Annotated in this window: 37 protein-coding genes; 17 read left to right on the forward strand and 20 right to left on the reverse strand. The window is 32.6% G+C overall.

The annotated features are described in order from the left end of the window. Positions 1–115: 115 nt before the first annotated feature. From recO to gdhA, 3 genes are all read right to left on the reverse strand, one after another. Positions 116–829, reverse strand: coding sequence for a DNA repair protein RecO (recO, locus tag ACHZC3_RS02590; RefSeq protein WP_394758317.1), 714 nt, complete (start codon positions 827–829; stop codon positions 116–118). Continuing rightward, positions 829–3,117, reverse strand: a complete 2,289-nt coding sequence (locus tag ACHZC3_RS02595; protein WP_394758318.1) for a two-component regulator propeller domain-containing protein — start codon at positions 3,115–3,117, stop codon at positions 829–831. Before ACHZC3_RS02595 ends, recO begins: the two co-directional genes overlap by 1 nt. Before the next feature lie 128 nt (positions 3,118–3,245). After that, complete coding sequence (gdhA, locus tag ACHZC3_RS02600; RefSeq protein WP_394758319.1) at positions 3,246–4,589, reverse strand: NADP-specific glutamate dehydrogenase; 1,344 nt, start codon at positions 4,587–4,589, stop codon at positions 3,246–3,248. 193 nt (positions 4,590–4,782) lie between these two features. On the opposite strand from gdhA, the gene ACHZC3_RS02605 reads away from it, so the two are divergent. Further along, positions 4,783–5,598, forward strand: a complete 816-nt coding sequence (locus ACHZC3_RS02605) for a glutamate dehydrogenase (RefSeq protein WP_394758320.1) — start codon at positions 4,783–4,785, stop codon at positions 5,596–5,598. 230 nt (positions 5,599–5,828) lie between these two features. Here the strand turns inward: ACHZC3_RS02605 and ACHZC3_RS02610 are convergent, their stop codons facing one another. The 5 genes from ACHZC3_RS02610 to ACHZC3_RS02630 form a co-directional block, all read right to left on the reverse strand. After that, positions 5,829–6,983 carry a beta-ketoacyl synthase N-terminal-like domain-containing protein gene (locus ACHZC3_RS02610; RefSeq protein ID WP_394758321.1) on the reverse strand — a complete coding sequence of 385 codons (1,155 nt, stop codon included), beginning with the start codon at positions 6,981–6,983 and terminating at the stop codon, positions 5,829–5,831. Positions 6,984–7,048: 65 nt separating this feature from the next. Continuing rightward, positions 7,049–8,320, reverse strand: a complete 1,272-nt coding sequence (bioA, locus tag ACHZC3_RS02615; RefSeq protein WP_394758322.1) for an adenosylmethionine--8-amino-7-oxononanoate transaminase — start codon at positions 8,318–8,320, stop codon at positions 7,049–7,051. A gap of 59 nt (positions 8,321–8,379) precedes the next feature. Continuing rightward, entirely contained in the window at positions 8,380–9,012 is a 633-nt protein-coding gene (bioD, locus tag ACHZC3_RS02620) for a dethiobiotin synthase (protein WP_394758323.1), read from the reverse strand. Between the two features lie 39 nt (positions 9,013–9,051). Further along, positions 9,052–10,197: an aminotransferase class I/II-fold pyridoxal phosphate-dependent enzyme gene (locus tag ACHZC3_RS02625; protein WP_394758324.1), complete on the reverse strand. Its 1,146-nt coding sequence runs from the start codon at positions 10,195–10,197 to the stop codon at positions 9,052–9,054. Between the two features lie 46 nt (positions 10,198–10,243). Continuing rightward, positions 10,244–10,723 (reverse strand): hypothetical protein, encoded by a 480-nt coding sequence (locus ACHZC3_RS02630; RefSeq protein ID WP_394758325.1) that lies wholly within the window; start codon positions 10,721–10,723, stop codon positions 10,244–10,246. A 160-nt stretch (positions 10,724–10,883) separates the two neighbouring features. Between ACHZC3_RS02630 and ACHZC3_RS02635 the strand changes: the two genes are divergently transcribed. The 3 genes from ACHZC3_RS02635 (at position 10,884) to ACHZC3_RS02645 (ending at position 12,225) form a co-directional block, all read left to right on the forward strand. Continuing rightward, the gene (locus ACHZC3_RS02635; protein ID WP_394758326.1) at positions 10,884–11,387 is read left to right on the forward strand and encodes a DUF2975 domain-containing protein; all 504 of its coding nucleotides are present in this window, start codon (positions 10,884–10,886) and stop codon (positions 11,385–11,387) included. Between the two features lie 2 nt (positions 11,388–11,389). Then, complete coding sequence (locus ACHZC3_RS02640) at positions 11,390–11,596, forward strand: helix-turn-helix domain-containing protein (protein ID WP_394758327.1); 207 nt, start codon at positions 11,390–11,392, stop codon at positions 11,594–11,596. A 131-nt stretch (positions 11,597–11,727) separates the two neighbouring features. After that, on the forward strand, positions 11,728–12,225 hold the full coding sequence (locus tag ACHZC3_RS02645; RefSeq protein ID WP_394758328.1) for a TlpA family protein disulfide reductase: 498 nt from the start codon (positions 11,728–11,730) through the stop codon (positions 12,223–12,225). 73 nt (positions 12,226–12,298) lie between these two features. On the opposite strand, the gene ACHZC3_RS02650 is transcribed toward ACHZC3_RS02645, so the two are convergent. The 7 genes from ACHZC3_RS02650 to ACHZC3_RS02680 form a co-directional block, all read right to left on the reverse strand. Further along, a complete protein-coding gene (locus tag ACHZC3_RS02650) occupies positions 12,299–12,580 on the reverse strand; it encodes a F0F1 ATP synthase subunit epsilon (protein WP_091475086.1) in 282 nt (93 codons plus the stop codon). A gap of 79 nt (positions 12,581–12,659) precedes the next feature. Further along, entirely contained in the window at positions 12,660–14,171 is a 1,512-nt protein-coding gene (gene atpD / locus ACHZC3_RS02655) for a F0F1 ATP synthase subunit beta (protein WP_394758329.1), read from the reverse strand. A gap of 202 nt (positions 14,172–14,373) precedes the next feature. After that, the gene (locus tag ACHZC3_RS02660) at positions 14,374–15,810 is read right to left on the reverse strand and encodes a G-D-S-L family lipolytic protein (protein WP_394758330.1); all 1,437 of its coding nucleotides are present in this window, start codon (positions 15,808–15,810) and stop codon (positions 14,374–14,376) included. A 34-nt stretch (positions 15,811–15,844) separates the two neighbouring features. Beyond that, positions 15,845–18,661: a TonB-dependent receptor domain-containing protein gene (locus ACHZC3_RS02665; RefSeq protein ID WP_394758331.1), complete on the reverse strand. Its 2,817-nt coding sequence runs from the start codon at positions 18,659–18,661 to the stop codon at positions 15,845–15,847. Positions 18,662–18,943: 282 nt separating this feature from the next. Further along, positions 18,944–20,791, reverse strand: coding sequence for a glutamine--fructose-6-phosphate transaminase (isomerizing) (gene glmS, locus ACHZC3_RS02670; RefSeq protein WP_394758332.1), 1,848 nt, complete (start codon positions 20,789–20,791; stop codon positions 18,944–18,946). 10 nt (positions 20,792–20,801) lie between these two features. Beyond that, positions 20,802–22,436 carry a DUF4270 domain-containing protein gene (locus ACHZC3_RS02675; protein WP_394758333.1) on the reverse strand — a complete coding sequence of 545 codons (1,635 nt, stop codon included), beginning with the start codon at positions 22,434–22,436 and terminating at the stop codon, positions 20,802–20,804. A gap of 4 nt (positions 22,437–22,440) precedes the next feature. Continuing rightward, positions 22,441–23,250 carry a glycogen/starch synthase gene (locus ACHZC3_RS02680; RefSeq protein WP_394758334.1) on the reverse strand — a complete coding sequence of 270 codons (810 nt, stop codon included), beginning with the start codon at positions 23,248–23,250 and terminating at the stop codon, positions 22,441–22,443. 108 nt (positions 23,251–23,358) lie between these two features. On the opposite strand from ACHZC3_RS02680, the gene panC reads away from it, so the two are divergent. Genes panC through ACHZC3_RS02720 form a run of 8 tightly spaced genes read left to right on the forward strand, consistent with a single transcriptional unit; the run spans position 23,359 to position 31,213 of the window. After that, complete coding sequence (gene panC, locus ACHZC3_RS02685) at positions 23,359–24,207, forward strand: pantoate--beta-alanine ligase (RefSeq protein ID WP_394758335.1); 849 nt, start codon at positions 23,359–23,361, stop codon at positions 24,205–24,207. 13 nt (positions 24,208–24,220) lie between these two features. Further along, positions 24,221–24,571, forward strand: coding sequence for an aspartate 1-decarboxylase (gene panD / locus ACHZC3_RS02690; RefSeq protein ID WP_394758336.1), 351 nt, complete (start codon positions 24,221–24,223; stop codon positions 24,569–24,571). Positions 24,572–24,575: 4 nt separating this feature from the next. Beyond that, the gene (locus ACHZC3_RS02695; protein WP_394758337.1) at positions 24,576–25,535 is read left to right on the forward strand and encodes a YbhN family protein; all 960 of its coding nucleotides are present in this window, start codon (positions 24,576–24,578) and stop codon (positions 25,533–25,535) included. Between the two features lie 47 nt (positions 25,536–25,582). Beyond that, positions 25,583–26,845 carry an alpha/beta hydrolase gene (locus ACHZC3_RS02700; protein ID WP_394758338.1) on the forward strand — a complete coding sequence of 421 codons (1,263 nt, stop codon included), beginning with the start codon at positions 25,583–25,585 and terminating at the stop codon, positions 26,843–26,845. Between the two features lie 2 nt (positions 26,846–26,847). Then, a complete protein-coding gene (gene radA / locus ACHZC3_RS02705; protein ID WP_394758339.1) occupies positions 26,848–28,209 on the forward strand; it encodes a DNA repair protein RadA in 1,362 nt (453 codons plus the stop codon). 25 nt (positions 28,210–28,234) lie between these two features. Next, positions 28,235–28,699: a hypothetical protein gene (locus tag ACHZC3_RS02710; RefSeq protein WP_394758340.1), complete on the forward strand. Its 465-nt coding sequence runs from the start codon at positions 28,235–28,237 to the stop codon at positions 28,697–28,699. Between the two features lie 20 nt (positions 28,700–28,719). Continuing rightward, a complete protein-coding gene (locus tag ACHZC3_RS02715; protein WP_394758341.1) occupies positions 28,720–29,232 on the forward strand; it encodes a hypothetical protein in 513 nt (170 codons plus the stop codon). 19 nt (positions 29,233–29,251) lie between these two features. Further along, a complete protein-coding gene (locus ACHZC3_RS02720) occupies positions 29,252–31,213 on the forward strand; it encodes a transglycosylase domain-containing protein (RefSeq protein WP_394758342.1) in 1,962 nt (653 codons plus the stop codon). A gap of 27 nt (positions 31,214–31,240) precedes the next feature. Here the strand turns inward: ACHZC3_RS02720 and ACHZC3_RS02725 are convergent, their stop codons facing one another. Continuing rightward, positions 31,241–31,987: a LytR/AlgR family response regulator transcription factor gene (locus ACHZC3_RS02725; protein WP_394758343.1), complete on the reverse strand. Its 747-nt coding sequence runs from the start codon at positions 31,985–31,987 to the stop codon at positions 31,241–31,243. Beyond that, positions 31,984–33,819 (reverse strand): histidine kinase, encoded by a 1,836-nt coding sequence (locus ACHZC3_RS02730; protein WP_394758344.1) that lies wholly within the window; start codon positions 33,817–33,819, stop codon positions 31,984–31,986. Before ACHZC3_RS02730 ends, ACHZC3_RS02725 begins: the two co-directional genes overlap by 4 nt. Before the next feature lie 152 nt (positions 33,820–33,971). On the opposite strand from ACHZC3_RS02730, the gene ACHZC3_RS02735 reads away from it, so the two are divergent. The 4 genes from ACHZC3_RS02735 (at position 33,972) to ACHZC3_RS02750 (ending at position 39,682) form a co-directional block, all read left to right on the forward strand. Beyond that, the gene (locus tag ACHZC3_RS02735) at positions 33,972–35,291 is read left to right on the forward strand and encodes a prenyltransferase/squalene oxidase repeat-containing protein (protein ID WP_394758345.1); all 1,320 of its coding nucleotides are present in this window, start codon (positions 33,972–33,974) and stop codon (positions 35,289–35,291) included. Positions 35,292–35,308: 17 nt separating this feature from the next. Further along, positions 35,309–36,478, forward strand: coding sequence for a VWA domain-containing protein (locus tag ACHZC3_RS02740; protein WP_394758346.1), 1,170 nt, complete (start codon positions 35,309–35,311; stop codon positions 36,476–36,478). Between the two features lie 139 nt (positions 36,479–36,617). Then, positions 36,618–38,231, forward strand: a complete 1,614-nt coding sequence (locus ACHZC3_RS02745; protein ID WP_394758347.1) for a DUF4139 domain-containing protein — start codon at positions 36,618–36,620, stop codon at positions 38,229–38,231. An 80-nt stretch (positions 38,232–38,311) separates the two neighbouring features. After that, on the forward strand, positions 38,312–39,682 hold the full coding sequence (locus ACHZC3_RS02750; protein WP_394758348.1) for a PQQ-dependent sugar dehydrogenase: 1,371 nt from the start codon (positions 38,312–38,314) through the stop codon (positions 39,680–39,682). A gap of 1 nt (position 39,683) precedes the next feature. Here the strand turns inward: ACHZC3_RS02750 and dinB are convergent, their stop codons facing one another. Beyond that, positions 39,684–40,763, reverse strand: coding sequence for a DNA polymerase IV (gene dinB, locus ACHZC3_RS02755; RefSeq protein ID WP_394758349.1), 1,080 nt, complete (start codon positions 40,761–40,763; stop codon positions 39,684–39,686). A gap of 230 nt (positions 40,764–40,993) precedes the next feature. Between dinB and ACHZC3_RS02760 the strand changes: the two genes are divergently transcribed. Further along, positions 40,994–41,461 carry a CYTH domain-containing protein gene (locus ACHZC3_RS02760; protein ID WP_394758350.1) on the forward strand — a complete coding sequence of 156 codons (468 nt, stop codon included), beginning with the start codon at positions 40,994–40,996 and terminating at the stop codon, positions 41,459–41,461. A gap of 2 nt (positions 41,462–41,463) precedes the next feature. Here ACHZC3_RS02760 and ACHZC3_RS02765 read toward each other — a convergent pair whose 3' ends face one another. Together ACHZC3_RS02765 and ACHZC3_RS02770 are read right to left on the reverse strand one after the other, a co-directional pair. Next, on the reverse strand, positions 41,464–43,332 hold the full coding sequence (locus tag ACHZC3_RS02765) for a M1 family metallopeptidase (RefSeq protein ID WP_394758351.1): 1,869 nt from the start codon (positions 43,330–43,332) through the stop codon (positions 41,464–41,466). A gap of 227 nt (positions 43,333–43,559) precedes the next feature. Then, on the reverse strand, positions 43,560–43,861 hold a 302-nt coding region (locus ACHZC3_RS02770), incomplete at its 5' end, for a S8 family serine peptidase (RefSeq protein ID WP_394758352.1).

Here is a 43,861-nt window from a genome sequence, read left to right on the forward strand (position 1 = left end):
CTTATACCTGACAGGTTTTTAAAAACCTGTCAGGTATAAGAAAAGATTGCAACGGATAGCCCGACCCTTTTCGGGTCACGCCCATATTTTGTTTAAGGAAATTGTAATTAAGTATTTATGAGAAAACTTCTTTGAGAACTTCTAAGGATTTTGGTTTTTTGAAGCCGTCGAGATGAAAAGTATAATAATCGATGAGAATTTTTAACAAAATTTGACGTTCGATGATATGAAAGGTTTTCTGATTATTATCGAATTTTAAATCGATGAGTTTTTTGAATAAATTAGTCTCGTGTTCTGTGAGCGAACTGATGGCATGAAAAGGCGAAAAGACACCTTCGGTCATTTCGAAAAATTTATATTCGGAATTTGAAATATCTGGGTAAAATCCTAAATATTTTGTGGTTTCTAGGAGCATAATGAGGTGAAAATTAGCAATCTCGTCATGAGTATCTAACCAAATCAATGCTGATTCTAAGTAAGAAAAAAGGTTTTCGTTCTTTTCTTCCTCTCGAATACTATGGTGCAAAATTTCGGAAAGAAAAATGACTATCGTGCTTTTTGTAATATCCTTATTAATTGTTTGGTACGGAAATGCTAATCTAATCTCATTGAAATGCTCCAGTTTGCCTTGGTTTTTATGATTGGCTTCTATCTCTAGAATTGTTAATGGCTGGAAATAAGCGATTTTCTGGTTGGATTTTTTATTTGCAAAAGCGTTTCGAACGAAATAGGATTTTAACCCATCCGATTGTGTGAAACATTTTACGATAAGGCTTTTTTCTTGGTATTTTAACGTGCTAAAAACAATGGCTTTGGTTTTGACTAGCATTATCGAACAATCATTACTTTTTTTACTTTGGTTTCTGCACCATCATCAGACGAAAGGAATATCATATAAACACCTGAAGCTACTTTGTATTTACCAAATGCTTTTGTATCCCAAAGCATAGTTCCTCCTTCGGAAGTTCCTTCGTGAACTAAATTTCCTTCTATATCTGTGATTTTTACATTTGACTTGTTCATAAGTCCTGAAACCGCTACATTTCCATTGAATTCAGGTCTTACAGGGTTTGGAAATACAACAACGTTTTCGAAATTTTCGGCTCCCGATGTAGCAGTTCCTTTAAAGGAAACCATTCCGCTTTCAGTAGCTATTAGGACTTCGCCTGTTTTAGTATTAATATCAATATCAGTTATAATATTACTTGGTAATGGAGAATTTGATTTTGTAAAAATACTGAACGTTTTTTGACCATCTGAAGAGATGTAAAATACTCCTGCATCAGCAGTTCCTATCCATTTATTATTGGCACCATCAACTACAATATCTGTAATAAATTGTTGATACAATAGTTCCTGTGCCAGATCATCTTCAAGAATTATAATAGAATTTGTTGTTAGCTCGTTTTGGTTTAAAAATGAATCTACATTTTGTAGAATTCTTAGTCCAGCTACCGTTCCTATCCAAAGTTTGTTTTTATTATCAACTGCTACAGCACGCACATCGTTTGATGGCAGATTGCCTTCGTTTTGCCCTTCTTTGATATTTATACTTCTGTTTGAGAATTTTTCATTAAATCCTATTAATCCTTCAAAGTTTGTACAAGCCCATTTTGTTCCATTTTTGTCTATCGCTAATCTTCCAAAACTAACTGAGCCCGGAGTTGTAATAGTTGTTGGTGAATATCCTTGCCATTGACCATCTGTTTTTAAGACATGAAGTCCCTTACTGACTAATGAATTTGTCATCCAGAGATTTCCATCATTATCGAATGCAGAACCGTTTATTCTAACATCATCTGGAACTTGTCCTGGAATTGTTTGCAAACTACTATTTGTAGCATTAAATATTGGCGCTATGGGAATATTATTTTCAAATTTTAGTAATCCTGAATAATTTGAACTAAAAAAAACTTGATTCTCGTTTTTTGGATTTATTACTATTCTAGTTATAGATTTTGCTCCAAATAAATCTTGATAAGGAGTTGTTATCCAATTATTAGTCGAATCATATCTGCTAACTCCAAAGGAATCTAAAGGATACGGATTGTAGGAAACCGAATAATCTCCATAAACAGCCCAAAAACCATTAGAAAAAGACTGAACTGCAAAAATTTTATTTCTATCAGGCCCGTTTGGCGTTGTGTTTTCAAAAACTGTAGGATTACTTAATGATGTTACCATGACACCATTTTCTCGTGTTCCGATATAAAGCTTATCATTTATAATTGTGGCACAAGTAAAAGTAGCTTGTGGAAAATTGGAAATACTTGTTACATGTACAATCTCTGTTAATGATGAGTTATATACATAAACATGATTTTGCGAGGTTATAACTAAATAGCCATTATTGTGTCTTGTATCTAAAGGGATTTGAGGATAAGTAGTTACTAAAACAGGAATGTCACTAACTATATTGTATAGCGCTCCAGCTAGAGTTACGCCTGTTAGTCCAGTTTCTGTAGCCTCTACACTTAGCCAATTTGTTGCAGAAACCATTGACCATTGATTAAAATCTATCAGGTTTGGATTTGTAGCTAAAGCTTTTATTAATCCGTAACCATTAGCAACTGCATATATAAATCCGTTATAAACTGTAGTTTGCAAAATTTCGATATTGGATCCGCCAGGCCCAATAAAAAAAGTATCTCCAAATTCAAGAAGATTCAAATCATATACTGAAATTCCAAAATCTGTCGAAATATATACCTTTCCGTTGCGCTCCATAAAATGGTTTATCTTCTTTTTGTTGGGTGGAACTGACGGTTTATTTAATATATCAACTACATTAAGCATTGTTCCATCAGTATCATTTACAACAATTAGTAATCCGTCATTATGACCAATAATTGTCTTTTTGTACGTTTCGCTATGATAAATTTGTGAAATATTTTGCCCTGAAAGCCCTTCAATTGTACTAACTGTCGCTATTTCGTTAGTGGTTATGTCTCTCTTAAAATAGGCGTTTTCTGCCGCAGCATAAACTTGAGTCGAACTTTGCGAAATATCTTTAATTGCATTATACGAAAAATAACCTTTCCACAACTTGTTGTTTTGTGAATGCCCAAAAAATGATACCAATACTAATATTGTATATACAAAACCTTTGTTTTTCATGTAAAAAAAATTAACCATTACAAATATAGGATAAAAACGATTTTATTTAGGTTTTAATATATTTGTGTATAAAAAAAGTGTTCGCTTTAACGAACACTTTTGTTTTTATTATAAAAAAATTAAAGTAATTAAACTACTCCTTGACCTAACATAGCATCGGCTACTTTTACGAAACCTGCAATATTTGCCCCTTTTACATAATCTACATATCCATTTCCATCTGAACCGTATTGTACACATGCTTCGTGAATGTCTTTCATGATAACTTTTAAACGATCATCAACTTCTTCAGAAGACCAACTTAATCGTAAAGAGTTTTGAGACATTTCTAGACCTGAAGTTGCTACTCCACCAGCATTAGATGCTTTTCCTGGTGCAAATAATATTTTTGCATTTTGAAAAACAGTAACCGCTTCTGGTGTAGAAGGCATATTTGCTCCTTCAGCCACACAGATACATCCGTTTGCTACAAGAGTTTTTGCTTCTTCTTCGTTTAGTTCGTTTTGAGTTGCACAAGGCAATGCGATATCACATTTTACTTCCCAAGGACGTTTTCCTGCAATATATTTTGCGCTAGGATATTTTGTCACATAATCAGAAATTCTTCCGTAGTTTACGTTTTTAATTTCCATTACATAAGCTAGTTTTTCTTTATCTATACCTGCTTCGTCATAAATATAACCAGCTGAATCTGACATTGTAACTACTTTTCCTCCTAATTGAGTTGCTTTTTCTGTAGCATATTGCGCTACATTTCCAGAACCTGAAACAACAACAGTTTTTCCGTCGAAGCTTTGTCCTTTAGTTTTTAGCATACTGTAAGCGAAATATACATCGCCATAACCAGTTGCTTCAGGGCGAATTAATGATCCTCCAAAAGAAATTCCTTTACCAGTTAAAACTCCAGTAAATTCGTTTCTAATTCTTTTGTATTGACCAAACATATAACCAACTTCTCTTCCTCCTACACCAATATCTCCAGCAGGAACGTCAGTATTAGAACCAATATGTTTGCATAATTCTGTCATAAATGCTTGACAAAATTTCATAATCTCATTATCTGATTTTCCTTTTGGATCAAAATCAGCTCCACCTTTTCCTCCACCCATTGGTAAAGTTGTCAAACTATTTTTGAAAGTTTGCTCGAAAGCTAAAAATTTAAGAATACTTAAATTTACTGAAGGGTGAAAACGAATTCCTCCTTTGTATGGTCCAATGGCAGAACTCATCTGAATACGGTAACCACGATTAACCTGTGTTTTTCCAGCATCATCTAACCAAACAACTCTAAACATAATAACACGTTCAGCTTCTACCATTCTTTCCAAAAGCATTTTGCCTTCGTATTTTTTATTTTTTTCAATAAAAGGAATTACTGTTTCAGCAACTTCTTTGACAGCCTGCATAAATTCTGGCTCATTTGGATTTCTTTTACCTACTGCTTGTAAGAAAGCATCAATACTTTGTGACATGATTTATAGATTATGAACGTTTAATGAAAACGTTTTCGTTACGAACAGCAAATATACATTTTATAAAAATATAGCCAAGAAAATTTTAAATTAAACTCTAGTTAGAATTTAAAAATATAAAAAAAAACGTTTTTTTTTTTGAAGTCTTTGATGTTTTTATATATTTGTCTGATAATGTATTAAATCCTTAATCATGCCCAAATTATTTAGCTTAATCGTTTTACTCCTTTTAGGATCTATCAACTCGCTACATGCTCAGTTTGGTTTCTCTCACGAAGTAGGTGTAATTGCAGGTCCCGTTGCATTTCAATCAGATTACGGGCAACGTAGAGATTTAAAAACTAATGCGGGAAATACTGGAATTGGCATTGGTTTAATTCACTATCTTAACTTTTCTTACAGAGCAGATTGTAACTGTTATACTCCTGAGACCTATTTTAATGATCATTTTAAATTAAGAAGTGAGATTTCTTATAACAAAACTAAGTTAAATCATTTTGGAGAATGGGTTACTCCTGAAAGAGTAGCAAGAAATGAAGAAGCTAAAAAACTAAAAGCGATGGAAGGAAGTACTTCTGTTACTGATATTGGTATGCAATTAGAATATTATCCTTGGAGTATTCGTGATTTTACTGCTACTGATGGTGCTTTTGCTCCATTTATTAGTTTGGGTGGTCACTTTAGTTTTTATAATCCAGAGGTTACCACTTCTTATGGAAATGGAAAACTAATAGAAGCAAATGTTTTTTCTCCTAAATATTGGGTCCCATCTGATGGAGAAGCACATGGATTTACGAATAATGGAGGAAGTGTTTGGTCTGTTGTATCAAGTGTGGGTTCTAGATATAAATTAAGTCCACTTTCTGATTTAATCCTTGATTTACGTGTACAATATTATTTTTCTAACTGGGTTGATGGCTTAAACCCTGATCCAACAATATATAAAGAAAACAAAGCAAACGATTGGAATGTTTGGCTAAACTTTGGATATATTTATTATTTAGATTAAAAATATTTCTAATTCAAAATATATAAAAAGAGCTGTAATAGCTCTTTTTTTTTGGTTAAAACACTTTTTTTAACATCGGATTTTTAGTAACTATTCTCAATAATTGTTTGGAATAGTCACAATAAAAACGAATTGTTAGTTAGATTTTATAGAAAATAGTGGTTACCACAAAGCAAGTATCCAAAAAAATAGTATGAAGTTATAATAGATGTAACTGTTTTATGAATAACTTACAAACTCAACAACACAGAAACCGCATTTCCGCCAAAACCTACTGCGTTAACTAATACTTTACGAATTTGTTTTTTTTCTGTTTGCGTTTCTGCAAAAGGAACTCCAATAAACTGATTGTGTTGTATCATTAGAATCGCCAACTCAACACTTAACATACCAGATGCTCCAAAAGTGTGTCCAATCTTCCATTTATTTGTGGTGAGCATTGGCAAATTTTTACCAAATACTTTTTGAATAGCTTTATATTCTGACAAATCGCCTTTTACCGTTCCTGGCGCATGCATTACAATGGCATCCACTTCTGATAGATTAGTATTTTGCAACGTCATTTTCATCGATTTCTGGAAGCAATCTGCTTCGGTAGAAATAGATATTCCGTGTTCTAAAATATCCGTAGCATAACCTACTCCTTCTACATAAGCCAAAGCTTTTTTGCTTTCGCCAATTTCTAAACAAATCACAGCAGCACCTTCGCCAAGAACCATGCTGTTTTTGGTTTTATGTAAATCGAAAGCGCGGCATTTATACTCATTTTCTTCTTTCGAATAAATTTTTAAAGCCTGCATTTGTGCAATGGTAAATGGTGTAAGTGGCGCTTCGCTTCCGCCAACGAGAAATTTATCGGCCATTCCCGCTCGAAGCCAAGCTACTCCATTTAGCAAAGCATGCAAAGCTGTAGAACAAGTTATAGAATGTGATATTTCTGGTCCAGAATTTTTTAAATCGTGCGCAATCCAAGAAGAAATATTACCTAAAGTTGTGGTTGGAGAGGCTAATGTTCCTGTTTTTCCAGTTTCGATAAATTCTTGGTGGTGTTTTTCGAATAAATCGGTGGCACCACGTGAAGAACCAATATTAATTCCGAAAATATCATTTTGTGTCCAACCAGCATTTTCAACTGCCTGACGAGAAGCCAAAATCGCATATAAAACGGAATTATCTAATGATTTGTATTTATTGTCCGATGCTTTTAGTTCTTCAACCTCCTTTTTTAATTCTTCCGAAATAGTGGCTACGGGAATTATTTGGTTACCAATTTGTTTTTCGGAAATTAACGAAGTTTCCTTTAGATATGCTGACCAAATTAACTCGGGTTGATTACCTAATGGGGAAAAAGAAGAAAAGGCGGTTATGGCTATTTTAGTTTGCATTAGTATGGAACGCGGATAAAACGGATTTACAAACGCGGATTTTATATATTTATAATAATGTAAAATTAGACTATTTCAAGGGCATTTTCTATAGTTCGATATACTTTTTGCAATTGCTCGTTTGTAATAACATAAGGAGGTAAAATATAAACTATATTTCCTACTGGTCGGAGAATTATTCCGTTTTCGATAAAGAAATTATAGAGTTTGTTACGAAGGTTACCGTAATACGATTCTTGGTTATCGGTTTTAATTTCTAAAGCAAAAATCACACCAAGTACTCTTGTTGTTTTTACTTTCGCGTGTTGTTTTATATTTTGTTGAAATTGTAAATGTTGTTTATTTACTCTTTCAATATTTTCTTGCATTTCATCAGATTTCAGCAATTGTATACTTGCCAAAGCAGCCGCACAACCCGTTGGATTTGCCGTAAAGGTATGACCGTGAAACAAGGCTTTATTTACATCGTCGTCATAAAAACCATCGAAAATTTCTTGGGTAAATGTGGTAATCGCCATAGGAATTGCCCCACCAGTTAAGGCTTTAGACAAACACATCATATCTGGTTTTTCTTCTAGATGATTGCAAGCGAAAGTCTTTCCTGTTTTTCCAAAACCTGTCATCACTTCGTCGGCAATAGTGAAAACTTGATTTTCTTTGCAGATTTTTATTAATTTATCTAATTCCGACCCTTCATACATAACCATTCCTGCTGCTCCTTGAACCAGTGGTTCGAAAATAAAAGCGGCACAATCATATTCTTTTATGGCTTTCGCCAAAGCGTCTAAACTTGCTTTTTCATGACCAATAGTTGGAACAGGAATTCGAACTACTTGAATTAACGATCCTTTGAATGCTTCTGTAAAAAACGAAATACCACTCGCTGCCATTGCTCCAAAAGTATCACCATGAAAAGCATTTTCGAAAGCAATTATTGTGGTTCGTTTTTCGTTTTTATTATAAAAATATTGCATCGCCACTTTTATAGCGATCTCAACCGCTGTGGAACCATTATCAGAATAAAAGATTTTTTGTTGGTTATTAGGTAAAATCTCTATTAATTTTTCTGATAACAAAACAGCGGGTTCATGTGTGAATCCGCCAAACAAAACATGTTCTAAAGTGGTGAGTTGTTTGTAAATGGCATCGGCAATGTATTTATTTGAATGTCCGTATGGATTAACCCACCAAGAAGCAATTGCATCGATGTATTCTTTGTTGTTTTCGTCCCATAATAATGCGCCTTCTCCTCTTGTAATTGCAATTTCGGGTTGTGAAATTTTATGTTGAGTATATGGATGCCAATTGTGTTTTTGATCTCTTTCGGAAAGGTTCATTTAGTGAAAATTTATTTGACAAAGATACATGAAGAAAAATACAGAGTTTCATAAAGGTTTTATAAATTTAGAAGGTTTTCGCGAAAAATATCGGCATATTCTAAGATTACATTTTTATCGAAATAAGGCTCTTCGTTTATTCTCCCAATAAGTTTTACACCTGTTTTTGACAAAATAATTTCTTCTGTCGATTTATTTTCATTGCCAGAAAAAATGATTCCTGCAATAGTTATTTTTCTATTTTGTAAAGCTTCGATTGTAAGCAATGTATGGTTGATACTTCCTAGATAATGGCGAGAAACGACAATGACTTTGTAATCTGGTTTAATTAAATCGATAACACAATCGGTTTCATTTAATGGAACGAAAAGTCCACCAGCACCTTCAACTACAAGATGGTTTTTATCCCGATAGCTATCGGGAGAAGGTTCTGTTATTTTTTTTAAATCGATCGTTATTCCGTCAATTTCTGCAGCAAGATGTGGACTGGCTGGTGTATTGAGTTTATAACTGTTTTCGTAAATTACCGTTTTTTTATTTGAGACATATAACTCGATTTTATGACTATCCGAGTTGTCTAAATCTCCTGCTTGAATGGGCTTCCAGTAATCAGCTTCTAATGCTTCGACTACAATTGATGAGGCAATGGTTTTTCCAACATCGGTTGATATTCCTGTTATAAATAGTTTCATTTTTTTAGTTTTATAATCCTGTCAGGATTTGAATTTTATTTAAAACACAAAGTTACTTAACAAACGCAACACTTCCGAAATTTTTTCTTTAGAATTATAACTGTGCAAACAAATACGCAATCGTTCTTGACCTTCAGGAACTGTTGGCGAAAGTATTGCTTTTACATCAAATCCTTTTTCTTGTATTTGTTTGGCTATATTTTTTACGTTTTGATTTCCTGGAATAATAGCAGATTGTATTGCCGATTTGCTTCTCACAAACATTGGTTTCAATCCTAATATTTGCTTTTCTTGATTAAAATGAATGATGTTTTCTCGAAGTTTATCAATTTGTTTTGTATTGGCTTCCAGTTCCTGATAAGCTACTAAAATCGTCGCAACAGAATGTGGAGAAAGTCCTGTCGTATAAATAAAACTTCGTGCAAAATTAACTAAATACTCTTTGAGATTCTGGCTCCCTAAAATAGCGGCGCCGTGACAACCTAATCCTTTTCCGAAAGTCATGATTCTGGCAAACACTTTGTTTTGCAATTGTAATTCTTGTACTAATCCTTGACCTTTTACTCCAAAAACGCCTAAAGCATGTGCTTCATCTATCACTAAATTGCAATTGTATTTTTCAGATAATTGTGCTAGTTCTTCTAAATTTGGACAATCGCCATCCATAGAAAAAACGCTTTCGGTAACAATATACACTTCGACAAGTTCAGTTTGATATTTAAAAATTAATTTTTCTAAATCTTCAAAATCATTGTGTTTGAATTTATACGATTTTGCATTGGATAATTGAATTCCGTCACGAATAGACGCATGACACAATTCATCAAACAAAATAATATCATTTCGTTGCGGAACTGCGCTAAAAAAGCCAACATTGGCATCATATCCCGAATTGAAAATTAAAGCCTTTTCTGATTGATGAAAACCAGCAATAAAATCTTCTGTTTCTTGATATAAATGATGATTCCCTGAAAGCAATCGAGATCCTGTTGCTCCGTTTATTTTACTATTTCTATCGAGTAAAAGTTGGTGTGTTTTATCAAAAATTGATTCTGAATGAGCAAATCCTAAATAATCATTGGAAGCAAAATCGATTAAATTATTAATTAAAGGCAAACTTCGTAAAGCATTATTTTGTTTACGTTGTTCTAGTTTTATTAAAAGTGATTTTGGTAAAATTCTCATGCAAACAAAGGTAAAACTTAATTGAGTGATGAACTATCTAAAACCCTTAAAAAAGAATTCTTATTTTTTTTACTATGTTTGTTGCTTCATCTATTTCTGCAAATAAATTAGCCTTAGAATTTTTTACTATAAAACGGGGATTCTTCAAATAGTCAAATTCGCTTCTTTCAAATTTAAGCGACATTTGCGCTACTGTTATTCCGACTGACAACGTATTTAGTTTCCATTTTTTGTTGGAAATTGTAACTTCCATAATTCTATCATTTTGCATTTCTATTGTCAAACCATCGTATGTAAAAATATAAACTGGCTCTTCGTTAGGCTCAAGAACTTCTTTATTTAATGATTTTGCACCACCTAATATGGCTTCAATTTTTTGAACAGAATTCATTTCACAAACATTGATGCTTTTATTGGTCTTGGCATTAGTCACTAACAATGATCCAGTCGCTTGTTGTTGAGTAAAACCTAACAAAAGCCAACTCAATACAATTGCGAATAATATACTAAGTATTTTTGTTTTCATTTATTGATAATTTTAGTTTGAAAATCTTCACTCCAAAAATAAAAAAAGCCAAACAATAATGCTTGGCTTTTTAGTTTTATTTTAAATTTATTGTTTTTTTAGTATTTATTATTGTTTATCGATAATTTTTATATATTTGCTGAAACTAAAAAACCAAATTATGAAAAAATTAAACCTGTTAAAAACCATTGTAGATTACTTTTGGGTTATTTCCTTAATAGCAACACCACTATTTCTGTTTTTTGTCTTTTACCTTTTATTCACTGGTGAAACACTTGATATTCCTATCAAAATAAATGGTCTGGAGGTTAAAACTGTTGATTTAGCATCGAAAATCATTCTAATTTTCGGAGTCTTTTCTTATTTATTGTTTTTATACGGAATATATTATTTCAAAAAGTTATTGTATTTATTTCAACTTAGAAAAATATTTGTAGATGAAGTGGTCGATTATTTTAATAAAATTGGTTATGTGTTTCTACTATCAGCTATTTTAGCCGGTATTCCTCTATTTATTTATAAAATTTTAAAAAATGAAGTAAATTTAGAATTAGGAGGAAGTCCGTTTTTGTATCTCATATCATTGGGTTTATTTTTTCTGGTCTTGAGCGAAGTTTTTAAAATTGCCAAAAACATGAAAGAAGAAAATGACTTAACCGTATAATCATGGCTATTATCGTAAATCTTGATGTTATGTTAGCCAAAAGAAAAATGCGTTCGAATGAATTGGCAGATAGAATTGGCATAACAACAGCTAATTTATCTATATTAAAAACCGGAAAAGCAAAAGCCATCCGATTTTCTACATTAGAATTAATTTGTGATATATTAGAATGTCAACCTGGTGATATTATGGAATTTATTAAAGAGTAAATTAAAAAACAATGAAAAAAACAATCAGATTTTTATTAGGAATTATAACAGGAATAATAACAACAACATTAATAACTTTCTCGTTGGGAGTTATTTTCGGTTACATAAATATACGAAATTAAATGTTAATCATGAAAAAAATAACTTTTAAAACTGGAGTTCTAACTGGCGTATTCATATCCTTAATTTTTTATTACTATGTGTCTACTAAATTATCTAAAACCACACCCTTAAAAGCAATAGATCTTGGACAAATAAAAACAGAAAATCTACAAAAGAAAGCTGTTCATTTAAAAACAGGAAAACCCATTATTGTGAATTTTTGGGCGACAACTTGCGCACCTTGCGTAAAGGAATTTCCTGATTTTGAAAATATTAAAAAAAAATATGGAGATCGTATTGAAATATTAATGGTTTCCGAAGAAGAAATTGAGAATTTATTGAAATTTAAAGCGAAAAATAATTATGATTTAAACATTATTCACAATTTAAAATCAAACCAAAGTTACGGTATTGAATCTCTACCAGCCACTTATTTTTATAATTCCAAAGGTGAATTAGTGAAAAAATTAATTGGAAACCTAAATGAAGAAGAGCTAAATAATGAAATAAAACTATTATTTAGATAACTAAAGCAAAGCTTTAAATAAAAAAAGCCAAACAATAATGCTTGGCTTTTCTCTATTTATTTTGAAATTGTTTTTAGTCTGCTAAAACAATTACTTTATTGTCTTTCATCTCGAGAGTTCCTGACGAAATAGCAAGTGTATAATTTTGATCATTTACTTTAGTAAACAAATCCTTAGATTCTTTGCTAAACTTGAAACTTGGCGCTGTAATTCTTACAGTTCCTTTTTGAAGTAACGAAACTATTGGTGCGTGATTATTTAACATTTCGAAACTACCATCAACTCCTGGTACAGAAATTGAAGTGATTTCTCCTTTAAATAATGATGCTTCTGGTGATACTATTTCTAAAATCATTTCCTATAATTGATAATTGATAATGAATAATTGATAATTATTTGAATTCTCAATTGTTAATTATCCATTGTTAATTGAATTATGCTTCTGCTAACATTTTCTCTCCTGCTTCAATAGCATCTTCAATAGTTCCTTTAAGGTTGAAAGCTGCTTCTGGCAAGTGATCTAATTCACCATCAATAATCATATTAAATCCTTTGATAGTATCTTTAATATCAACTAAAACTCCTTTCAATCCTGTAAATTGCTCTGCAACGTGGAAAGGTTGAGATAAGAAACGTTGTACACGTCTTGCTCTAGAAACTGATAATTTATCTTCTTCAGAAAGTTCTTCCATACCTAAAATCGCAATAATATCTTGCAATTGTTTGTATTTTTGAAGGATTTCTTTTACTCTTTGTGCACAGTCATAATGCTCATCACCTAAAATTTGTGGAGTCAAAATTCTTGAAGTAGAATCTAACGGGTCAACCGCTGGATAAATACCTAACTCAGCAATCTTACGAGACAATACTGTTGTAGCATCTAAGTGAGCAAATGTTGTTGCTGGTGCCGGATCCGTTAAATCATCTGCAGGAACGTAAACCGCTTGTACAGATGTAATAGATCCTTTATTTGTTGAAGTAATACGCTCTTGCATCGCTCCCATTTCAGTAGCCAATGTTGGTTGGTAACCTACCGCAGATGGCATACGACCTAAAAGTGCTGAAACCTCAGAACCTGCTTGTGTAAAACGGAAGATATTATCTACGAAAAATAATACATCTTTTCCTTGGTCTGAACCTGCTCCGTCACGGAAATATTCCGCAATAGATAATCCAGATAGCGCTACACGAGCACGAGCTCCTGGTGGCTCATTCATTTGTCCGAAAACGAAAGTAGCTTTAGACTCTCTCATTCCTGGCATATCTACTTTAGATAAATCCCATCCTCCATTTTCCATAGAGTGCATGAAATCTTCACCATATTTTATAATTCCTGACTCTAACATCTCACGAAGTAAGTCATTTCCTTCACGTGTTCTTTCACCTACTCCTGCGAATACTGAAAGTCCACCGTGACCTTTTGCGATATTATTAATCAATTCTTGAATCAATACTGTTTTACCAACTCCAGCACCACCGAACAATCCAATTTTCCCTCCTTTTGAGTAAGGCTCAATTAAATCGATTACTTTGATTCCTGTAAATAAAACTTCAGAAGATGTTGATAAATCTTCGAATCTTGGCGCTTGACGGTGAATAGACATTCCGTTCTCACCATCTTTTGGTAAGTTCCCTAAACCATCAATTGCATCACCAATTACATTGAAAAGACGTCCGTAAACATCTGCACCAATTGGCATTTTGATTGGATTTCCAGTTCCAACTACTTCGTAACCTCTACTTAAACCATCAGTAGAGTCCATAGAAATGGTACGAACTGTATTTTCTCCAATATGAGATTGTACTTCTAGTACTAATAAAGTACCGTCTTTCTTAGTGATTTCTAATGAATCATAAATTTTTGGAAGCTCAACATCTTTACCGTTGAATACTACGTCTACAACTGGCCCGATGATTTGCGAAACTTTTCCTATTACTTTTGACATTGCTTATGTATTTATTAAATAGCTATTTAGGTTTTGTGAAAACATTACTATTTTCAGAGTGCAAAGATAATTTTTTAAAATATAAAATCAATAATTTTTTTATGTTTTTTAAAGACTTTTTCAAATCTAAATTTGAAATATTTTATTTAAAGCAAAAAGCCACCAACTTTCGTTGATGGCTTTTTCATATAAAAACTATATATTAGTTTATAATTGCTGGATATTGTATTTGATAATTCCCTAAATCTACAGGTCTAAGTGTAGAACCGTATTTAGCATTAATCGCTTCTGCGAATTTATTAGCAATAAGCGCATAACCTCTAGCTCCTGGATGAACACCATCTAAAGAGAAAGCTCCACCGGTAACATAAGTTGCAGACATGTGATAATTACCAAAACGAATTCCTCCGTTTACTAATTGATCCATTATTTTTTTAGCATTAACAAAAGCTAATCCGTTTGTATTAGCCGCAGCTTCTATAGTTGTATTGTAATGATCTGTAGCTATTTTAATTTCAGCTGCTTCATTTTTACACAATACCCATCTATCAGCTAAAGGAACGCTAACTCCATTAATTGCAGCAGGATTTCCTCCTACTAAGGTTCCAATAAAGGAACTTGCTGGTAATACTAATAAATCTTCTTTTGTTGCTGGCCTGTATGAAGGAATACCAAACCCAGTAAGGTTCATCAAATAATTATCTACAATAATAACAGGGTTTAAACCAACAACAAAAACAACTTTTCTTCTATCCGCTTCCGCTTGTGTCAATCCCAAACCAGCCACAGCAGATGTTAAACCTGCATTATATGCAGCATATCCTGAATTTAGTTGAGCAACTTGAGTAGCGTTAAGAGTTACTGGATTATATGGAACTCTAGAAAAATAAGGCAAAGTACTTACATATGGTAGATTTGCAACCACTCCTTTTTTTCCTCCAGCAGCTAATTGACTAGCTAAAGCATTGTATGAAGCATCAAAAGTTGCATTTGGAGTGATGTTATTTCCTGTTGAAGGTGATTCTGTAGTAGTTACTCCACCTCCTGTAGCATATCCTAAAACATCATTTCCTCCTATCCATAAAGAAAAGAAAGTTGGCGTTTGTGCTATTGCATCGTCTATAACTTTTGCCATTGGATTACTTGCAAATCTTGCAAAATATGGGTTACCAGCTACACTACCATATCCTGCAGTTATCAAATGAAAACTTTTTGCGCCTGGAATACCCATGTTATTGAAAGACCCTGACAAAATTGCCGTTTGGCTTGTTGTAGCAGCTTGACTATAAGGAGGTAAGGCTAGTGACGCCGGTCCTGATCCATTAAAAACCAATCTTGGGGTATATATTGGTGATCCAGCAAAACCACCAATATTATCAGACATTAATGGATTAGTAAAAGCACCTCCACCCGCTTGAGCAAATTGTCCAGCTAAAATATTAGGATATGAATTTTGTTGTCCTTTTATAAAAAGCGCACTATCGCTAAAACCAGCAGCAAAAGAATCTCCTAGTGCTACATATTTAGAAAAATTGGCTGAACCAGCAGTCACAGGAACTTCTGCAACTACTTCATCATCATTATTACACGCTACAAAGCTTAAAGAAACTAATAGTAGCCATTTTATATTTTTTTTCATAATTCTTTATTTATAAAGTTTATTATCTTTTTTATTATGGATTAATAGTCCAAGATGCATAGTATTGTTGCCCGATTGCTCCAGCTCCTAATACTTGTATGTAATCTTTACCACCTAAATTAGCTCCACCAACTTTGATAACTGATTTTAAGAATGGTATTGCATAGTTAATTTGCGCATCAAAAACAACGTTTTCTGGTACCATACCATCTATAAATGATGATTGCCATAAGTATTCGCTATTCCACCTTACGTTAGTATTGAAACCAAAATTTTTGAATAATTTATCGTTACCAAAACTTCCTTTTGCTCTGTGTTTAGGCGTATTAAATCCTGCTTCGAAACTTGGATCTGATGATTGGTCGAACTCAAATTGAGAGTAGTTATAACTACCTCCAATTTCGAAGTTTTTGTACACTTTTCTAGACAAACCAACACCAACTCCTAAAGATTTTACTTCTGCCTTAGAGTTCGTATACACTTGGAATGTTCTTCTATCTCCATTAGCTAAAGCTGCAACAGATAGTGGTGTCCCAACAGCACCATATAAAGGCGCAATCGTGTTTGTTTGACTTAAGAAATCATTATAGATATTATAATATCCATTAAGATCAACAGAAAAATTTCTAACTACTGTACGATATCCTAATTCAACTGCTTGAACTTTTTCAGGCTTAACCAAAGTAGGTGTTGCTACTACTAACTTTGATGCATCTGAAGTTGCTGCAAATTCTCTAAAAGACTCTACAGTATATGCATTATAGTAAGCATTTTCTCCTGTTAACACAACTGTTGGTCCATTTCCAGGTATAAGCTGTCCAGCAGCACTCACGTTTCTAGTTTCAGTATATCTTGTTAAGTTTTCAGGCGCAGAACCAATTAATGCGAATGGACCTAAGTCTAAACCAATATATTGATCTTGAGTAGTTGGGTTACGGAAACCTGTTTGGTAAGAAACTCTGAAATTATGTTGTTTGTTTGCACCCGCTCCATAAGTAGCAGAAACTCTTGGAGAGAAATTACCGTCGAAATTTTGAGATTTATCGTAACGAATAGATCCTGTTAATTTTAATCTATCATCCATCAATTTCTTTTGAAGCTGTGTATAAATACCATATTCATTATATTTAATAGGCCCATCATAATCTGTAAAGATAGATCCATTAGAGTTCATTTCATATTGTCTTCCTGAACCTCCCACTTGAATTTCAGCAAATTTTACTAAATCTTTAAAATTATAGTTTACATCTGCATGATACAATTTAGAATTATCTTCAAATTTAGCACCTTTTGTAAAATCGGCATCAGCAATTATTGATGTTAATGCTTGATTAAACTGATAAGATCCTGGCGCAAATCTTGGCTGACCTGTAGTGGGAAACAAAACAAACGCTGGCAATGTATTGAAACCAGCTGTTGTAGGCAAAACATTATTATCAGCATAATTTCTACCAATGGCAGCAGCTTGACCAGCTGTTGAACCTAAAAACGCTTGAGACAACTGGAATGCCGTCGCATAGTTTCTAAACCATTCCGCATCAGATTTTGCTGCTCTATTTACGTTCCATGCAGCAAAACGTGTATCGTAAGAATCTCCAGCATCTTCAGCTGTTCTATAAACTCTAGCGAAGAAATTTTTACCTTTTACTTCTAATTTGGTTTGATCCATATAAAAGTTTTTCAAAGCATATCTATTAGCTCCTTGGTAGATTGTGTTACCAAAACCTAATTTGTGTTGCAAGATAATTTCGAAATCATTAGCCCAAGGTTTAAAATGCAAAGAGAAATCTGCTTTTACGCTTTCAATCTTATTATCTGTTAAATCTTGCTCTCTGTAACCTGTTCTACTTATTTGTCCAACATTTGGAATAAAAGTTGTAACCTCATCACCATATAGATTTACTCCATCATAGTTCTGATTGTTAGCATGCCCAATAGTTCCAGCTGTATTGTCAACACCTCCTAGAACAACATTTCTGTCATCTGAAGCTATCCATTCCTTTGCAGACAAATAAGAGAAATTCCCTTTTGCAGCAAAATGATCTGTAAATTTCTTAGCAGCTCTAAATCCGAAATCGTAGAAAGGGTTGTTTCCAGCAGTTGCTTGAGATGTTTGTCCGTATTTCATATATGTTGAAATCCCTTCTTTAACAAAAGGACTTCTGCTATTCATAAACATAATACCGTTGAATGCATTTGCACCATACAAAGCAGAAGATGCCCCTGGAAGAACTTCCACATTAGCAACGTCTATATCAGAAACTCCTAATAAGTTACCCAATGCAAAATTAAGTGCTGGTGAAGAGTTATCCATACCATCAACTAACTGCATAAAACGAGTGTTTGCAATAGTTGCAAAACCACGAGTGTTTACAGACTTGAAAGAAAAACTACTAGTATTAAAATGAACGTCTTTTAAGTTCTCTAATCCTTCATAAAAAGAAGGAGCCGTTGTATTTTTAATATCTTTAAGTCCCATTCTTTCGATGGTAACTGGCGACTCTAGAATTCTCTCTGGAGCTCTAGAAGCTGACACTACAATCTCGTTAAGAGCTGTTGTTGATGTTTCTTCAGATAATGTAATTACAACAACTTGTTCTTTTGATGAAATTACAACACTTTGATTAGCGTATCCCATCATTGACACATCAACAGTAATTGGGAATTCTTGATTTTTAAGCATAAACTTTCCGTCGAAACCTGTAGAGGTTGCCGCTGAAGTTCCTGCTACTTTAACATTCGCCCCTGCAATAGGTTGATTGTTAGTGTCAGTAACTGTTCCTGAAATTGTATTTTGCGCAAACGAAAGTCCGCAAAAAAACAATGACAAAATAATAAAGTAGATTCTCATTCGTTTTTAATTTTATTGGTTTAGGTAGCCAAATTACGAATATTTTTGACATTACTAAAAAAGTAAGCAGGAAATTTTATCCTTTTTTACTTGTTTTAAATAATTCAAAACTAGGTGACGATAAATAATATTGAAGATTTAATAAAAATTTAACAATTAAACAATTAATAAATACTATGCGTACATAGTATTTACTAAATTTATTAGAATATCAAGAAAAATTAATTTCGTAAAAAAAGCGAGAAAAATCTCGCTTTTAATAAAAATATGTTTCTTTTTTAACTATTCTACAGTAACAGACTTTGCTAAATTTCTTGGTTGATCTACATTACACTCTCTCATTACCGCAATATGGTATGATAATAATTGTAATGGAATTGTGGTTAGCAATGGCGACATAGCATCGGCAGCATCTGGGATTTCTATTACATAATCCGCTAGATCACGAACTTGTGTGTCTCCTTTTGTCACAATAGCTATAATTTTTCCACTTCTCGCTTTAATTTCCTGAATATTACTTACCACTTTATCATAATGTCCTTGTTTAGGAGCAATTACAACAACTGGCATGTGTTCGTCTATTAAGGCAATTGGACCATGCTTCATTTCGGCAGCTGGATAACCTTCTGCATGAATGTATGATATTTCTTTTAGTTTTAAAGCGCCTTCTAAAGCAACCGGGAAATTATAACCTCTTCCTAAATATAGGAAGTTTGTTGCGTCTTTAAAAACAGCAGCAATCTCTTTTGCTTTGTCGTTCGTTGCAAGTGCTTCTGCAACTTTTTCTGGAATAATTTCTAATTCTTGTAAATATCTATGAAAATCCGAATTAGACAAAGTTCCTTTTGCTTTAGCTAAACGCAAAGCTATCATTGTTAACACAGTGATTTGTGTAGTAAAGGCTTTTGTTGAAGCCACTCCAATTTCAGGACCAGCATGAGTATATGCTCCTGCATGAGTCTCTCTAGAAATGGAAGATCCCACAACATTACAAACTCCAAAAACAAAAGCTCCATTTTCTTTGGCTAATTTTATAGCAGCCAATGTATCGGCAGTTTCCCCTGATTGAGAAATTGCAATAATAATATCATCTTTGTTTATAATTGGATTTCTATATCTAAATTCCGAAGCATATTCTACTTCAACAGGAATACGAGCAAATTCTTCAAATATATATTCGGCTACTAAACCCGCATGCCATGAAGTTCCGCAAGCGACTATTAGAATACGCTTTGCATTAATAAATTTGTCGATATTATCTTCAATTCCTGCCATTTTTATGAGCCCTTCATTTGCGTGAAGACGACCACGATACGTATCTTTGATAACATTAGGTTGCTCGTAGATTTCTTTCATCATAAAATGATCGTAACCCCCTTTTTCAATTTGCTCTAAATTCATTTGAAGCTCTTGAACATAAGGATCTACTAACGAATCATCTTTTATTTTACGAATTTTCAATGGTTTATGTAATCTTACAATTGCCATTTCTTCGTCTTCTAAATAAATTGCATTCGATGTATATTCTATAAACGGTGTTGCATCTGAGGCAATAAAAAACTCATCTTTACCAATCCCTATTGCTAAAGGGCTTCCTAAACGCGCTACGACAATTTCGTCAGGCTTTTGCTTATCGAAAACACAAATAGCATAAGCTCCAACAACTTGATTTAATGCAACTTGCACGGCTTTCCCAAGCTTAAGATTGTCCTTCTTCTGAACATCTTCAATAAGATTTACTAATACTTCTGTATCTGTATCTGATTTGAAAATATATCCTCTTTTTATTAATTCTTTTTTTAACGGCTCATAGTTCTCTATGATTCCGTTATGAATTATAGCAAGATTTCCAGAATTTGATAAATGCGGATGCGAATTCACATCATTAGGTACACCGTGTGTAGCCCAACGCGTGTGCCCCATTCCAATTGTTCCATTAGTTGTAATTTCTTTTGATGATTTCTCTTCAAGATCAGAAACTTTTCCTTTCGTTTTAGAAAGTTTTAAATCTTTTCCGTCATAAAGCACAACTCCTGCGCTATCATAACCTCTATATTCTAAACGTTTTAGCCCTTTTATTATAATTGGGTAAGCTTCTCTATGACCTATATATCCAACAATTCCACACATAGTCTATAAATTAATTAGGTTTTGTATAATGAACTTCAAATTTTACTCCATCAGGATGGCTGTTATTACCATGTAAAATAGTTCCTGAAGTATTCAAAACAGATGAAACAGGTAGTCTGTCAAATTTTCTGTCTAGATTACTTGGAATAGGGTCTGCTATTGAATTTCTCAAAAACGCATGAGCCACTAAGTTTATATTTTCTGTAACAACTACTCCTAGTCGCACATTTTTTGTAATACCATCTTTTTCTTTAAGTATCTTATCTACATGTTCAGTAATTCTAATTTTATAAATTAATTTACCACCAACAGTTTCAAGTATTCCGCCATGTACTGGTTTATTTAGCTTAGAATCTGAAGGATTTGTAGAATTATCGAAAAAATAATCAAAAAGTGGCGTGTTATTGTCTGCATCAAAAATGTATATACGTTGTGGATTGGTATAGCCAGTCATTCCGCTTTGAGTTTGATCTACAGTAAAAGTCAAAGTAGCATCATTAACTAATACATTTTTTTCTTTTAGATCTGTTAATAAAGCAGCTCCTTGAGTTCCTGTAAATAATTCAACAAAAGCCATACAACCCTGTCCTCCTTTTAGAAATAAATTAGGCTGTCCTGTTGTTGTTGATGAAGCAATTATGCCATTTGTATAATTTGTATTACTATCTGTATTATCTAATAAATTTACAGTATTTCCAGAGATGTTTAAAGTAAGACTTTTCATTTCTCTTCCTGTCGCTGGTGCAACTTTATCTTGTTTATAATATATTGTCACATCTCCTTTTGTAAAGTCTAACGCAGTCATAGTTCCTGATGAAGCATCCTGTACTTGGAAATACAATCCTTTAAAATAAGATTTAAACGCATTATTATTAACAAAACTTCCTGATGTTGCTGGATTAGCAGCTTTGTCAATAATTTCAGTTTGAAAATAACTAGTTTTCAAATGCAAACGCATTCTTGGAGAATTTCTAGATTCAATATTCGCATCTGTTTTTGGCAAAGGCACTAATAAAGTTTCATCAATCTTATACTTCACATATTCTTTATTACTAAATGTAAAAGTTGTATTTTCGTTTGGCCTAGCCAAATCATCGTTTAACACAGGCCCCATTTTTGCAGTATTGAAATCTCCGTCTTGATCAGAAAAATATCTTTTTGATGTTGTAAAACCAGTTGAAGGATCATAATCTAACATCTCAAATCCATTACGAAAAACCTGCAAGTTTATTGTTCCTGTACCTTTTATATTATTTAAAGTATACTCTGTTTTTCCAGAAGAATCGGTTGCTCCTTTTGTACTAATATAGGGCACGGTTACAATGACACTATCAATTACTATTGTAGGTAAATTATTAAAAGTGGGCGCTACAGTTGCCAAAGTTAATTGCGTAACAAAATTTGCCTTTGTTTTTCCAAAAACAGGATTGTCATAAATACCTAATTGATTTATTGGTAGATTATTTGTTTGTATTGCTGGGATTTTTTGATTGTAAACCTTAACTTCAGGCGTTGCAGTTGTGAAATTAAAATTTCCGTTTCCAACTATATCTGACCCTAATGTGTTATAATCTTTATCGCATGAAGCAAAAAATAAAGCAACTAAAACAACTGTTAGTTTTCTTAAAAATGTGATATTCATCATCTGATTAACCTAATATTTGATTTTTGTAAAATTGTGTGTACGCTTCCGCGAACTCATCTTTCTGGGCGAAAGGTAAAAAAGGTTTTTTTGAAGCTTCTATAAATTTTGTTAAATTTGAAGAAATGCTTTCTGAAGCAATGACAATTCCATCAGAATGGTTTATTGAAGCCATCATAATGTTTTCAAAAGTAGCATCGTCAAGTTCAGCAATGGCACTATGAGGAATACCATCAAACTGGACTTTTTTACTCATTCCGGCATCTAAACTTCCATCAAAAGACTGATTAAACACTGATGTTACAATTTTAGTATCAGCAAACAAAGCTTCATCTTTATAATAATGTTTCATATAAATTGGTAACATTGCTGCCATCCAACCCTGAACATGTATAATATCTGGAACCCAATTTAATTTTTTAACTGTTTCTACAACTCCTTTCGCGAAGAAAATAGCACGCTCGTCATTGTCTGGAAACATAACACCCTCTTCATCAGTAAAAGTAGCTTTTCTCTTAAAATATTCGTCATTATCAATAAAATAAACCTGAATACGCTCTTTAGGTATCGAAGCTACTTTAATAATTAGTGGCATATCTACGTCATTTACAACAAGATTCATCCCTGAGAGACGAATAACTTCGTGTAATTGATGTCTTCTTTCGTTTACGTTGCCATAGCGAGGCATAAAAATTCTTATCTGTCCACCTTGATCATTAATCATCTTTGGCACATCATACGACATCAAAGAAACCTCATTTTCAGCCAGATAGGGCACTACTTCGGACGATACATACAAAATCCTTTTATCCTCCATGTTTTTAACTTTGTTTTATTTATTGGATATAAATCAAGCAAAATTACAAAAATTTATGCAAATTAACACTAAAATAGTAAGTTTGCATCGAATTTTAATGTTTCTAAAATGTCTTTATACGTAAAACAAACTGAGCTTAGAGCCTGTATTAACTCGTTTTTACTCGATAATAAAACGATTGGATTTGTTCCCACAATGGGTGCTTTACACCAGGGACATTTGTCATTAATGCAAGAATCTCTTAAAAACAATGATTTTACGGTGGTTAGTATTTTTGTAAATCCGACACAATTTAACAATCCAAACGATTTAAAAAAATATCCAAGAACTATTGAAAGTGATTTAGAAAAAATTAACGCTTTGAATTCAGATATTATTGTCTACGCCCCAAATGTTGAAGATATTTATGGTGAAAAAACCGTTTCAAAGTCTTTCGATTACGATGGTTTAGAGTTTCAGATGGAAGGAAAACACAGACCTGGACATTTTGATGGCGTAGGAACAATCGTAAAAAAATTATTTGAAATCGTAAATCCCAACAATGCTTATTTTGGCGAAAAAGATTTTCAACAATTGGCTATTGTAAAAAAATTAGTCAAAAAAAATAAAATTCCTGTAAATATAGTTGGCTGTACAATTCACAGAGAGGTAAACGGATTGGCTATGAGTTCTCGAAACGAGCGTCTTTCGGCAGATGAAAGAACAAAAGCAGCTTTGATTTATAAAACTTTGACGGAAGCAAAAAAACTTTTTGGCACGAAAACTGCTAGTGAAGTGACGAATTGGGTAACAAAAACATTTAAAAAACAATCGATATTTGAGTTAGAATATTTTGAAATTGCCGATGAAGAAACACTTCTTACTTGCAAACGAAAATCTAAAACAAAAAACTATCGTGCTTTTATTGCTGTTTTTGTCAACAATTTAAGATTGATTGACAACATTTCATTAAAATAATTATCTTTGTGCTATGCAAATTGAAGTAGTAAAATCTAAAATACACCGAGTAACTGTAACTGGCGCCGATTTAAATTATATTGGCAGCATTACTATTGATGAAGCTTTACTAGAAGCTTCTAATATTATTGAAGGTGAAAAAGTTAATATTGTAAATATTAATAACGGAGAACGTTTTGAAACTTATGCTATAAAAGGAGCAAAAAATTCAGGCGAAATAACTCTAAATGGCCCAGCTGCCAGAAAAGTTCATAAAGGCGATATTATTATCATCATGTCATATGCTAGAATGGATTTTGAAAAAGCAAAAACCTTCAAGCCATGGTTGGTTTTTCCTAATGAAAAAGATAATTCATTGAAATAGTATTTTGAAAAAACTATTAGGCAAATGGCTCTCGATAGGATTACCTCTTCTTTTAGGAATATATCTTATCTATTATAAATACAACGAATTTACTCCCGAACAGCTTCTTGAAATAAAAAGTTATTTTAAGAACGCCAATTATTTTTATATTTTTCTATCCTTATTTATTGCTCTTTTTGGCTTTATGTCACGAGCCTATCGCTGGAAATACGCTATAGAACACTTGGGCTACAAGACTCGTTTTTATAACAATTTGATGGCGGTTTGCGTGGGTTATTTTATGAATTTGACCATTCCTCGATCTGGTGAATTTTCTCGAGCTTTAGTTCTAAAAAAATATGAAGACATTCCATTCGATAAAGGTTTTGGAACAATTGTGGCTGAAAGAGTTGTAGACACACTCATTTTTTTATTGTTTGTTTTTACTTCATTAGTATTTCAATTTAAAGTTCTAAAAGGATATATTTTAGCAAAAATTCCTATCGAAAATCTAATTCTGTTTTCTATTATTGGTTTTATTGGCTTTGTGACTTTTCTATTAATTTGGATATATTCTAATTGGAAAATTGTGACTATTATAAAAGAGAAGTTTTCTGGATTAATAGAAGGAATGAGTAGCATTTTGAAAATGAAAAACAAATGGAAATTTCTTTTTCATTCCTTTTTTATCTGGTTTACTTATATATTAATGTTTTATGTTACCATTTTTGCCTTAAAAGAAACTAGCAACATTAGTTTTGGAGCAGTTATTATTGCTTTTATTTTTGGTAGTTTAGCTGTAGGTTTTACCAATAGTGGTTTTGGCGTTTATCCTTTACTTGTTGCAGAAATTTTTATGCTTTATGGCGTTCCGGACACTGCTGGAACTGCTTTTGGTTGGTTAGCATGGACCTCTCAAACTGTTTTAATGATTGTTTTAGGTGGTTTCTCATTTTTATTTCTTCCTCTTTTAAATAGAAAATAATTGCTATATTGCTCATTCAAAAACCATTTCTATAAATTTATCTTTTTATGAAAAATATATTCTTAGTCCTTTCATTTTTGCTTTCTGTGTCCTTATTTTCCCAAACCACAACAGAAACAATTCACTCAACAAAATTAGATACTGACAGAGAAATTACTATCAAGCTACCCGCTTCCTATACAACAAATCTCGAAAAAAAATATCCTTTAATTCTAGTTTTAGATAGCGAATATTTATTTAGCCCATTTGAAGGAAATCTTGCCTATGGAACATACTGGGAAGATATGCCCGAAGTGATCTTAGTAGGGATTAATCAGAACAAAAATCACGAACGTGATTCTGATTCAGAATTTGATGAAGAAAGTGGTTTGCCAATAAAAAAAGGCGGCGCTTTTTTTGAATTTATTGGTGCCGAATTATTACCCTATTTAGATAAAAAATATAGAATTGCACCTTTTAAAGTAGTAGCTGGATTAGATTCAACAGCAGGATTAATAAATGCTTTTTTATACAAAGAAGCGTCACAATTTAACGGTTACATTTCCTTAAGTCCAGAATTAGCAGCAGGAATGGAAACTAGAGTTGCCGAAAGACTTGCTGCTATCAAAGAACCTCTTTTTTACTATCACGCCACTTCTGATGGAGATTTAAAAAGATTTCAAAAAGAAATAAAAATATTAGATAAAAATATTACTGCTGTAAAAAATCCGATGCTAAAATATAAGTTTGATGATTTTAAAAATGCCTCTCATTATTCGTTAGTACTCCATGCAATACCGAGTGCTTTGTATCAAATATTTGCAGTATATCAACCTATTTCAACTGTAGAATATCAAGAAAAAATTGCGATTCTACCTAATGAACATGCTGCCTATCTAGTAGACAAATACAACACTATCGAAAAATGGTTTGGAATAAAAATGAAAGTTCGCCTCAATGATTTTAAAGCCATTGAAGCCGCAATTTTAAAATCTGGTGACTTTAAAGGTTTCGAAGAATTAGCCCAGATTTCCGGTCAACAATACGAAAAAACGATGCTGTTTGATTACCATATGGGAATGTATTACGAGAAAACAAACAATCTAAAACGTGCTATTCTAAGTTACCAAAACGCCTTTACAAAAGAAGAAATTGGTGATCTAACAAAAAATATGATGCTAGAAAAATCGGAAGATTTAAAGAAACTAATTCCAGTAAAACCCAAAGGTTTAAAAGGCGGAAAAGCCAAAGAAATTATCGAGGAAACTCCTGCTACAGAAACTCCTGTTGAAACACCAACCGAGACACCAACCGAAGAGAAAAAACCATAATAATGGCCAAAGTAAAAACATCTTTTTTTTGCCAAAGTTGCGGGTCACAATACTCTAAATGGCAAGGCCAATGCAATGCCTGCAAAGAATGGAATACCATTGTTGAAGAAATTATTCAAAAAGAAGAAAAAGTAGCTTGGAAAGCCGAAACATCGGAAGTAAAAAAAGCATCTAAACCGCTTTTAGTAAAAGAAATAGATTCTACACAAGAAATCCGAATGGACACTTGCGATGGTGAACTAAATCGAGTTTTAGGCGGCGGAATTGTGCCAGGATCTTTAATCCTTTTAGGTGGAGAACCTGGAATTGGAAAAAGCACATTATTACTTCAAATTTCATTAAAATTACCTTACAAAACCTTATATGTTTCTGGCGAAGAAAGTCAGAAGCAAATAAAAATGCGTGCCGAAAGAATAACTCCAAACGGCGACAATTGTTATATTCTTACTGAAACCAAAACACAAAATATATTTCGCCAAATTCAAGAAATTGAACCCGAAATTGTAATCATAGATTCGATTCAAACTTTACATACGGATTATATTGAATCCTCACCAGGAAGTATTTCTCAAATTAGAGAAACAACTGCCGAGCTGATAAAATTTGCCAAAGAAACCAATGTCCCTGTAATTCTAATTGGCCATATTACGAAAGACGGAAGCATCGCCGGTCCCAAAATTTTGGAACACATGGTCGATACTGTTTTGCAATTTGAAGGCGATAGAAACCACGTGTATAGAATTTTACGTTCGTTAAAAAATCGTTTTGGCTCTACTGCCGAACTCGGAATTTACGAAATGCAAGGATCCGGATTACGAGAAGTTTCCAATCCCTCAGAAATTTTAATTTCCCACAAAAACGAAGAATTATCAGGAACTGCAATCGCATCAACCTTAGAAGGAATGCGACCGTTAATGATAGAAATCCAAGCTTTAGTATCTACAGCAGTTTATGGAACTCCGCAACGAAGCACTACGGGATACAATGCCAAACGACTCAATATGATTCTCGCTGTTCTCGAAAAAAGAGCAGGTTTCCGTTTGGGTGCAAAAGATGTTTTCTTGAATATCACTGGAGGAATTTCAGTAGATGATCCTGCGATAGATTTAGCTGTGGTTGCTGCCATATTATCATCTAACGAAGATATTCCTATTAATAAAGATTTTTGTTTTGCTGGCGAAGTAGGGCTTTCAGGCGAAATTCGTCCTGTAAACCGTGTTGATCAACGCATTCAAGAAGCAGAAAAACTAGGTTTTTCTACTATTTATGTGTCTAAATACAACAAAATTTCGTTAAAAAATACTGGAATTAAAATTCGATTAGTCGCTAAAATTGAAGATATCGTGAGTGAATTGTTTGGTTAGAAATTATAATTTAAAAAACTTTGCTATGAAAAAAATATTGATACTACTCTTTGGTTTATGCATCACACTTTTTTCTTGTGATAAAAAATCTGTTTATAGCAAATTTTACGATTTACCAGAAAACCATCAATGGCAAAAAACGGACGAGCAAGTCTTTGAATTTACAATTGAAGATGATTCGAAATTGTATGATATAATTTTTAAATTTGGTCATGTTTACGATTATCAATTTGATAATATTCCCATAAATTTTGTTATAGAAAATCCATCAGGCGAGAAAGAAAAAACTACAATTGATTTAATGATAAAAGACAGTTCTGGAAAAGAAATTGCTGATTGTGGTGGTGATATATGTGATTTAAAATTAAAAATTAAAGAAAAAACAAAACTTTCTAAAGGAAATTATAAAGTTACTTTTTCTCATTCTTTCAAAGGTCCATATCTACCAAACGTTCTCGGAATTGGTTTGAATGTTGAAATAGTAAATTAATCTATTTGTAAATTATTCTAATGAAACCCTATTCCGAAATATTACAAATCACAAATTCCTATCACGAGCTTGGCGAAACCATTCAAGCCGCTAATTTTGTTATTGAAGAATATGGCATAAAACACCCAAACTTTAAAGGTTTCGAATTGCGAGAAAAAGCAAAAGCCGACTATATTCTCATGACTACCGAAGGCACTTTTGGATTAAAACAAATTATTCGAATTCCAGAAAACACATTCGAATTTGAATTTATATTAATGCTTAACCTCATCGCTCACGAAATGATTCATGTAGGTCAGAAAGTAACTGGTTGTTTTGTAGATGATCGCAACGAACGAGAATGGCAAGCGTATTACGAAATGTTATTTCATAAAAAATACCCTCAAATTCCTGATGTTCCCAAACACCAGCAAATTTTCTTTGCTAATAAAGCCTTAGATTATTACAGAAAAATGGGAGCGGTATCAGAATTGCAAGCAAAATATGCAACACAAAAGCAAGAAGTTGATACCTTTGTTGCTTCATTATCATAACTAACTGTTTTAAATTTCTATGAGAACCAAAAAACAAACGTTTTTTCTGTTTCTTAAAATCTTAGTTGCATTTTTATTATCTGCACTTACTGGGGCTTATGTGTTTCGTGATGACTTATTACAAAAAGCAGTTATAAGAATTTCTTCAAAATTTAATACCGATTATAATTGCAATTTTTCTGTTCAGAAAGCTCATTTTGATGGTATTTCTGGAATTGAACTAGATAATATTATTTTAGTTCCAAAAGACGCTGACACACTTTTTGTAGCTGAAAAAATTAAAACAAAAATTAGTTTATTTCAATTGGTTACTGGCGACGTACAATTGCAAAATCTTGAAATAAAAAATGGTTTTATACAGTTAGTGAAAAATGAAAGTGGAAATAATTTTGATTCTTTTTTAAACTCAAATACTAAAGAAGACACTAACGAAAAACGCAATTATGCAAAATCTATCGATAATATAATCTCGAAAGTTTCAAATCTTATTCCAACCCAAATGAGTTTACAAAATATCTCGTTGCGAATAAACGATATGGGTAATAAAACAACTTTTCAAACCAATCAATTAGAGCTAAAAAACGATAAATTAGATACTTCAATAAACGTAAAAACCAGTACATTTCTACAAAAATGGAACATTAAAGGTTTAGCAAATCCTAGAGACAAGACGACCGATTTATATATTACAAATAGCGACCCCACACAAATTCGATTGCCTTATATTAAAGAAAAATTCAATATAGCATCAAGTTTCGATCGTCTGCATTTTAAAATTGACGAAATTAATATGAGTTTTGGAGAACTCACTATTAATGGATTTGCTTCAGTAGAAAATTTGACTGTCAACCATCCTAAAATTTCAAAAAAAAATGTGGTTTTCGACAAAAGTTCTTTCAATTTTAAATTCCTTATTGGAAGTGATTTTATATCTGTAAAAGATAATTCGGAAATAGAAATAAACGATATAAAAGTAAGTCCTTACTTTGAATACAACACCAAAGAAGATAAGATTTACAACCTAAAAGCTAAAGTAACAAAAATGAAAGCTCAGGAATTTATAAACTCATTACCCAAAGGTTTGTTTTCTCATTTTGAAGGCATGGAAGCCCAAGGTGATTTTGATTATATGCTCGACTTTAAATACAATATTAAGAAACCATGGATGCTTGTTTTTAATAGTAAATTTAATAAATACAATCTTAAAATTACCAAATACGGTCAAGCCAACTTAGAAAAATTAAATTCAGATTTTACCTATCGCGCTATAGAAAACGGAAAACAGCAAAGACCCGTTTTAGTAGGAACTGAAAACACTTTTTATACTCCGTTAGATCAGATATCGCCTTATTTACAAAAAAGCGTTTTAACCTGCGAAGACCCTTCGTTTATGACGCATCGTGGTTTTGTAACTGAAGCTTTTAAACAATCCATAATTAAGAACATTCGAACTAAAAAGTTTGCTCGTGGCGCTAGTACGATTAGTATGCAACTGGTGAAAAATGTTTTTTTAACACGAGAAAAAACATTATCTCGCAAACTAGAAGAGATTTTATTAGTTTACTTGCTAGAAAATAATCGAATTGCAAGTAAAGAACGTATGCTAGAAGTTTATTTTAATATCATTGAATGGGGACCAAATGTTTATGGAATTGGTGAAGCCGCTCCTTTTTATTTTCAGAAAAAGCCAATTGATTTGACCTTAAAGGAATGTTTATTTCTAGCTTCTATTGTGCCGAAACCTAAAAAATTTATGTATCTCTTTGATGAAGAAGGAAAGCTAAAATCATTTGCTACTAAACATGAAGAATTTATCAGTAAACTGATGTTGCGTCGTGGTTTGTTGATGTCAGAAGACACTATTGGACAAAAAAATCCTATTACCATTTCAGGTCGAGCTAGAACTCATATGAAATTGAAAGTTCAGGATTCTATTCCTGTAGATTCTCTTTTTGTAAATGAATTAGAACCTTTTAATTGATTTGATTATTTTTAACACAAACGAAATCTACTTAAAATTTTTAAGAAATTCCTCTTTATAAGTCGCAGAAACTTCAATTTCAGCATCATCATACAAAACTATATAACCGCCTTTATTATATGATTTTACAAAATTCACATTGATAATATGTGATTTGTGCACACGCAAAAATGGAAACGGCAAAATTTCTGAAAAGTGTTTTAAAAATCGACAAACCATTTTTTTGCTTCCATTTGATAAATATAAATCGGTGAAGTTTCCATTGCCACGCAAACGTACAATATCTTCCATTTTTACGACTTCAAAACCTTCCAATGTAGGCAAAATTACTTGTTGCTTTTCTGGTTTTGTTTCTCTAAAATTTTCAATAATAATCTTGTTTCGGTTAAAAACTTCATGATTTAAAATTTGTTGATGGACTTTGTTTACAGCCACAACAAGCTCTTCGATACTAATAGGTTTTAGTAAGTAATAAGCCGCACTTTGATTTAATGCTTTTAGAGAATATTCTGAAAAAGCGGTTACAAAAATAGTTTCAAACTGCAAATCTTTACAAGCTTCTAACACATCGAAAGCATTGCCAAACGGCATTTCGACATCTAGAAAAACCAATTGTGGTTGCAAGTCGTGTAGCAACGGAACGGCTTCTTTTATGTTTTGTGCTTCACCAATAATTTCTACTTGCGGGCAATATTTACTCAAATAATTTTTGAGTACTTCTCTCGCTGCAGCTTCGTCTTCTACGATTACACTTTTTATTTTTTGTAAAGTCATCCTATTTTGTCTATTAATGGAAAGCTAATTGTAACAATTGTTCCTATGTCTGGAGTTGTTTTTTCATTAATTTGAAATGAAATTTCTTTTTTGTACAAATCATTCAACAAGGCGATTCGTTCCTTAGTATTTGTTAATCCTCGTGATTCGTGTACTTTTTGATTTCGGGTTTTTAGCTCTGCACTTTTGGTCAAACCAATACCATTATCATCTATAATTACTGCTATTTTTCCTTCTTTTAATAAAAAACTTAGTTGCAATAATCCTTTTTTATCAAGATAACGTAGTCCGTGCCAAATGGCGTTTTCCAGATGAGGCTGAATAATCATATTTGGAACTAACGTGGTTTCTGCATCCAGATTTTCATCGACAAAAATCGTAAAATCAAACTTATCTTGAAAACGCAAATGCTCCAAATCTAAATATTTTTTGAGTTGCTCAATTTCATTATTTAATGTCACAAAATCACGATTAGAATTCTCCATCATATTTCGCATCAGATTGGAATACGAAGTCAGATATTTATTAGCTTCTAGTTCTTTATTTTGAGAAATAAATTGATTAACACTATTGAGACTATTAAAAATAAAATGAGGATTCATCTCACGTCGCAACGATTGCAAAGCAATTTCTTTGTTCTTCCTTTTAATAGAAAACAAGGCTTTTGCAATGAACCCAAAGAAGAACAAAAGCAACAATATAGATCCAATTAAGAAATAATTGAAAGTATTTTTCTTCGAAATCAACTCGTCTTTTAGGGCTTTTTCTTTTTCTAATTGCTTGATTTTTTCTTCTGTAACTTGAAACGTTTTAGAATCTATAAGTGTTGTGTCAATTTTAATTAATTCGTCAAAATTCTTAAAAAAATCATCGTATAAAGCTATGCTTTCTTTCTCTTTTCCTATCGATTTATAATAAGAAAGTAATTGAGTCAAGCTGTTTTTTGCTTCAGTTGTTTTCCCGTTTTTAATAGCTAGATTGTATGCAGTTTTTAAAGAACTTACGGCTTTATCTGGTTCGTTTTTCTTAAAATAAATAGTTGATAATGACTGAAGTTGCTCGATTTGGGTGTTAAAATCTTCTGTTGTTTTAGCTTCTTCCAATAGTTTTTCATTAATCGAAATCGCCTTACCGAACTGATTATCTGAAGCATATACTTTAGCTATTTCATTCTTGATTTTTATAACTTCTTCTGGTTTATCTTTTGCATAATCAATAGCTCTAGTATAACTTTCTATTGCTTCTGCTTTGTTATTTTGTTGCTTACTTATTTCTGCTTGTTGCTTATAAGCTGTAACAACTTCTTCATCCATTTCTTTAGTTGAAGATTTTTCTCTTTCTAATAAGTCTATTTTTTCTTTTACTAAAACCGCTTGAGCAACAGGACTTGAAGAGTTTCTTAGTCTATTAGCATCATTAGAATTTACCTTTTCAACACTTTTATCTTGAGCAACTGATCCAGCAACTTCATAATTCTGAATTGCATCATCGTATTTATTTTGGGATTCTTGAGCTTTGGCTAATTTTCTAGCAACTCTTGGTTTGTCTTTATCTAGCTTTAATTTATTATAAATTGCTAATGCTTTTGCAAAATACTCTTCGGCTTTAGCATTGTCTCCTTTATCCTTAAACTCTTGACCTAATTTTTCATAGTTTTTAGCAATTTTAAGCTCGTCATTTTCGCTTAATGCTTTTTTTAAATCATTTGCAGTACTACTTATTTTCGTTTCTGCCTTCTTTTTGTTTCTTACAATACTATCCTGAGCCATTGCTCCTATTGGAAACAATAACGTGATAAAAAGTAAGCTACAAACAAATGATAATCCCCGCATTTTCAATTCATTATTTAACAATGTAAAGTAAATCAATTAAAAAGGGTTTTACAAGTTGTTTCACCAAGTGAAAAGCCCATTTCACCATTTGTACAAAAAACGAAGAATTTAACATTCTACTTTTGAATCATAATCATAAAAAAATAGAAATCATGAAACCACAAAATGCAATAACATTAGGAATTGGCGCAACTGTTTTATTAACAGTTTTGGCCTGGAAAACAAATGATGTAATACAAAATAAAAACATCATAAAAACCGAAAAAGTATTGGCATCAAACACAATTGAAGAAAAACCGTGTGTATTTATGTCGGTTATGGGTGAACAATCTGTAGATGGTTATGCAAATTATAAAGATGCAGATTCTTATTCTGAGAAAATTGAGAATGGCAAAAAATGGATTCTCGCTGCTCAAAACAAAGATGGTGGTTGGGGAGCTGGTTCGCATAGTAATCAGCAAGAAATGAATCCGCATGCTGTGAGTTCAGATCCTGCTACAACAGCTATGACAGCTATGGCTTTATATCGTTGTGGTTATACTATTGATGGTAAAAAAAACAATGAAAATTTAAAAAATGCATTATTTTTTCTTTTGTCAGAAATTGAGAATAATAAAACCGAATCTTATATTACTAAAATTAGAGGGACTCAAATTCAAAGAAAATTGGGCGAAAATATTGATGCTGTTTTATCATTACAATTCTTAAATCAGGTAGTTACCACCATTAATGACGAAAAATTATTAAAACGTGTTGAAGAAGCGATTCAAATATGTGTAGATAAAATAGAAAAATCGTCGGATTCTAGTGGAAAAGTAACTGGAGCTGGTTGGGCTGGCGTTTTACAATCTTCTTTTGCCAGTTCAGGATTAGAACAAGCTGCTAAAAACGGAAAAATAAAAGTAAATAAAGACAAACTAGAAGCTGCCAGAAAATACCAAAAAAGCAATTATGATGCTGATACCGAAAACGTAAAAGCTGATGATGGTGCTGGCGTTGTGTTATATGCCGTTAGTAGTTCAGTAAGAGGTAGCGCGGTCGAAGCTAAAGAAGCAAATGAACTACTTGATGAAGCTAAAAAATCTGGAAAAATTGAAAAAAATGCCATTTTAAACAAAGCTAATTTAGAAAAAATTGGAGTTCCAGCAGCTAAAGCGGCTGAATATGATGTAGCCGAAAAAGTATATAACTCAGCAAAAACAAAAGCAATGCGTGAAGATGTAATGAACGGTTTTGGTAATAACGGAGGCGAAGAATTCTTAAGTTTCTTGCAAACTGGCGAATCTATGATTGTAAAAAAAGATTCTGATTGGAAAAAATGGTACGACAATATTGCTGGAAAATTAATTAAAATCCAAAACCAAGACGGAAGCTGGAATGGCCATCACTGTATTACGAGTCCTGCATTTTGCACCGCAACAAGCTTATTAATTTTAAGCATAGAAAATGATATTCAAAATTTACAGAGATAATATAAAAAACAAAAATCATGAAAAATTCAATTTTTTTTACAGCACTTTTAGCAACAACTATTTCACTAGCAAGTTGCCATAATTCGAATGCAAAACCTGTTATTTCTAATGAAATCGCATCAATTGAAAAAACTTCGGTTGATGGAAATACAAAAATTCAAGTGGCGCTTTTACTAGATACTTCTAATAGTATGGACGGTTTGATAGAACAAGCAAAGTCTCGTCTTTGGAACATTGTAAATACATTAACAACCTTAAAATACAACGGGAAAACGCCAGATATCGAAATTAGTTTGTACGAATATGGAAACGACGGTTTATCTGCGGAAGCAAATTATATTCGTCAAGTTACACCACTAACAACAGATTTAGATTTAATTTCCGAAAAGTTATTTACCTTAAGAACAAATGGCGGAAGCGAATATTGCGGGGCCGTTATTCAAGACGCAACCAAACAACTTTCTTGGGGGAAAGATAACGACAACATGAAGCTGATTTATGTTTGCGGAAACGAAGCTTTCAATCAAGGCGGAATCAATTATAAAGAAGCTATTTCTGATGCCCTAAAAAATGATATTTATGTGAATACTATTTTCTGCGGAAACCAACAAGACGGAATTAACTCATACTGGAAAGATGGTGCCGATTATGGCAAGGGAAAATATTTTAATATCGATTCAAATCGAGCTATACATTATATCGTAACGCCTTATGATGTTCAAATTACAACTTGCAACGAAAGGATAAACAACACTTATATTAATTACGGTTCGCATGGTTATGAAAAAAAACAAAAACAAGCCGAACAAGATAGAAATGCGGGAAGTGTTTCAAGTGCAAATTATGCTGAAAGAACAGTTAGTAAATCGAAAGCGGCATATAAAAACGATTCTTGGGATTTAGTCGATAAAATGAAAGACGACGAAAAAGCAATAGACAAGCTTAAAAAAGAAGAACTCCCTGAAGAATTAAAAAACAAATCGAAAGAAGAAATAAAAGTTTTTGTGGCTAAAAAATCGAAAGAAAGAGAAGCTATCCAGAAAGAAATTAGTGAATTGGCTAAAAAGCGTCAAGATTATATAGATACTGAAGCCAAAAAAACAAAAACTCAAGACGATTTAGGAAATGCAATAAGCACATCTATTGTTTCTTTAGCCAAAGTAAAAGGATATTCTGTTGAGAAATAAATTTTAAACCATTTTGCTACAAATTCATAGATTTTCTAATCAACCCGAAGAATATTCATGAATTTGTAGCAAAAAAATAATCTCGTCCCAACCTTTTAGCGTAATTTGTTCTCTATAAGATATAATTAAAATCTTACTCATGAAAAAAATAATTTTCTTACTCACTGTTTTGGCTTCTGCAATGTCGTTTGCACAAAAACCAGTTTTTACTTCTGCCAAAGTAAAAGCAGCAACTGTTTATTTTAACGCTGCCGAAATCTCACAAAGCGCTAACGTTGTCTTGCCTTCGGGAACGAGCGAAATTGTCGTAAAAAATGTAGCTAATTATCTAAATGAAAGTTCAGTTCAAATTGGCGCACCATCATCTCTAACAGTGCTTTCGGTACAATTTACAAACGATTATATGTCGGAATATGATGTTGATGAAAATTCGCCAGCGATAAAAAAAGTAAAAGACAGTGTTATTTTGGTTCAAAAAGAACTAAATCGAGTTATCAATTCCCGAAATTCAGAAAGTAAAACCATCGAATTGTTAGACAAAAACCAACAAGTTTTTGGACAAAATTCTGGTTTAAGCGTGATAGAATTGACAAAAATGGTCGATTATTACAAATCGAAACGAACAGAAATTAGCAATACCATAAATACACTTGAAGAAAAAGAAAAAAAACTAAACGAGTTAATTACAAAACTAAACAACAAACTCGAAGTAGATACAAGCAAAGAAGAAAAAACTTCGTCAGGAAAACTGGTATTACAAGTGATGAATACTACGGCTGGAAATGTTCCTCTAGAAATTTCATACATTACAAATAATGCTTCGTGGTCACCTTTTTATGATTTAAGAGCAGATAACGTTACATCACCAATAAACATGATGTACAAAGCACAAGTGGTTCAAAACACTGGAATAGATTGGAAAAAAGTAAAATTGACTTTATCTAGTGGAAATCCTAATCAAAATAATCAAGCGCCAATTTTAAGTTCTTGGTTTTTACAGTACAACCAACCATATCCTGCCGCAGTAATGAATGATTATAAAAGTAAAGAATTGCAAGAAGTTGTGGTAGTTACCTCAGCTGGAATAAAAAGAAAAAAAGATAATGTTTCATCAATCTCAAACTACACAACCATCAACGAAAACCAATTGAATGTTTCTTTTGATATAGACATTCCTTACGACATTTTATCTAATGGAAAAGCCCACAGCGTTGCTCTAAAAGAAATAAAACTACCAGCTTCATACAAATATTATGCAGCACCAAGAGTAGAAAAAGAAGCGTTTTTACTAGCCGAAATTGCAGATTATTCTAAATATAATTTACTTCCTGGTGAAGCAAATATTATTTTTGAAGGTATGTATGTGGGTAAAACAATGATAAATCCGTCTCAAACTTCGGATACTTTAAACCTAAGTATGGGAAGAGACAAAAAAGTATCAATCAAACGAGAAAAAGTTGTCGATAAATCAGGAACTAAATTTTTATCGTCTAAAAAAGAGCAAACCTTTACTTACGACATTACAGTAAGAAACAACAAAAAAGAAGCTATTGTTATGTTGCTAAAAGACCAATATCCGTTAAGTTCTGACAAAGAAATCGAAATCGAATTACTTCAAAAAGATGGCGCCAAAGCCAATCTTGAAACTGGAATCTTAACTTGGGATTTAAATTTAAAACCCAACGAGACCAAGAAAATCAGGATAAGTTATTTGGTTAAATATCCTAAAGATAAGATTATTGGGAATTTATAAAAGTTTAAATAATTAAAAATTAAATAGTTACAAGAAATTGTAGCTATTTTTTTATCTTTACTTGACTAAATTGCTCCGATATGAAAACCATTTTATCCATAATTACTTTTTTACATGTGAGTTTTTCTTTCTCACAAACTATTGGTTTAACTAGTTTTGGAACTGGTTTTTCTAGTCCAGTTGGTATTGAAAATGCTGGAGATTCTAGATTATTTATTGTAGAGCAAGGCGGATTAATTCGAATCTTAAACACAAACGGAACTATAAATGCAACCCCTTTTCTAAATGTATCTACTATAATAAGCGCTGGTGGAGAGAGAGGCTTGTTAGGGTTGGCTTTTCATCCAAATTACACAACAAATGGTTTCTTTTTTGTAAATTATACAAATACCGCTGGAAATACTGTAATTGCTAGGTATTCAGTAAGTGGAAATCCGAATATTGCCAATACAACTGGAACAATACTATTGACAATTACTCAACCATATTCAAATCACAATGGTGGATGTATAAAATTTGGCCCTGATGGCTATCTATATATTGGGATGGGAGATGGCGGAAGTAGTGGTGACCCAGAAAATAGATCCCAAAACATTACAGAAAACTTAGGAAAAATGCTTCGCATCGATGTAAACTCAACTGTTTCTCCGTTTTACACAAATCCACCAACAAATCCGTATGTTGGAGTTGCTGGGAATGATGAAATTTGGGCAATTGGGCTTCGTAATCCTTGGAAATTTTCTTTTAATAGAAGTAACAATGATTTATGGATTGCTGATGTTGGTCAAAATAATTATGAAGAAATAAATAAAGTAAGTTCAACAACAGCAGGACTTAATTATGGATGGCGTTGTTACGAAGGAAATACTGCTTTTAACACGGCTGGTTGTGCAGCACAATCAACCATGGTAACGCCAATAACCGTTGTGTCTCACGCAGCTGGTAATTGTTCCATTACTGGAGGTTATGTATATACGGGAACCGCTTTTCCAAATTTAATAGGTAAATATTTATTTTCAGATTACTGCAATTCAAGAATAGGAATAGTTACTTCAACAGGAGTACTTACCTATTCTTCAACATTTCCAGGAAATAATTTTGCGACTTTTGGTGAAGACAACAATGGAGAATTATATGTTGCTGGGATAGGAAACGGGATAGTTTATAAAATAGTTGATACTTCATTAACAATTCCTGAATTTACAATAAATGAATACAAAATATATCCCAATCCGTCTAAAAACGAAGTCTATATAGAAAAACCAACAAATAGTTATCCTACGGAAGTTGAAATTTTCGATTTGAATGGAAAATTAATAATGTCACAAAAAACGGATAATAACATTCACAAAAATACCATCAATACTGGTTTGTTGTCTACTGGTTTATACATTATGACTATTAAAAATAACTTAGAAGAAACTTCGACACATAAATTGCTAATCGAATAGTCTAAAACTCAAATCGTAACTGCACAACTATTGTTTTCTTAATCTCTGTATTCAAATTTGCCAGAGAAATACCAAGCAATCTCACGGAATCTTTCATTCGTTCTTGATATAGTAATTCTTTTACAGTTTCAAAAATTAATCCTTTATCAGAAACAAAATAAGGCAAGGTTTTACTCCTAGTTTGTTGTGTAAAATCGCTATATTTTATTTTTAAAGTAATTGTTTTTCCTGATATTTTGTGTTTTTGCAATCTACGTTCAAGTTCCGTTGCGATTCGTTCTAATCGCTCAGCCATAAATATTTCGGAGGTAAGATTTACATCAAAAGTATGCTCGGCTGCGACCGATTTTGTAGTTCTGTTGGGTTTTACTTCACTGTTGTGAATGCCACGCACAATTTTGTAATACTGAGCACCACTTTTTCCAAAATGTTCTTCGAGATATTCGACTGTTTTTGTTTTTAAATCCTTTCCAGTAAAAATTCCATGTTGGTACATTTTTTCGGTGGTAACTTTCCCAATTCCATAGAATTTTTTGATATCTAGAGCTTCTAAGAAATCTTCAATTTCTTCTGGATTGATGGTTTTTTGCCCGTTGGGTTTGTTGTAATCGGAAGCAATCTTTGCTACAAATTTATTTGATGAAATACCAGCCGAAGCCGTAAGACCAACTTCATCAAAAATGCGCTTTCTAATTTCTTGTGCAATTAATGTGGCACTTGGATTTCCTTTTTTGTTTTGAGTAACATCTAAATAAGCTTCGTCGAGAGATAAGGGTTCGACCAAATCCGTGTACTCATAAAATATTTTTTGAATTTTTTTAGAAATCTCTCTATACCTATCAAAACGTGGCGGAACGAAAATTAAATCAGGACAATTTCGTCTAGCTTGTGCGCCACTCATCGCACTACGAACACCAAATTTTCGTGCTTCGTAACTTGCTGCCGAAACAACACCACGAATTTCGCTTCCGCCAACAGCCAATGGTTTTCCTTTTAGATCAGGATTATCCATTTGCTCGACTGATGCATAAAATGCATCCATATCGACGTGAATTATTTTTCGCTGTGGATTATCGGACATGGTACAAATTTAAAAAAATTACACGGAGTTTCGCAGAGAATACACAGAGGTTCACAAAGTTTGTTTTCATAAAAAGTATATCTTTGGTAATCCGAACTGATAGCCCAGATTACTTCACTACGCTTTTATTTTAATAGGAGTTCAGTGAACGTTGTTTGAGACGAAAATCCTTTATTTTTTTCCTTTAAAAAAATAAAGATTGTAGTGTAAAGCTGTAAAAGCTCCAAAAAATGATAGAAATAGAACGTAAATTTTTAGTTTTAAATAACGATTTTATTGCTTTGGCTGTTGCCAAAAACAGAATTGTACAAGGTTACTTGAATTCTAATCCGGAGCGAACTGTTCGAATAAGAACTAAGGGAAGCAAAGGTTTTTTGACTATAAAAGGCAAAGGAAACGACTCTGGAACAACTCGATTAGAATGGGAAACCGAAATTCCATTAGCAGAAGCCGAAAAGTTATTGTCTATTTGCGAAAATGGAGTGATTGACAAAATACGATATGAAATCCCATCTGGAAAACACACCTATGAAGTCGATGTTTTTGCTGGCGAAAACAACGGATTAATTATCGCCGAAATAGAACTCAACGACGAAAATGAATCTTTCGTAAAACCGAATTGGCTAGGACAAGAAGTTACAGGCGACATTAGATATTACAATGGGTATTTGAGTAATAATAATTTTGGTAGTTGGTAAAATTATTTCTTCACAAAAACATTATTCTCTCTATTCACATCAGCCATTAATCCGCTTGGATCAATTGTTATGTTTTTTATTGGAGATCTTGCATTAATAGTAAAATCGAATGTTGGATAGGCCCAATCCCAACCGTCTAGGACAGTTCTTTTTATGGCTAAATTTTGGTTTTCTTTTGTCCAACGCATTAACGTTTGTGGGATATAAAAACTCTCTTGACTTCCGTCTTCATAAGTAACTAAAATATCGAGAGGCATAGGCATTCTTCCAATTCTATCGAGTTTTATTTTGGTGTTTTCTCCGGCACCTTCTACCGATTTGATTCCGTAATCAATAGTATTTGTAGTTTTTGTCCAGTCACTTAAATACCAATCTAAATTTGCTCCCGATACTTTTTCGGCAGTATGTTTAATGTCATTTGGTGTAGGATGTGTAAATTTATAATCAGCATAATAACGTTTTAGCGTTTTCATAAAATTTTCTTTTCCAATCAAATATTCTAATTGAGATAAGAAAATATTTCCTTTGCTATAGGCCTGAATACCATACGGACGGTTTTCGTCATAACGATCAGAATGTGTTGTTTGCGGCTGTTCTTTACCAGACTTTACCAATGCGTAATAACCAGCATAAGAATCGGCGTGAGGATTGTCAACTTTTTTATCAGCAATTTCATTCAAACCATAATTTTCTAACCAAGTCGTAAAACCTTCATCCATCCAACTGTTTTTACTTTCGTTTGATGCTAATACATGCTGAAACCAAGAATGAGCCATCTCGTGAGCCGTTACTCCTAATAAACCATCAAAAGTTCCTTCGCCAAGAATTAAGGTACACATCGCATATTCCATTCCACCATCGCCTCCTTGAATAACAGAATATTGCTCGTAAGGATATTTACCAACTGTTTTGTTGTAAATCTCCATCAGCTGCGCTGTTTTAGGTTGCAAATTCTTCCAGTTTTCGATAATTTTTGGATTATTCTTGTATAAGAAATGTAATGTGGTTCCAAAATTTGTAACTAATTTATCATGAATATAATTCTTGTCGGCTGCCCAAGTAAAGTCATGCACATTTGGTGCCATAAAATGCCACGTCAACGTTTTTTGTTTCTTCGGAAGTTTTACAATAGTTCCGGCATCTTGATAATTATATCCTATTTGATTACCGTTTTGCAAATAACCAGAACCTCCTAAAATATAATTTTTATCGATAGTGATATTTACATCAAAATTTCCCCAAACTCCATGAAATTCTCTTGCAATATAAGGATCAGCTTGCCAACCTTCATAATCATATTCGGCCATTTTTGGGTACCATTGCGACATCGATAACTCCACTCCTTCTTTGTTATTTCTTCCCGAACGACGAATTTGTATAGGAACTTGTCCGTCAAAATCTAATGAAAAAGTTGTTGAAGAGTGAGGCAATAATGGTTTAGCCAAATCTACTTCAAGAATTGTACTGACTACTTTATTTTTGCAATCCAATCCATCTTGTTTTAAATTGGAAATTTTCAGAAACCCTATCTCATTAGACTTCAAAGCTGCAATTCTACTTTCTTTTACTTCTTTGTCTCCCACTTTTACTTTGGTTACCATTCTTCCATCAGGATCTTTAATCGATTTTAGTCGAGCATCCATACAACTATTGGGCTGAAAAGCGTTGTTGAACAAATGATAATATACTCGATGTAAAGTGTCTGGAGAATTATTAGTATAAACCAAAGTTTGTTTTCCTTTGTATTGATATGTCTTTACATCCATCGAAACATCCATTTTATACTCAACATGTTGTTGCCAATATCCTGGATTTGGATTATTTTGAGCAATCATTTGAAAAAAACAGAGTAAAAAAAATACTTTTAACATAAATTATTTATATTTGGCAGATAACAATTAAATATTTACTTATAAAATCTAAATTAGAAAAATTTGCAACGAAAGAGTTAACTAGAAAACAATTAATGACTGTTTCTGGTGGTGATCAAGGAATTAGAGTTGGTGTTGGTTCAACATGTGATCCTGATTCCAATGGAATGAGAATTATAATTGTTTACTAAACATTTATAATTCTCATTTAACGGCTAATTAAAATATTAATTAGCCGTTTTTTTATTGTTTCTTTCTGCTAAAACCAAGGCATTATAAGCATTTACTATCTTTCCTGATCTGGAAAGATTTGAAAAATTCAGTTCTTCTTTCTTTTTTCCTACAGTTACCATTTTTGAAATCGGTGTTCCAGAATCCATAATAATATGTTTTACTTGCGAAGCCGTTAAACTTGGATAATATGCACGAACTAATGCCGCAACTCCTGCTACATTAGGTGATGCCATAGATGTTCCTTCTAAATAGGAGTAGGTGTTATTAGGTGTTGTCGCATAGATTTTTACACCTG

Source organism: Flavobacterium sp. (assembly GCF_043720215.1).
Taxonomy (GTDB): Bacteria; Bacteroidota; Bacteroidia; order Flavobacteriales; family Flavobacteriaceae; genus Flavobacterium.

Bases quoted from the DNA above. Each gene is read 5' to 3' on its own strand.
- recO (WP_394758317.1), bottom strand. From the start codon at position 829: ATGCTAGTCAAAACCAAAGCCATTGTTTTTAGCACGTTAAAATACCAA.
- ACHZC3_RS02595 (WP_394758318.1), bottom strand. From the start codon at position 3,117: ATGAAAAACAAAGGTTTTGTATATACAATATTAGTATTGGTATCATTT.
- gdhA (WP_394758319.1), bottom strand. From the start codon at position 4,589: ATGTCACAAAGTATTGATGCTTTCTTACAAGCAGTAGGTAAAAGAAAT.
- ACHZC3_RS02605 (WP_394758320.1), top strand. From the start codon at position 4,783: ATGCCCAAATTATTTAGCTTAATCGTTTTACTCCTTTTAGGATCTATC.
- ACHZC3_RS02610 (WP_394758321.1), bottom strand. From the start codon at position 6,983: ATGCAAACTAAAATAGCCATAACCGCCTTTTCTTCTTTTTCCCCATTA.
- bioA (WP_394758322.1), bottom strand. From the start codon at position 8,320: ATGAACCTTTCCGAAAGAGATCAAAAACACAATTGGCATCCATATACT.
- bioD (WP_394758323.1), bottom strand. From the start codon at position 9,012: ATGAAACTATTTATAACAGGAATATCAACCGATGTTGGAAAAACCATT.
- ACHZC3_RS02625 (WP_394758324.1), bottom strand. From the start codon at position 10,197: ATGAGAATTTTACCAAAATCACTTTTAATAAAACTAGAACAACGTAAA.
- ACHZC3_RS02630 (WP_394758325.1), bottom strand. From the start codon at position 10,723: ATGAAAACAAAAATACTTAGTATATTATTCGCAATTGTATTGAGTTGG.
- ACHZC3_RS02635 (WP_394758326.1), top strand. From the start codon at position 10,884: ATGAAAAAATTAAACCTGTTAAAAACCATTGTAGATTACTTTTGGGTT.
- ACHZC3_RS02640 (WP_394758327.1), top strand. From the start codon at position 11,390: ATGGCTATTATCGTAAATCTTGATGTTATGTTAGCCAAAAGAAAAATG.
- ACHZC3_RS02645 (WP_394758328.1), top strand. From the start codon at position 11,728: ATGAAAAAAATAACTTTTAAAACTGGAGTTCTAACTGGCGTATTCATA.
- ACHZC3_RS02650 (WP_091475086.1), bottom strand. From the start codon at position 12,580: ATGATTTTAGAAATAGTATCACCAGAAGCATCATTATTTAAAGGAGAA.
- atpD (WP_394758329.1), bottom strand. From the start codon at position 14,171: ATGTCAAAAGTAATAGGAAAAGTTTCGCAAATCATCGGGCCAGTTGTA.
- ACHZC3_RS02660 (WP_394758330.1), bottom strand. From the start codon at position 15,810: ATGAAAAAAAATATAAAATGGCTACTATTAGTTTCTTTAAGCTTTGTA.
- ACHZC3_RS02665 (WP_394758331.1), bottom strand. From the start codon at position 18,661: ATGAGAATCTACTTTATTATTTTGTCATTGTTTTTTTGCGGACTTTCG.
- glmS (WP_394758332.1), bottom strand. From the start codon at position 20,791: ATGTGTGGAATTGTTGGATATATAGGTCATAGAGAAGCTTACCCAATT.
- ACHZC3_RS02675 (WP_394758333.1), bottom strand. From the start codon at position 22,436: ATGATGAATATCACATTTTTAAGAAAACTAACAGTTGTTTTAGTTGCT.
- ACHZC3_RS02680 (WP_394758334.1), bottom strand. From the start codon at position 23,250: ATGGAGGATAAAAGGATTTTGTATGTATCGTCCGAAGTAGTGCCCTAT.
- panC (WP_394758335.1), top strand. From the start codon at position 23,359: ATGTCTTTATACGTAAAACAAACTGAGCTTAGAGCCTGTATTAACTCG.
- panD (WP_394758336.1), top strand. From the start codon at position 24,221: ATGCAAATTGAAGTAGTAAAATCTAAAATACACCGAGTAACTGTAACT.
- ACHZC3_RS02700 (WP_394758338.1), top strand. From the start codon at position 25,583: ATGAAAAATATATTCTTAGTCCTTTCATTTTTGCTTTCTGTGTCCTTA.
- radA (WP_394758339.1), top strand. From the start codon at position 26,848: ATGGCCAAAGTAAAAACATCTTTTTTTTGCCAAAGTTGCGGGTCACAA.
- ACHZC3_RS02710 (WP_394758340.1), top strand. From the start codon at position 28,235: ATGAAAAAAATATTGATACTACTCTTTGGTTTATGCATCACACTTTTT.
- ACHZC3_RS02715 (WP_394758341.1), top strand. From the start codon at position 28,720: ATGAAACCCTATTCCGAAATATTACAAATCACAAATTCCTATCACGAG.
- ACHZC3_RS02720 (WP_394758342.1), top strand. From the start codon at position 29,252: ATGAGAACCAAAAAACAAACGTTTTTTCTGTTTCTTAAAATCTTAGTT.
- ACHZC3_RS02725 (WP_394758343.1), bottom strand. From the start codon at position 31,987: ATGACTTTACAAAAAATAAAAAGTGTAATCGTAGAAGACGAAGCTGCA.
- ACHZC3_RS02730 (WP_394758344.1), bottom strand. From the start codon at position 33,819: ATGCGGGGATTATCATTTGTTTGTAGCTTACTTTTTATCACGTTATTG.
- ACHZC3_RS02735 (WP_394758345.1), top strand. From the start codon at position 33,972: ATGAAACCACAAAATGCAATAACATTAGGAATTGGCGCAACTGTTTTA.
- ACHZC3_RS02740 (WP_394758346.1), top strand. From the start codon at position 35,309: ATGAAAAATTCAATTTTTTTTACAGCACTTTTAGCAACAACTATTTCA.
- ACHZC3_RS02745 (WP_394758347.1), top strand. From the start codon at position 36,618: ATGAAAAAAATAATTTTCTTACTCACTGTTTTGGCTTCTGCAATGTCG.
- ACHZC3_RS02750 (WP_394758348.1), top strand. From the start codon at position 38,312: ATGAAAACCATTTTATCCATAATTACTTTTTTACATGTGAGTTTTTCT.
- dinB (WP_394758349.1), bottom strand. From the start codon at position 40,763: ATGTCCGATAATCCACAGCGAAAAATAATTCACGTCGATATGGATGCA.
- ACHZC3_RS02760 (WP_394758350.1), top strand. From the start codon at position 40,994: ATGATAGAAATAGAACGTAAATTTTTAGTTTTAAATAACGATTTTATT.
- ACHZC3_RS02765 (WP_394758351.1), bottom strand. From the start codon at position 43,332: ATGTTAAAAGTATTTTTTTTACTCTGTTTTTTTCAAATGATTGCTCAA.